This is a genomic window from Nitrosospira sp. TNL200 (assembly GCF_055386305.1).
In genome coordinates this window covers 1-55,866 of record NZ_AP041003.1, presented here as the reverse complement: position 1 = coordinate 55,866, position 55,866 = coordinate 1, and the positions used below count along the sequence as shown (strand labels likewise).

At 55.8% G+C, this 55,866-nt stretch carries 57 protein-coding genes, 1 tRNA gene and 1 pseudogene (1 of these 59 only partly in view); 18 read left to right on the top strand and 41 right to left on the bottom strand.

Annotation, left to right across the window (positions count from 1 at the left end; genetic code table 11):
• The 13 genes from ACZ5CE_RS00295 to ACZ5CE_RS00235 all read right to left on the bottom strand — a co-directional run.
• On the bottom strand, positions 1-449 hold the 5' portion of the coding sequence (locus ACZ5CE_RS00295; protein WP_464575762.1) for a flavin prenyltransferase UbiX. It extends 190 nt beyond the left edge of the window; 449 of the gene's 639 nt are visible here — the first part of the coding sequence; it begins with the start codon at positions 447-449; the stop codon falls past the left edge of the window.
• 97 nt (positions 450-546) lie between these two features.
• A complete protein-coding gene (rapZ, locus tag ACZ5CE_RS00290; protein ID WP_464575761.1) occupies positions 547-1,386 on the bottom strand; it encodes an RNase adapter RapZ in 840 nt (279 codons plus the stop codon).
• 119 nt (positions 1,387-1,505) lie between these two features.
• Complete coding sequence (gene hprK, locus ACZ5CE_RS00285) at positions 1,506-2,453, bottom strand: HPr(Ser) kinase/phosphatase (protein ID WP_464575760.1); 948 nt, start codon at positions 2,451-2,453, stop codon at positions 1,506-1,508.
• 126 nt (positions 2,454-2,579) lie between these two features.
• Positions 2,580-2,909 carry a ribosome hibernation-promoting factor, HPF/YfiA family gene (gene hpf, locus ACZ5CE_RS00280; protein ID WP_464575759.1) on the bottom strand — a complete coding sequence of 110 codons (330 nt, stop codon included), beginning with the start codon at positions 2,907-2,909 and terminating at the stop codon, positions 2,580-2,582.
• 18 nt (positions 2,910-2,927) lie between these two features.
• On the bottom strand, positions 2,928-4,403 hold the full coding sequence (locus ACZ5CE_RS00275; protein WP_464575757.1) for an RNA polymerase factor sigma-54: 1,476 nt from the start codon (positions 4,401-4,403) through the stop codon (positions 2,928-2,930).
• 49 nt (positions 4,404-4,452) lie between these two features.
• Complete coding sequence (gene lptB, locus ACZ5CE_RS00270) at positions 4,453-5,175, bottom strand: LPS export ABC transporter ATP-binding protein (protein WP_464575756.1); 723 nt, start codon at positions 5,173-5,175, stop codon at positions 4,453-4,455.
• A 31-nt stretch (positions 5,176-5,206) separates the two neighbouring features.
• Positions 5,207-5,719, bottom strand: coding sequence for a lipopolysaccharide transport periplasmic protein LptA (gene lptA / locus ACZ5CE_RS00265; protein ID WP_464575755.1), 513 nt, complete (start codon positions 5,717-5,719; stop codon positions 5,207-5,209).
• A gap of 57 nt (positions 5,720-5,776) precedes the next feature.
• Positions 5,777-6,346, bottom strand: a complete 570-nt coding sequence (lptC, locus tag ACZ5CE_RS00260) for an LPS export ABC transporter periplasmic protein LptC (RefSeq protein WP_464575754.1) — start codon at positions 6,344-6,346, stop codon at positions 5,777-5,779.
• Positions 6,343-6,867: a KdsC family phosphatase gene (locus tag ACZ5CE_RS00255; protein WP_464575753.1), complete on the bottom strand. Its 525-nt coding sequence runs from the start codon at positions 6,865-6,867 to the stop codon at positions 6,343-6,345. Before ACZ5CE_RS00255 ends, lptC begins: the two co-directional genes overlap by 4 nt.
• 514 nt (positions 6,868-7,381) lie before the next feature.
• Positions 7,382-8,320: a 4-hydroxy-3-methylbut-2-enyl diphosphate reductase gene (gene ispH / locus ACZ5CE_RS00250; RefSeq protein ID WP_464577555.1), complete on the bottom strand. Its 939-nt coding sequence runs from the start codon at positions 8,318-8,320 to the stop codon at positions 7,382-7,384.
• Positions 8,321-8,517: 197 nt separating this feature from the next.
• Positions 8,518-9,432, bottom strand: a complete 915-nt coding sequence (locus ACZ5CE_RS00245) for a cobalamin-binding protein (RefSeq protein WP_464575752.1) — start codon at positions 9,430-9,432, stop codon at positions 8,518-8,520.
• Positions 9,433-9,607: 175 nt separating this feature from the next.
• Complete coding sequence (locus ACZ5CE_RS00240; protein WP_464575751.1) at positions 9,608-10,726, bottom strand: 3-deoxy-7-phosphoheptulonate synthase; 1,119 nt, start codon at positions 10,724-10,726, stop codon at positions 9,608-9,610.
• A 103-nt stretch (positions 10,727-10,829) separates the two neighbouring features.
• Positions 10,830-10,964 (bottom strand): hypothetical protein, encoded by a 135-nt coding sequence (locus ACZ5CE_RS00235; RefSeq protein WP_464575750.1) that lies wholly within the window; start codon positions 10,962-10,964, stop codon positions 10,830-10,832.
• Positions 10,965-11,053: 89 nt separating this feature from the next.
• On the opposite strand from ACZ5CE_RS00235, the gene miaA reads away from it, so the two are divergent.
• From miaA to ACZ5CE_RS00200, 7 genes are all read left to right on the top strand, one after another.
• Positions 11,054-12,052: a tRNA (adenosine(37)-N6)-dimethylallyltransferase MiaA gene (gene miaA / locus ACZ5CE_RS00230; protein ID WP_464575749.1), complete on the top strand. Its 999-nt coding sequence runs from the start codon at positions 11,054-11,056 to the stop codon at positions 12,050-12,052.
• A gap of 306 nt (positions 12,053-12,358) precedes the next feature.
• Complete coding sequence (locus tag ACZ5CE_RS00225) at positions 12,359-12,724, top strand: BON domain-containing protein (RefSeq protein ID WP_464575748.1); 366 nt, start codon at positions 12,359-12,361, stop codon at positions 12,722-12,724.
• Between the two features lie 60 nt (positions 12,725-12,784).
• Positions 12,785-15,184 (top strand): acyl-CoA dehydrogenase, encoded by a 2,400-nt coding sequence (locus ACZ5CE_RS00220; protein ID WP_464575747.1) that lies wholly within the window; start codon positions 12,785-12,787, stop codon positions 15,182-15,184.
• 123 nt (positions 15,185-15,307) lie between these two features.
• The gene (locus ACZ5CE_RS00215) at positions 15,308-17,122 is read left to right on the top strand and encodes an AMP-dependent synthetase/ligase (protein ID WP_464575746.1); all 1,815 of its coding nucleotides are present in this window, start codon (positions 15,308-15,310) and stop codon (positions 17,120-17,122) included.
• 112 nt (positions 17,123-17,234) lie between these two features.
• Positions 17,235-17,648 carry an acyl-CoA thioesterase gene (locus ACZ5CE_RS00210; RefSeq protein WP_464575745.1) on the top strand — a complete coding sequence of 138 codons (414 nt, stop codon included), beginning with the start codon at positions 17,235-17,237 and terminating at the stop codon, positions 17,646-17,648.
• Positions 17,649-17,708: 60 nt separating this feature from the next.
• On the top strand, positions 17,709-20,255 hold the full coding sequence (locus ACZ5CE_RS00205) for a 3-hydroxyacyl-CoA dehydrogenase/enoyl-CoA hydratase family protein (RefSeq protein WP_464575744.1): 2,547 nt from the start codon (positions 17,709-17,711) through the stop codon (positions 20,253-20,255).
• Between the two features lie 103 nt (positions 20,256-20,358).
• Complete coding sequence (locus ACZ5CE_RS00200) at positions 20,359-21,558, top strand: acetyl-CoA C-acyltransferase (RefSeq protein ID WP_464575743.1); 1,200 nt, start codon at positions 20,359-20,361, stop codon at positions 21,556-21,558.
• Positions 21,559-21,696: 138 nt separating this feature from the next.
• Here ACZ5CE_RS00200 and ACZ5CE_RS00195 read toward each other — a convergent pair whose 3' ends face one another.
• Positions 21,697-21,882 carry a DUF3460 family protein gene (locus ACZ5CE_RS00195; RefSeq protein WP_464575742.1) on the bottom strand — a complete coding sequence of 62 codons (186 nt, stop codon included), beginning with the start codon at positions 21,880-21,882 and terminating at the stop codon, positions 21,697-21,699.
• A gap of 133 nt (positions 21,883-22,015) precedes the next feature.
• Complete coding sequence (locus ACZ5CE_RS00190) at positions 22,016-22,780, bottom strand: fused MFS/spermidine synthase (protein ID WP_464575741.1); 765 nt, start codon at positions 22,778-22,780, stop codon at positions 22,016-22,018.
• Positions 22,781-23,181: 401 nt separating this feature from the next.
• Between ACZ5CE_RS00190 and ACZ5CE_RS00185 the strand changes: the two genes are divergently transcribed.
• Positions 23,182-23,523 (top strand): hypothetical protein, encoded by a 342-nt coding sequence (locus ACZ5CE_RS00185; RefSeq protein WP_464575740.1) that lies wholly within the window; start codon positions 23,182-23,184, stop codon positions 23,521-23,523.
• Between the two features lie 442 nt (positions 23,524-23,965).
• A complete protein-coding gene (locus tag ACZ5CE_RS00180; protein WP_464575739.1) occupies positions 23,966-25,405 on the top strand; it encodes an SEL1-like repeat protein in 1,440 nt (479 codons plus the stop codon).
• Positions 25,406-25,424: 19 nt separating this feature from the next.
• Here ACZ5CE_RS00180 and ACZ5CE_RS00175 read toward each other — a convergent pair whose 3' ends face one another.
• Positions 25,425-25,607 (bottom strand): hypothetical protein, encoded by a 183-nt coding sequence (locus ACZ5CE_RS00175; RefSeq protein WP_464575738.1) that lies wholly within the window; start codon positions 25,605-25,607, stop codon positions 25,425-25,427.
• 206 nt (positions 25,608-25,813) lie between these two features.
• Between ACZ5CE_RS00175 and ACZ5CE_RS00170 the strand changes: the two genes are divergently transcribed.
• The gene (locus ACZ5CE_RS00170) at positions 25,814-26,299 is read left to right on the top strand and encodes a hypothetical protein (protein WP_464575737.1); all 486 of its coding nucleotides are present in this window, start codon (positions 25,814-25,816) and stop codon (positions 26,297-26,299) included.
• 145 nt (positions 26,300-26,444) lie between these two features.
• Here ACZ5CE_RS00170 and chaB read toward each other — a convergent pair whose 3' ends face one another.
• The 6 genes and pseudogenes from chaB to ACZ5CE_RS00140 form a co-directional block, all read right to left on the bottom strand.
• Positions 26,445-26,669 carry a putative cation transport regulator ChaB gene (gene chaB / locus ACZ5CE_RS00165; RefSeq protein ID WP_464575736.1) on the bottom strand — a complete coding sequence of 75 codons (225 nt, stop codon included), beginning with the start codon at positions 26,667-26,669 and terminating at the stop codon, positions 26,445-26,447.
• 261 nt (positions 26,670-26,930) lie between these two features.
• Complete coding sequence (locus ACZ5CE_RS00160) at positions 26,931-27,191, bottom strand: hypothetical protein (RefSeq protein WP_464575735.1); 261 nt, start codon at positions 27,189-27,191, stop codon at positions 26,931-26,933.
• Between the two features lie 190 nt (positions 27,192-27,381).
• The gene (locus ACZ5CE_RS00155; protein ID WP_464575734.1) at positions 27,382-27,954 is read right to left on the bottom strand and encodes a hypothetical protein; all 573 of its coding nucleotides are present in this window, start codon (positions 27,952-27,954) and stop codon (positions 27,382-27,384) included.
• A 187-nt stretch (positions 27,955-28,141) separates the two neighbouring features.
• Complete coding sequence (locus ACZ5CE_RS00150; protein WP_464575733.1) at positions 28,142-28,582, bottom strand: DUF2127 domain-containing protein; 441 nt, start codon at positions 28,580-28,582, stop codon at positions 28,142-28,144.
• Between the two features lie 357 nt (positions 28,583-28,939).
• Positions 28,940-29,128 (bottom strand): annotated as a pseudogene (locus tag ACZ5CE_RS00145) (hypothetical protein); the annotation flags it as partial.
• A gap of 55 nt (positions 29,129-29,183) precedes the next feature.
• A tRNA-Arg gene (locus ACZ5CE_RS00140) sits at positions 29,184-29,259 on the bottom strand.
• 30 nt (positions 29,260-29,289) lie between these two features.
• Between ACZ5CE_RS00140 and ACZ5CE_RS00135 the strand changes: the two genes are divergently transcribed.
• The 3 genes from ACZ5CE_RS00135 to ACZ5CE_RS00125 all read left to right on the top strand — a co-directional run bounded on the left by ACZ5CE_RS00135 (position 29,290) and on the right by ACZ5CE_RS00125 (position 31,781).
• Positions 29,290-30,537 carry an MFS transporter gene (locus tag ACZ5CE_RS00135; RefSeq protein WP_464575732.1) on the top strand — a complete coding sequence of 416 codons (1,248 nt, stop codon included), beginning with the start codon at positions 29,290-29,292 and terminating at the stop codon, positions 30,535-30,537.
• 187 nt (positions 30,538-30,724) lie between these two features.
• Entirely contained in the window at positions 30,725-31,264 is a 540-nt protein-coding gene (locus ACZ5CE_RS00130; protein ID WP_464577554.1) for a peroxiredoxin, read from the top strand.
• 121 nt (positions 31,265-31,385) lie between these two features.
• Positions 31,386-31,781: a TraR/DksA family transcriptional regulator gene (locus ACZ5CE_RS00125; RefSeq protein ID WP_464575731.1), complete on the top strand. Its 396-nt coding sequence runs from the start codon at positions 31,386-31,388 to the stop codon at positions 31,779-31,781.
• A gap of 79 nt (positions 31,782-31,860) precedes the next feature.
• Here ACZ5CE_RS00125 and ACZ5CE_RS00120 read toward each other — a convergent pair whose 3' ends face one another.
• The 6 genes from ACZ5CE_RS00120 to recA all read right to left on the bottom strand — a co-directional run bounded on the left by ACZ5CE_RS00120 (position 31,861) and on the right by recA (position 38,193).
• Positions 31,861-32,463, bottom strand: a complete 603-nt coding sequence (locus ACZ5CE_RS00120; protein ID WP_464575730.1) for a Smr/MutS family protein — start codon at positions 32,461-32,463, stop codon at positions 31,861-31,863.
• A 155-nt stretch (positions 32,464-32,618) separates the two neighbouring features.
• On the bottom strand, positions 32,619-33,569 hold the full coding sequence (trxB, locus tag ACZ5CE_RS00115; protein ID WP_464575729.1) for a thioredoxin-disulfide reductase: 951 nt from the start codon (positions 33,567-33,569) through the stop codon (positions 32,619-32,621).
• A gap of 96 nt (positions 33,570-33,665) precedes the next feature.
• Positions 33,666-36,275: an alanine--tRNA ligase gene (gene alaS / locus ACZ5CE_RS00110; protein ID WP_464575728.1), complete on the bottom strand. Its 2,610-nt coding sequence runs from the start codon at positions 36,273-36,275 to the stop codon at positions 33,666-33,668.
• A 49-nt stretch (positions 36,276-36,324) separates the two neighbouring features.
• Positions 36,325-36,690: a hypothetical protein gene (locus ACZ5CE_RS00105; RefSeq protein ID WP_464575727.1), complete on the bottom strand. Its 366-nt coding sequence runs from the start codon at positions 36,688-36,690 to the stop codon at positions 36,325-36,327.
• Positions 36,687-37,145 carry a recombination regulator RecX gene (gene recX / locus ACZ5CE_RS00100; RefSeq protein WP_464575726.1) on the bottom strand — a complete coding sequence of 153 codons (459 nt, stop codon included), beginning with the start codon at positions 37,143-37,145 and terminating at the stop codon, positions 36,687-36,689. Before recX ends, ACZ5CE_RS00105 begins: the two co-directional genes overlap by 4 nt.
• Positions 37,146-37,173: 28 nt before the next feature.
• Complete coding sequence (gene recA, locus ACZ5CE_RS00095) at positions 37,174-38,193, bottom strand: recombinase RecA (protein WP_464575724.1); 1,020 nt, start codon at positions 38,191-38,193, stop codon at positions 37,174-37,176.
• 251 nt (positions 38,194-38,444) lie between these two features.
• On the opposite strand from recA, the gene ACZ5CE_RS00090 reads away from it, so the two are divergent.
• Complete coding sequence (locus tag ACZ5CE_RS00090; RefSeq protein WP_464575723.1) at positions 38,445-39,077, top strand: YqhA family protein; 633 nt, start codon at positions 38,445-38,447, stop codon at positions 39,075-39,077.
• Positions 39,078-39,148: 71 nt separating this feature from the next.
• On the opposite strand, the gene ACZ5CE_RS00085 is transcribed toward ACZ5CE_RS00090, so the two are convergent.
• Positions 39,149-39,658, bottom strand: a complete 510-nt coding sequence (locus ACZ5CE_RS00085) for a CinA family protein (RefSeq protein ID WP_464575722.1) — start codon at positions 39,656-39,658, stop codon at positions 39,149-39,151.
• 187 nt (positions 39,659-39,845) lie between these two features.
• Between ACZ5CE_RS00085 and ACZ5CE_RS00080 the strand changes: the two genes are divergently transcribed.
• Together ACZ5CE_RS00080 and ACZ5CE_RS00075 are read left to right on the top strand one after the other, a co-directional pair.
• The gene (locus tag ACZ5CE_RS00080; protein ID WP_464574812.1) at positions 39,846-40,289 is read left to right on the top strand and encodes a helix-turn-helix domain-containing protein; all 444 of its coding nucleotides are present in this window, start codon (positions 39,846-39,848) and stop codon (positions 40,287-40,289) included.
• The gene (locus tag ACZ5CE_RS00075; protein WP_464574813.1) at positions 40,289-40,948 is read left to right on the top strand and encodes an IS630 family transposase; all 660 of its coding nucleotides are present in this window, start codon (positions 40,289-40,291) and stop codon (positions 40,946-40,948) included. The genes ACZ5CE_RS00080 and ACZ5CE_RS00075 overlap by 1 nt, the downstream gene beginning before the upstream one ends.
• Positions 40,949-41,035: 87 nt before the next feature.
• Here the strand turns inward: ACZ5CE_RS00075 and ACZ5CE_RS00070 are convergent, their stop codons facing one another.
• Genes ACZ5CE_RS00070 through ACZ5CE_RS00045 form a run of 6 tightly spaced genes read right to left on the bottom strand, consistent with a single transcriptional unit; the run spans position 41,036 to position 45,297 of the window.
• Positions 41,036-41,620 carry a phosphatidylglycerophosphatase A family protein gene (locus ACZ5CE_RS00070; protein WP_464575721.1) on the bottom strand — a complete coding sequence of 195 codons (585 nt, stop codon included), beginning with the start codon at positions 41,618-41,620 and terminating at the stop codon, positions 41,036-41,038.
• Positions 41,601-42,575 carry a thiamine-phosphate kinase gene (gene thiL / locus ACZ5CE_RS00065; RefSeq protein ID WP_464575720.1) on the bottom strand — a complete coding sequence of 325 codons (975 nt, stop codon included), beginning with the start codon at positions 42,573-42,575 and terminating at the stop codon, positions 41,601-41,603. The genes ACZ5CE_RS00070 and thiL overlap by 20 nt, the downstream gene beginning before the upstream one ends.
• A gap of 15 nt (positions 42,576-42,590) precedes the next feature.
• Positions 42,591-43,061 carry a transcription antitermination factor NusB gene (gene nusB, locus ACZ5CE_RS00060; protein ID WP_464575719.1) on the bottom strand — a complete coding sequence of 157 codons (471 nt, stop codon included), beginning with the start codon at positions 43,059-43,061 and terminating at the stop codon, positions 42,591-42,593.
• Complete coding sequence (ribH, locus tag ACZ5CE_RS00055) at positions 43,061-43,543, bottom strand: 6,7-dimethyl-8-ribityllumazine synthase (protein WP_464575718.1); 483 nt, start codon at positions 43,541-43,543, stop codon at positions 43,061-43,063. Before ribH ends, nusB begins: the two co-directional genes overlap by 1 nt.
• A 23-nt stretch (positions 43,544-43,566) precedes the next feature.
• Complete coding sequence (gene ribBA, locus ACZ5CE_RS00050) at positions 43,567-44,688, bottom strand: bifunctional 3,4-dihydroxy-2-butanone-4-phosphate synthase/GTP cyclohydrolase II (protein ID WP_464575717.1); 1,122 nt, start codon at positions 44,686-44,688, stop codon at positions 43,567-43,569.
• Between the two features lie 15 nt (positions 44,689-44,703).
• Positions 44,704-45,297 (bottom strand): riboflavin synthase, encoded by a 594-nt coding sequence (locus ACZ5CE_RS00045; RefSeq protein WP_464575715.1) that lies wholly within the window; start codon positions 45,295-45,297, stop codon positions 44,704-44,706.
• 177 nt (positions 45,298-45,474) lie between these two features.
• Between ACZ5CE_RS00045 and ACZ5CE_RS00040 the strand changes: the two genes are divergently transcribed.
• Both ACZ5CE_RS00040 and ACZ5CE_RS00035 read left to right on the top strand, forming a co-directional pair.
• Positions 45,475-46,734 (top strand): ATP-binding protein, encoded by a 1,260-nt coding sequence (locus ACZ5CE_RS00040; protein ID WP_464577552.1) that lies wholly within the window; start codon positions 45,475-45,477, stop codon positions 46,732-46,734.
• A 2-nt stretch (positions 46,735-46,736) separates the two neighbouring features.
• Entirely contained in the window at positions 46,737-47,303 is a 567-nt protein-coding gene (locus tag ACZ5CE_RS00035; protein WP_464575714.1) for a response regulator transcription factor, read from the top strand.
• Between the two features lie 91 nt (positions 47,304-47,394).
• Here ACZ5CE_RS00035 and ribD read toward each other — a convergent pair whose 3' ends face one another.
• From ribD to dnaA, 6 genes are all read right to left on the bottom strand, one after another.
• Positions 47,395-48,513 carry a bifunctional diaminohydroxyphosphoribosylaminopyrimidine deaminase/5-amino-6-(5-phosphoribosylamino)uracil reductase RibD gene (ribD, locus tag ACZ5CE_RS00030; protein WP_464575713.1) on the bottom strand — a complete coding sequence of 373 codons (1,119 nt, stop codon included), beginning with the start codon at positions 48,511-48,513 and terminating at the stop codon, positions 47,395-47,397.
• Positions 48,514-48,585: 72 nt separating this feature from the next.
• Entirely contained in the window at positions 48,586-49,101 is a 516-nt protein-coding gene (gene nrdR / locus ACZ5CE_RS00025) for a transcriptional regulator NrdR (RefSeq protein ID WP_464575712.1), read from the bottom strand.
• Positions 49,102-49,174: 73 nt separating this feature from the next.
• The gene (gene glyA / locus ACZ5CE_RS00020) at positions 49,175-50,434 is read right to left on the bottom strand and encodes a serine hydroxymethyltransferase (RefSeq protein ID WP_464575711.1); all 1,260 of its coding nucleotides are present in this window, start codon (positions 50,432-50,434) and stop codon (positions 49,175-49,177) included.
• Positions 50,435-50,541: 107 nt separating this feature from the next.
• Positions 50,542-52,959, bottom strand: a complete 2,418-nt coding sequence (gyrB, locus tag ACZ5CE_RS00015) for a DNA topoisomerase (ATP-hydrolyzing) subunit B (protein WP_464575710.1) — start codon at positions 52,957-52,959, stop codon at positions 50,542-50,544.
• 121 nt (positions 52,960-53,080) lie between these two features.
• Positions 53,081-54,190 (bottom strand): DNA polymerase III subunit beta, encoded by a 1,110-nt coding sequence (dnaN, locus tag ACZ5CE_RS00010; RefSeq protein WP_464575709.1) that lies wholly within the window; start codon positions 54,188-54,190, stop codon positions 53,081-53,083.
• 199 nt (positions 54,191-54,389) lie between these two features.
• Positions 54,390-55,766 carry a chromosomal replication initiator protein DnaA gene (gene dnaA, locus ACZ5CE_RS00005; protein ID WP_464575708.1) on the bottom strand — a complete coding sequence of 459 codons (1,377 nt, stop codon included), beginning with the start codon at positions 55,764-55,766 and terminating at the stop codon, positions 54,390-54,392.
• Positions 55,767-55,866: the final 100 nt, after the last annotated feature.

Below are 55,866 nucleotides of genomic sequence, written 5' to 3'. Positions count from 1 at the left end.
TTTTCAAGGTGGATTGCGGAAAACGGCGTCTCGCGGGGGACCAGGATCAGCTTGCGGTTTTCCTTCAGCGTGACGTCCGCCGCGCGCTCTATCAATCTTTGGCTCAATCCGGCGGCAATGGCGGCAAGCGTACCCATGGTACAGGGGCAAACCACCATCGCATCCGGTGGATTGGAACCCGAGGCAACGGGAGCAAACCACTCCTCCCGCCCGAAAACCCGAAGCTGTCCTTCCGCAGCATTGAACCGCTCGCGAAATAGTTGTTCCGCCTCGCGGGGACGGGACGGCAGCACCAGCTGCAATTCCTGGTGGGCGACAATCTGCGCCGCCTGCGAATAAAGCAGGTAAACGCGATGTCCGCCCGCCAGCAGCAGTTCCAGCAAACGCAGGCCATAAAGCATGCCTGATGCGCCGGTATAAGCCAATGTGATGGTTTTACGCGCCTCCATTCAACAAGCCGATCGCATAGTAGTCATTCCGTCACATAGTCATTAAAATTCCTGCTGGCGCTCTTTAAGGAAGAACTGTAGCCCGCTCGACTTGCAGCTATTGATTGAGCTCCCGATGACGCACCAGCACCTGGTTACTCCCCCCGAAATGGCGCGCCAAGCGTTCCGCGAAGTAGACCGAGCGGTGCCTTCCCCCGGTGCAGCCAATAGCCACGGTCAGATAATTCCGGTTATCACGGATGAAGCACGGCAGCCAGTCGTCGACAAAGCGTCTGATGTCCCCGTACATTCGATTCGCATCGGGCACGGCATCGAGAAACTGGACTACAGCGTGGTCTTTTCCGGTGAGCGGCCGCAACGCGGCCTCATAATGGGGATTAGGCAGGCATCGAACATCGAATACCATGTCCGAATCCAGCGGAATGCCATGCTTGAAACCAAAAGACTGAAAAAAAAGCGTGAGGCACGCGTGATCGAGACCGACGAAATCCCTGACCCACGCCCGCAGAGTGCTCGGACTCAGATCGCTGGTATCGATACGGTTGGCAAGATCGTGTATTTCGACCAGCATTTCCCGTTCCGCCTGTATGCATTCAGGCAAAGTTGAATGCGCGTCGCTGAGCGGATGGCGGCGGCGGGTTTCGGAAAACCGCTTTACCAGCGTCTCGGTTTTAGCCTCAAGGAATAGCAGATGCACATCCATACCCTTGTGTTTCAAATCAGCCAATTGCTGCGGCAACAACGGCAGTGTCTCGCGGCTGCGGGCATCGATGCTGACGGCCGTTCGCTGATGGCCGGACTCCTTCAAGTAAAGGGTAACCTCGCTCAGCAGGCTGGCGGGAAGATTGTCCACGCAATAATAGCCGCTATCCTCAAGAACGGTAAGCGCGATGCTTTTACCGGATCCTGCCAGGCCGCTGATGACAATCAATCGCATGCTACCGGCTCGGGGGTGAGAGGGTTTGCGGCGAATGGTTCACGTTCTTGCCTTGCACGATCATACAGCGAAGCTTCCCGCTTGCGCTGAACCCGTTCAGAGGTTTTATCTTTCCAGTGCTATTCCAGTTTCCCATTCTCCATCTCATCCTGATGCCGGGTAAGAAATTCCTGGGCGCTATCGATGCCTCGCAACTGCAGCACATAATTACGAACCGCGGCTTCCACCAACACGGCCAGATTGCGGCCGGCGGCTACGGGAATGATGACTTTACGAACATTGACATCGAGAATACTCTCGCTGACATCATTGATCGGTAATCGTTCCAGGGAGCTCAAATCAGCGCTGCTCGGTTTTTGAAGATGGACGATGAGCTTCATGTTCTTCTTGCGGCGCACTGCGGTCTCGCCAAAGATGGTGCGAATATTCAGCATGCCCAATCCACGCACCTCAAGGAAATCGCGCAGCATGGGCGGGCAACATCCTTCCAGGGTTTCCGGCGCGATCCGGTAGAGCTCGACCACATCGTCCGCCACCAGGCCGTGCCCGCGGCTCACCAGTTCAAGGGCCAATTCGCTTTTGCCTACGCCACTATCGCCGGTAATCATCACCCCCAATCCCAGTACGTCCAGCAGGACGCCATGCCGATTGGTGGAGGGAGCGAGGACGCGTCCCAAATAGGGGCGCAGCAGCCAGATTACTTCCAGGCTGGAAAGAGGGGAACAGAAAAGAGGAATGGCAGCCGAATTCGCCAGCGCCTCTATGGAAGCTGGCATGGCGGCTCCGCCGGTGATGATGAAACACCATAACCGGCTCCCAGCAAGGCGCTGCATGTGCTGTTCCAGAGAAGCGGGAGCAAGGCCGTTGAGATAATTGACTTCCGTATCACCCAATACCTGTATCCAGTTCGGATGAATGAAATTAAGATGTCCGATTACGCCCTGCGTGGATTTCGCGATATCCTCATCGTCGAGATATTTTTCTCCGCCGTCCTGGCCCGCAAGCCAGATCAATCCCAGCTTCTGCCGCTTATCCTCGAAGAACTGCGAAATTTTGATTTGCGACATTCAATATCCGTCAGGAAAAGCAATCCGGTTCAAGAAACGGGGCTAAGCGAACAGATAACAGCAATGGAGCATGCGTGCGATCCACGAATCAACGTATCTCCTCTGCTCGCCTGCCCGCAACAAGGATTATTCGGGCGTATTCACATCCTGGTTCTTCAGCGCGCCGTTGCGATAACTCGCGTTCTTTTCCTTATGCTTCAGTATTTGCCGATCCAGCTTGTCCACCAGGCTATCGATGGAAGCATACATATCAGCGCCATCGGTTTCGACAAAAATATCCTTCCCGCGCACATGCACGTTTGCCTCGGCCTTTTGCTTGAGCTTTTCCACCGAGAGAATCACAGTGACATCAATAACATGATCAAAATGACGGGTGATCTTGCTCAGCTTTGAAGTGACGTAGTCACGCATGGCCGGAGTTATTTCCACGTGATGACCGGTAAGGTTAAGATTCATTATGCCTCCTGGCTTGGATTAAAAAGATTTACGAAGATTGACGGGAGGAATCTGAATGGATTCCCGGTATTTTGCGACAGTCCTGCGGGCAACCACAATGCCCTGCTGCGCCAGAATTTCAGAGATCTTGGTATCGCTCAGCGGTTTTTTGGAATTCTCCGAACTGATCATCTGCTTGATCAGAGCTCTGATTGCCGTGGCGGAACACGCGCCGCCGGTATCCGTCCCCACATGGCTGCTGAAAAAATACTTCAATTCGAATATGCCGCGCGGCGTGTGCATGAATTTCTGCGTCGTCACACGCGATATCGTGGATTCATGCAGATCAAGAGAATCCGCGATTTCCCGCAGCACCATGGGGCGCATCGCCACTGCTCCGTGATCAAAGAATTGCCGCTGGCGCTCAACCACCGCTGCAGAAACCTTGAGGATGGTGGAGAAGCGCTGATGCACATTTTTGATCAGCCATTTCGCCTCGTGCAATTGTCCGGATAGCCTGCGGGCCGAGTCATCGGGGCTCCGTTTCAGGATATCAGCATAAAGCCGGTTGATCTTCAGCCGCGGCATGGCTTCCGGATTGAGGCTCGCTGTCCAGTTACCGCTGACCTTCGTGACAATCACGTCCGGGATGATGTAGCGCGCCACCGCAGAACTGAAGGTCGTGCCCGGCCGCGGATTCAGCCGGACGATCATCTGCTGGATGGAACGCAGGCACTCATCATCGCAATGCAGCAACTTCTTGATGGTGCAGAAATCCCTGGATGCCAGGCTTTCGAGATGTTTGTTCACCAGAAGCAGCGCCTGATCCCGATAGGGCGTGTCTTCCGGCAGAACACGCAGCTGCATGACCAGGCACTCCTTCAGATTGCGGGCTCCTATACCGGGCGGATCCAGATGTTGCAGGTATTCGAGCGCGATGCGCAGGTCGTCAATGCCTATCCCGAGCTCTGGCGGCAGCAAGCCCGCTAGCTCTTCCAGATCCTGCACGAGGTATCCGTCGTCATTCAGGCTGTCGATCAACAATCCGACTATTCTGCGGTCTCGTTCCGGAATCTGGCTGAGACTGAGTTGCGAGAGAAGGTGTTCGCGCAAATTAGGCGGTTCCGCCGCCTGCTGCGGATACTCTCGCTCCTCATCATCATCCCGGTAGTTGCGCGCGGCCCCTTCGTCGTTGAACCAGTCCTGCTCATCTGTCAGGCTATTCTTGGCTTCTGCATCAACGCCACCAGCAAGCATCTTTGCCTCGGCATCATCCTGGATTTCAGGTAATGCAGAGGAAAGCGACTCGGTCTGATCGTGGAGTGACAAGCTCCGGTATTCGGCGCTCTCCCCACCGGAAACATCCTCCAGCTCCAGAAGCGGATTTTCCTGGACTATCCGCTCGATTTCCTGGCCCAGCTCGACCGTCGAGAGTTGCAGCAACCGGATCGACTCTTGCAGCTGCGGAGTAAGCGTCAAGTGCTGCGTCAGCTTAAACTGGAGAGTAGGTTTCATAAGCATGGAAAAACAATGTTCTGACCAGATCCCTGCGAATCGACTTCTTTCAAAGCCGGAAATGTTCCCCCAGATATACTTTTCTCACATTTTCATTATAAATAATTTCATCAGGCCTGCCGCTCGCCAGTACCGCGCCGTCGCTGATGATGTATGCCCGGTCACAGATACCCAACGTTTCCCGAACGTTATGGTCGGTAATGAGCACTCCGATCTCCCGCTCCCTGAGGAACTGTATAATTTTCTGGATATCCAGGACCGCGATAGGATCGACACCCGCAAAAGGCTCATCCAGCAGAATGAAACGCGGACTGGTCGCCAATGCCCGCGCAATTTCGACGCGTCGGCGCTCCCCTCCCGACAAGCTGATGCCAGGGTTGTTCCTTATATGGCTGATATGCAGATCATGCAGGAGCTCTTCAAGATGCTGCTGTATTTCATCGGCGGAATAACTCTTCAGTTCGAGCACTGCCCGTATATTATCGGCCACGGAAAGCCGCCGGAAAATCGATGCTTCCTGCGGCAGATAACTCAAGCCCAGGTGAGCGCGCTCGTGCATCGGCATCTGGCTTAAATCGCGCCCATCCAGAAAAATGCTGCCGCCATCCACCGGCACCAACCCTACAATCATGTAGAAGCACGTCGTCTTGCCTGCGCCATTAGGGCCGAGCAGGCCGACCACTTCGCCACTCGTCACTGACAGGGACGCATCCCGCACAACAGTGCGGGATTTGTAGCGCTTCTTCAAACCATCAGCCCTGAGCTCGCTCATCTCTGCCTGAATCAATGCGGCCAGACTGATTTTATTGGTCTTCGGTGTTTGATTTCTGTTCCTTTCTTTTAGGTTGAATGACGGCCCTTACCCTCCCCTCCGATTGAACCGGGGTGCTTGCGCTTGCTTCGCCGCGACCATTTACCTGAAAGAATTCGCTGACCGCGTCGTAGGAAATATACTCCCCATGCACCTCGTCGTGGCCTCGCCTTAATCTCGCCTTCTTGAAAAGCTGCACCTTGTCAGCCTTGCCATCATATTCCATGCGTTCGCTCCAACCTTCGACATACTCGTCCATTCCATCGCGCTTCTGCCGAAAACTGGCAAGATTTCCAAATGCGGTAGCATATTGAAAACCATTGGCGTCTTCCTTGACGATCATCTTGTCAGCCCGGATGGTAAGCGTTCCCTGAACGAGAACGACGTTTCCCATGAAAGTCGCAAGCTTGTTGGCATCCTGCACCGTGGCCTTATCGGCTTCGAGATGTACTGGCTTGTCGCGATCGGCTCTTTCCGCCCAGGCGATCCCCGTGGATGAGATCAAAAACCATGATATCAATATGGATATTATAGCCGGCATCATGTGATTCCAATAGCGAATCTAGCGCCCTTGCTTCTGCACGACTTTTACCTGGGACAACAGCTGGGTAGTCTGCGTGCGGTTGTTCATTTCCATTCCAACCGCATTAATCACGGCATTCTTCTCCGTTATGACTACCGGCTTATCGGTTTTTGCAATATCCTTCTCCGGAACAAGATGCAGCAAGCTAGTGGTCATGGTAGTCTCTCCCCGACCCTTGCCCCCATTTCGCAGCACCATCACATTGCCCGTCAGGTAAACGTCCTCACCCTTGCTGGACATCTTCGCATGGTCCGCATTTATCTGTATCGCCGGCTTGTCGGATGCAACATCAATGAAACGGGGGTTTTCCATGCTTATGCTATTATCATCCGGAAAATGCTTCATGCTTTTTGCAAAAAGCTGATGCCGAACCAGGCCATCAACGCTCATACGGATGATCGAGAAGTCTTCGATCATGTAATCGGGCAGATGTGTGCCGTCATTTTGCGATGAAGAAGGCGGCCTTGCGGACTCACTCAGCCAGAAAGGCAATGCCAGCAGAGAAGCAAGCAAAATGAGGGGAAGACGCGAAAACAACCAGCCTTTCACCTGAGATACGTCTCCAGATGAGCCTCCAGCGTATTTTGTGCCTGCATTATTATTTCGCAAACCTCGCGCACTGCTCCACGTCCGCCCTCAGAGCGGGTAATATAATGCGCATGCTTTTTTACCAGCGGGGGCGCGGCAGGAACGGTAATGGCAAGGCCGCAGCGTAGCAGGACCGGCAAATCGATCAAGTCGTCACCCATGTATGCGCAAGCCGCGCCATCCAGATGGAGCTTTTCCAATAATGATTCAAACGCCGGGAGTTTTTGTTTTGCTCCTTGATACACCAGGGTAACACCCCAATCCTTGGCTTTCAAATCCACGCAGGTAGATTGCCGACCGGTAAGAATAGCGATGCCTACCCCGGTCGACTTGAGCATCTTTATGCCATGGCCATCCTGGCTATTGAATGCCTTGATCTCTTCTCCGGTGTCCGTAAGATAAAGGCTTCCGTCCGTCAGGACGCCATCGACATCAAATATGATTGCCCGGATATTCCTGGCTTTTTCCAATATATGTTGCATGTGATTTACAACGGTTGCGCCCATCAATTTGGCAGATTGAGAAACAAGCCGCCACAAAAAAATCCGCATATCCCGCACAAGGCTTCATATTTCGGCAGTTGTCCTTTGCGCCTCATTTCCATGAATGACAGGGAAATTGCAATACACCCGGAGAGCCTTTATTCAAGGCGAGAACGCCCAATACATCCAGCTCGTCTGATGCGTTCAAACCGAAAGCCCGGGCATCGGCGCTTTCGGATATCCCGGTACAAAACGTTTCAGAGGAATATGCTCTGGCTTACGCCAATTTTCCGCCAACGATGCGGAATGGCTGCAAGATGACACAAGCGCGGGCGAAAATCGAGAAATTATAACAGAAATAGTGCCTTGATTATATTGAGAAGGGGCTGGAATAGCGTAGCCAGTTCACGGAAGCTTCATCAGCGCCAATAAATTCCGTTATCGCAGAGATACGAAAATTACCAAAGGAAGTACTGTGAGAATTTGTTCGGCGCTTCCTTAAGATGAAAATGAATCAATTCTTGGGCAGCGGAAAAACCACTGACTCGACTACGCCACTGAGTTCCTCCACCACCACCTCCCTGTGCCCCGCCGCTATTTGCCTGAGCCGCGAGATAACTTCCTGCACCAGCACTTCGGGAGCCGATGCACCGGCCGTGATGCCTATCCGGTTTTTATCTTCAAGCCATTTTTCCTGCAATTGCTCCGCACGGTCTATCATGTACGCGTCTACCCCGGCATTTCTCGCGACTTCACATAAGCGGTTGGAGTTGGAGCTGTTCGGCGAACCGACAACAATCACCAGATCGCACTGCTTCACCATCATTTTGACCGCATCCTGACGATTCTGCGTGGCATAGCATATATCGTCCTTCTTGGGACCGGTAATCTTGGGGAAACGCCTCTTCAATGCCTTGATTACACGGGTGGCATCATCCACCGAAAGCGTGGTCTGGGTAACATACGCCAGATGCGTGGGGTCCTCTACCTGCAGGCTGTCCACATCCTCTTCTGTTTCCACCAGATACATCTGCGGACCATCCCCTTCGGCCTGGCCCATGGTCCCTTCCACCTCGGGATGGCCCTGGTGGCCGATCATGATGATCTCTCTTCCCTGCTCGCGCATTTTCGCGACTTCAATATGAACTTTCGTCACCAACGGACAAGTCGCATCAAAAACCTTGAACTGCTGCGCCTCGGCTTCCCGCCTCACCTCATGCGAAACTCCATGGGCGCTGAATATCAGAATGCTGCCCACCGGAACTTCATCAAGGTTTTCGACAAATACCGCGCCCTTCTTCTCAAGATTTTCCACCACGAAACGGTTGTGCACCACTTCATGGCGAACGTAAATGGGAGCGCCATGTATTGCCAATGCCCGCTCGACGATTTCAATGGCGCGATCGACCCCGGCACAGAAGCCTCTGGGGTTTGCAAGCAACACTTTCATCATTGGCCGTTCTCCATAAGAACCACGTTCATTGGTCATGTTTGCTACACTGATGTCGCTAACGGTCATGGCTGTTCGCATCCCTTGTGCATGAGTATGGATAGGTGTATGGACGGATAATACAGGTAACCCCGTTATTTTAAAGCATTCATGTATTTCCTCAAGACGCTTTTTTGCGTCCACCGGAAACTCCAGTTCCATTACATAGGATCAATCCCGCTCCGGATGGCGAAACGCACTTTGTCCAGTTCCTCGCAAACCTTGCGTGCCGCCTGCAGTATGCGCGGCGTCTGGCGGTGTATGAGATCGGGGTGTATGAAAATCACATCGCTGTCCTCCATTGCGCTCCCGCCAATCCGCCCATCCAATCGAATTTCCCGTCCGTCAAATCGGGGCGAGATACTGCTCACGATTGCCCGCGGATGAACTTCGAGCAGGTTCTCCATGCCTATTACGGGCGTTAATGCCGGCGCGGAGGCAAACATGTTGACGCCTCCGCAAATGCTTATGATATCGCTGATGATATGATTCCCGTTTACTGTCATGAGCGGATGGCGCCAGATCAACTGAACCATCCTGACCTTTTCCCGGCCTGCATAGCTGTCCCGGATGGTCCGCAATTCATTTTCATAAGCACGCGCGGCTGATTCTGCCTGCGTCGACGTTCCCGCCCACTGCCCTATCAGCCGCAACAACCGCGGCACGTCTTCCAGTCTGCTCGCTTCGGTAGCCGCCACGTTCATCCCCAACCTTTCCAGCCTTCGGATATCCACAGCTGTGCTACCGCTGCGCCAGGCGATCACAAGATCGGGCTCGAGCGCAACAATTCTTTCGAGATCCAGGCTGGACGCATCCCCGATGCGGGGAATCGATTTAACGGCATAGGGATAATCACTATAAAGGTCCGCGCCGACCAGCTTATCGCCGGCACCAGCGGCGTATACCAGTTCAGTGATACTGGGCGAGAGCGAGATGATGCGGCGGGAGAAATGGCTCAGGCGTACATGATGGCCACGGTCATCAGTCAGGCTGGGTGGCGGCGTCTCCTCGACACCCGGCCTGGCCCCGGCCACACCGCTGGTCCAGGCCCATAATAAAGCCGGGATGACGCACAAGCTTACTAGTTTGCCAAGCCACATGTGTACTGGAATGCCACGTCAAAGAGGCTATGACCTTGCTCAAGTCGGGAAATTTCCTCTCCCTCTTCAAAATATTCCGGGATTCGAATGAATGTGGCGGGAATCGGGGAAATACGATGGACGCCAACGAAGATTTATTCAGCGCGCTTTCTTAAATATCCTGGTAGCGCTTCGCCAGTGCAACACGCTGCTCGTAAGCCTCCCGGGCAATGCGCACATCTTCCAGAAACAGGGGAAGCTCCTTGAGCAGGAGGGCTTGCGGACCATCGACGAGCGCTTTGTTCGGAACCGGATGAAAATCCACCAGCACCATGTTTGCGCCAGCTATCACTCCCTGGACCGTTGCATGCATGATATCGGGAATTCCATCGGGCGATGATGCACGCAGCCCGACAGAATGGGAAGGATCCACGCAAACCGGCATGCGGGTCAGCCTTTTGACTACGGGTACGTGGGCAAAATCGACAAAATTGCGGTGAGGATCTCCCATGTTGGTCTTCATGCCGCGAAGGCCGAAAACGACTTTCCGGTTTCCTTCCGAAGCCAGGTATTCGGCAGCGTTGAGCGACTCATCGAGCGTTATTCCGAAGCCACGCTTGATAAGCACCGGAAAATCCTGCTGGCGCCCAACGATTTTCAGCAACTCGAAGTTCTGCGTGTTGCGCGTGCCGATCTGCAGCATGACGCCTGTGACGTTGCCTGTCCGGTACAGCGCATCGCAGATCTCTTCGACGTGGGATTCATGGGTGATCTCCATGGCAATCACCTTGATGCCATATTTGCCGGCCAGCTCGAATACATAAGGCAGGCAGGCCTTGCCATGTCCCTGGAAGGAATAGGGGCTGGTGCGGGGCTTGTAGGCTCCCATGCGCGTGCATACCTGGCCATTGTCACGCAATGCCTGCATCATCAATTCGACATGCTCGAGTGTATCCACCGCGCACAAGCCGGCGAAAACGTTGAGCGTATCCTGTCCGAACCGTACTCCGTTGTAGTCGAAATGCGTAGGCCGGTGGTCGTCCTTGTGGCGGCCGAGGACGCGATATTCTTCCGAAATCCGGACCACCTGCTCGACACAAGGCAGGCTCTGCATATCTTCGACCGGCAACGCCTTGGTGTTGCCGATCAAATACACTTCGGTGAGCGTCTGCTCGCTGCCAACTTCAGTATGAACACGAGTTGATATTCCGGGCAGATTGGCGAGATGCACCAGCAACTGCTTATATTCTGGGCTGTCCGCCCGCGTATCCGGGTTAAGTACAAGAATCATGAAGTAGTGTGGGCGTGGAACAACGGGACGCGCTGCAGGCGCGCGGGAACCGGGGAATTCTACCCGAAAAACCAAGTCCTTGCCATTCGAACGAATATCGCGTTTAATGACTCCGGGGAAGGAATGCGCGAAAGGCGACAACCAGCGAGGATTTGTTCAGCTTCCCTAACTCATGGCGCATGCAGCATTCGTCGCTCGCCGCTTCGTGCGAGGTCAGGTCGAAAACGGGCATCGACATGCCCGCTTCCCGCCACATTGCTGTAAAGCGAAAGAGTGAGACTAACCGCGCAAATAAAAAGATAAGTCACATTCTGCCCCGTGCCTTCCATGACCGCTCAAATCCCAGAATGCGGAAGCCAGGATCATGCCGCCCCGCCTCCCGCAATTTTATTGATGGGTCCGACCGCAAGCGGGAAAAGCAGAATTGCTCTGGACATAGCCAAATATTTCCCAGTGGAAATCATCAGCGTCGATTCGGCACAGGTTTATCGGCATATGGATGTCGGTACCGCGAAACCCAGCCAGGAAGCCAGGGCGTCGGTGCCGCACCATCTCGTCGATCTGATCGAACCGCATCAACGGTACTCTGCGGCACAATTTCTGCATGATGCCCTGGCGGCTCTGCGCGAAATTACGGAACGGGGAAACATCCCGCTGCTGGTTGGCGGAACCATGCTCTACTTCCGGACGCTGATCGAAGGTCTTTCGGAGCTGCCCGCCGCGGACGGCATCGTGCGGACGATGATCGAAGACAGGGCCAAGACGCGTGGGTGGCCTGAAATTCATGCAGATTTGTTGCAATTCGATCCGGCCAGCGCCGCGCGGATCAAGCCAACCGATAGCCAGCGAATCCAGCGTGCTCTTGAAGTATATTATCTGACCGGCAAGCCGATGTCGGAAATTTTCAAGAAGTCTCGCGCTTCCGGTATTCCTTATCGCGCCATTTCCATTGCGCTGGTTCCTGGCGATCGCGGCGTTCTGCATCAGCGCATCGCGCAGCGCTTCGAAGACATGCTCGAACTCGGATTGATTGATGAAGTTCGGGCAATCCGTGATAAATTTCGCATTACCGGCGAAAGCCCGTCGATGCGTTGCGTCGGTTACCGCCAGATCTGGATGCATCTGGAAAAAAAAATGGATATCGCGGAAACGCGGCAAAAAGCACTGGCTGCCACCCGGCAATTGGCAAAACGGCAATTGACCTGGTTGCGCTCGATGCGGCATGTGCAGGAGTTCGATTGCCTCGCGGAAGATCTTCCGGACCAGGTGCGAAGGCATCTCATGGAAGCAGGCTTGCAATCGCCGGGGACATCGAAAGTTTCATGATCGCAGTTATATATTTTTTCAATAGCTGGTTTATTAAGGAGCCTCTGAATAAGTCCTTGTGGAAACGCGTTGCGGTAAAATCGGGATGATTGCAAGGCGCAGCACGTTGGTCGTAACCGAAACCACGATGCCAGGGAATGCAACGCAGCGGTCCTCAAGCGGGGATCGGGCGGCGGCGGGGGATGCCAGACCGCGCCAAAGTATACATGGGCGCCTATTAGGCCGATTTTGTGCAGCCTGCATGGAACCATGAGGATTTGTTCAGAAGCTTTTTAAGGAATCTCTGAACAGGGAAAAGGAAAGAACATGAAAGGCAGAAACAGATTAGTTATCGCCGCCATGGCGCTTGCGGTATTTGCAGGCGCAATCTCCATCCCCGGCTGTACCCGGCATGAGGACAAGGTGCATGAATCCTGGGTCGCCCCTCCCGAGAAAGAAGCGGTGGATGATGCTACGCTGGTCAGCGCCCTGCGGGAAGCCTTGCGGTCCGACCCGGATGTCAAAAATCTGGATGTAAGGGTTGAAGCTCATAACGGCGAAGTAATGCTCAGCGGCATTGCAGACAATCAGACGCAAATCGACCGCGTAGCCATGCTCGCATGGATGATGGAAGGTATCAAGAAAGTGGATAACAAAATGGGGTTGCGCAATGGGGCCGCTGCGCAGAATTGAACTGCTGAACAGGCCGTGGCAGCTGATGCCGTCACCACTCAATTTTTCGGGAAAATCAACTTGATTACGTCACTACTCCTCACGCTGGGCATAATCCTCGGCGTTATTCTTTTCGTTCCCTCGATACGGCGCCGTCTCATTTCGGATCGGGTGCTGAAGATTTTTCGCCACAAGCTGCCGCAGCTTTCGCAAACCGAGCGGGAGGCGCTCGATGCCGGAACGGTATGGTGGGAAGGAGATCTGTTCAGCGGCAAGCCGAACTGGCATAAGCTGCTGTCATTCCCCAAGCCGACCCTGAGTCAGGAAGAAATGGATTTTCTCACGGGACCCGTCGAGCAATTGTGCGGAATGCTGGATGAATGGCACATCACCCGGGAATTGCATGATCTGCCGCCAGACGTATGGCAGTTCATCAGGGACAACGGCTTTTTCGGCATGATCATCCCCAAACATTATGGCGGACTGGGGTTTTCGGCGCTGGCGCATTCCGAAGTGGTGATGAAGATCAGTTCGCGAAGCGGCACCGCCGCCGTGTCGGTAATGGTGCCCAACTCGCTGGGTCCGGCGGAACTGCTATTGCAGTATGGCACCGAAGAGCAGAGAAACCGCTATCTCCCACGCCTGGCCAAAGGACTCGAAGTCCCGTGTTTTGCCCTTACCGGTCCGGACGCAGGATCGGATGCGGGCGCGATCCCGGATTCGGGGATTGTCTGCTCCGGCGAATTCAATGGGGAGAAAGAGGTGCTGGGCATGAAGGTGACCTGGGAGAAACGCTATATCACCCTGGGACCGGTAGCAACGCTTCTTGGCCTCGCCTTCAAACTATACGACCCCGACAGGCTGTTGGGTGGCGAAAAAGATCTGGGCATTACCCTCGCACTGATTCCCACGAATACGCCGGGCGTCAATATCGGCCGCCGGCATTTTCCGCTGGATGCCGCTTTTCAGAATGGCCCCACCTCGGGGACAGATGTATTCATTCCAATGGAATGGATAATCGGGGGACGCGATGGAGTAGGCCGAGGCTGGCGCATGCTGATGAACTGCCTCGTGGCCGGACGGTCCATCTCTCTGCCGGCCACCAGTACGGGCGGCGCCAAACTGGCTGCGCGCACCAGTGGGGCTTATGGGAGGGTTCGAGCGCAATTCAAGATGCCCATCGGCCGTTTCGAAGGCGTCGAAGAAGCGCTGGCCCGGATTGGCGGCAATACCTATATGATGGATGCGGCCCGGGTCATGACAGCCGGAGCGGTGGACCTCGACGAGAAACCCTCCGTGATCTCCGCGATCGTCAAATATCATCTCACGGAACGAGGGCGGCAGGCCATCAACGATGCGATGGATGTTCATGGCGGCAAAGGCATCTGCCTGGGCCCGCGCAATTACCTCGGACGCTACTATCAGCAAATTCCGGTCAGCATCACCGTGGAAGGCGCCAATATCCTAACCCGCAATATGATCATTTTCGGCCAGGGAGCGATACGTTGCCATCCCTACGCTCTGGCGGAAATCAAGGCGGCGAGCGACAGCAATGCCGTGCGGGGCTCCATCGAGTTCGATCGCGCGCTGAGGGGGCACGCGGTTTTCAGTCTCGGCAATGGAATGCGCGCGCTGCTGCATGGAATAACAGGCTCATCGCTTGCCAAAGCTCCGGGCAGCACAGACCCCGAGCTGCAATCCTATTACAGCCATCTGACGCGTTTTTCCGCTGCTTTTGCCCTGCTCGCGGATGTTTCCCTCCTTGTCCTCGGCGGCAGTCTCAAGCGCAAGGAAAGATTGTCCGCTCGCCTGGGCGATATCCTCAGCATGCTTTACCTATCCTCCACAGTGCTGAAGCGCTTCCAGGATGATGGCGCTCCCACGGCTGACAAGCCATTATTGCACTGGTCGCTGCAGGATGCGCTTTATCGGATGCAGCAAGCGTTCGACGGTGTGCTGGATAATTTTCCCGTCGGGCCCGTTGCAAAACGATCCTTGCGGTTTATCGTGTTCCCCCTGGGGAAGCCGTTTTCGCCGCCATCGGACGAGCTGAGCCATCAGATAGCCAAATTGATGCTCTCTCCAGGCGAAGCCCGTGACCGCCTTACTGCCGGCATTTATCTGCCGGCATCGGATAACGAGCCACTGAGCGTGCTGGAACAGGCGTTGCAATGCGACGTCGTGTGCGAGGCGGTCGAGGCCAAGCTGCGGGCAGCGGTCAAAACGGGTCAAATTCCCGCGCAGGGCGAAGATAAGATTGCCTACGCGCTCAAGCAGAGAGTCATCACCCAGTCAGAGCTGGAGTTGATGAGCAAGATGAAATCGCTACGCCGCCGCGTCATCATGGTAGATGACTTTTCACCGGATTTTACCGAGGTTTCTATCCATCCGGAGGACGTCCTCGACACCACGCCTTTATCCCAACCCGACACGCCTGCTGAAACAGGTGCCGATACCATACAGCCTATGGAAAACAGTTAAGAAAAACGCTTGGCCGCAAGTTCCCGATTCAACCTCAATCCCTGGTTCAAAACTAGAAAAGAGTGGTCAACCACCGGATTCAGGTTCAATAGACTCCGACAAAAACACGAAAGCGAACAGGACATGCAAAACACGCGGCAGGAACCAGCGGACCTCATCCCCGTCGAGATAGCCGGGACTCTGGATGGTCTGCTCAGCGAACGTGTGCGCCGGTCGCCACAGGCAACCGCTTACCGGGACTACGACCGCGTTGGCGGCAAATGGCGCAATCTTACCTGGGCGCAGATGGATGAAGGCATTCAGCGCTGGCAAACGGCCCTTGCCAGGGAAAATCTGGCCCAGGGCGATCGAGTAGCGATAATGCTGCGAAATTGCCCTGAATGGGTCATGTTCGAGCAGGCTGCGCTAAGGCTGGGGCTGGTGGTCGTTCCTCTATATACCGCCGACCGTCCTGAAAATGCTGCCTACATCCTGCGCAATGCCGGAGTTCGGATATTGTTGCTGGAGGAGTTGGCGCAATGGCAGACATTTTGCGATGTGCATGATCAACTCACGGAGTTGATGCGCGTAGTGACTGTACAAGCCAGTATCGAAAAATGCGACGACGGCCGTGTGAGCGCGCTGCATGACTGGCTGCCGGAAAAAGCGGAAGAGCAGCAGCCCTTTACTCGCGACCCCCATCAGATGGCCACCATCATCTATACATCCGGAACTTCCGGCCGGCCCAAAGGCGTGATGCTGAGCCATTACAACATCCTTACCAACGCGCACGGCAGTTCGCTCGTTGTGCCTCTCTCCCGCGATGATCTTTTTCTCTCTTTCCTGCCTCTGTCCCATACTTTCGAACGAACCGCCGGTTATTATGTTCCCATGATGTGCGGAGCGACGGTCGCCTATGCCCGTTCCATCCAGCAATTGCAGGAAGACCTGCTGATTGTCCGCCCTACGATCCTGGTTTCGGTACCCAGGATCTATGAGCGGGTTTATTCGGGAGTCCGCGCCAAGCTAGCCGAAGGCCCGGCGTTGAACCGCAAGCTGTTCAAGCTTGCAGTGGATATTGGCTACAGCCGGTTCGAACACCAGCAGGGCAGAAGTCCCGGGAAGATTTCGCATCTGCTATGGCCTATATTGGAAAATCTGGTGGCAAAGAAAGTCATGAGTAGATTGGGGGGGCGGCTCCGCGGAGCGATGAGTGGCGGCGCGGCGTTGCCGGCGGAAGCGGCGCGGGTGTTTATCGGATTGGGATTGCCCGTTCTCCAGGGCTACGGCATGACCGAGAGCAGCCCGGTCGTCTGCTCCAACACCTTCGAAGACAACGTTCCTTCGAGCGTGGGACGGCCGATTGCAGGAGTGGAAGTGAAACTCGGCGAGAACGACGCCTTGTTGATTCGCGGTCCCAACGTGATGCTGGGTTATTGGAATGATCCCGAGGCAACCCGGGCAGTATTGAGCCCGGACGGCTGGCTCAACTCCGGGGATATTGCACGCATTGACGAGGGGCGGATAACCATCACAGGACGGCTGAAGGAAATCATCGTCATGTCCACAGGGGAGAAGGTTCCTCCGGCAGACATGGAGGCGGCGATTTTGCGCGATGCATTATTCGAGCAGGCAATGCTGATCGGCGAGGGACGTTCTTATCTGAGCGTCCTGGTGGTCCTCAATCCCAGCCAGTGGGAAACACTGGCTACGCAGCATAACCTCGATCGGAACTGGCATCACCTGCGGGAAGATCCGAGGCTAGAAGAAATCCTGCTGGCAAGGATAGTAGCGCAGATACGCGAATTTCCGGGTTATGCAAAGATATATCGCGTGGCGCTGGCGACGGAACCCTGGACCATCGAGAATGGTCTGCTGACACCCACCTTGAAACTGCGCCGGGGACAAGTGCTGGAACGTTACAAGACGGAAGCGGCACGGCTTTACGAGGGACATTGACCCTCCCGCAGCCACCGCCAGCATCGCGGAAGAACAGCAGGAAAGGCAGGCTTGTTCCCGGAGCACACCGGATTGCCGTGGCGCTGCCTTTGCAACCCTTCATGGAGATAAGATGAACGCTGAAGCGCAACCCCCCATGTCGTTGCCCAACGCGGACCCCATATTGCGCCTGGTGCCCATGCCCATGGATACCAATCATGCTGGCGATGTATTCGGGGGGTGGATCATGGCGCAGGTAGACATTGCCGGCAGCATTCCCGCGATACGCCGCGCACGCGGACGGGTAGCCACCGTGGCGGTGAATTCCTTTGTTTTCAAGCAGCCGGTCTACGTTGGCGACCTGGTGAGCTTTTACGCTGCCATCACCAAGGTTGGCCGCACCTCCATCACCGTGGATGTCTCCGTCTATGCCCAGCGTGGTTTGCGGCAGGGAAACGAGGAAATATGTCACAGGGTAACCGAGGCGGTGCTCACTTACGTGGCGGTGGACGATAATCGCAGACCGCGAGTGGTTCCGGCAGAATAGCGAACATGGTCAATTGGACGCAACGATCGATTGGATTGGATTGGATTGGAGGGAGGATGATTGAACACTACTGAAGTCGTCGTGCGCAAAGCGGCCGTTCTAGGTGCGGGGGTGATGGGCGCGCAGATAGCGGCGCACCTGGTCAATGCCAATGTCGAAACGCTTCTGTTCGAGCTTCCCGCGGAACAGGGAGACCCCAATGCGAATGTAATCAAGGCGGTGGGGATGCTCAAAAAATACGAGCCCTCGCCTCTGGCGATAGCGGCAAAGGCAGGCGCAATACAACCCGCCAATTACGGACAGCACCTCTCGCTGCTTGGTGATTGCGACATCGTGATTGAAGCCATTGCCGAGCGCATGGAATGGAAAAAGGATCTATACAAAAAGGTGGCACCGCATCTGGGAGAGCAAGCCATCTTTGCCACGAACACTTCGGGACTCTCGGTCAACGAACTGGCGCAGGCGCTTCCAGATGCTTTACGGCATCGCTTTTGCGGTATCCATTTTTTCAATCCACCACGCTACATGCACTTGGCGGAGTTGATCGCATGCGAGGAAAGCGATCCGGCAATGCTCGACAACGTGGAAAAGTTCCTGGTGACCGCTCTGGGAAAGGGCGTAGTGCGGGGCAAGGATACGCCTAATTTCATTGCCAACCGGATAGGCATATTTTCCACGCTCGCGACCATACACCATGCGGAAAAATTCGGGCTGGGCTTCGACATGGTGGATGCCTTGACCGGAGCGATCATAGGCCGCCCAAAGAGCGCGACGTTTCGCACTGCCGATGTGGTCGGGCTGGATATTCTTGCGCACGTCATCAACACCATGCGCGACAAGCTGCCGGATGATCCCTGGCATGGCTATTTTGCGGTGCCCGGCTGGCTACAGGCCTTGATAGATCGAGGGGCGCTAGGCCAGAAGACAAAGCAGGGGATTTACCGGAAAGACGGAAGGGATATCCGGGTACTGGATCGCGCAACCGGCAATTACGTTCCTTCGTCGGATGCAATCGACGAAAACATCAAGGCGTTGCTGAAGCGCGGAGATTTTGCCTCGAAACTGGGAGAACTGCGCGCGAACCGGCATCCTCAGGCCCAATTCCTGTGGGCAATATTCCGAGATCTGTTCCAGTATTGCGCATTCCATCTTGCCGCCATTGCGGATAACGCGCGCGAACTGGATCTGGCCATGCGCTGGGGCTTTGGGTGGAGTCAAGGGCCATTCGAACTGTGGCAGGCAGGAGGATGGAACCGGATTGCGGACTGGCTGGATGAAGACATCGCTGCCGGAACGAGCATGAGTTCCACTCCGCTGCCCATTTGGGTGAAGGAATTGGGCCAGACCGGAAATCCTGCTGTGAATGCCGAAATTCAGGGGGTGCACAGATCGCATGGTTCTTTTGCCCCTTCCGCCAATGTCTTCCGCGGGAGATCGATTCTGCCCGTATATCGCCGCCAATTGTTCCCCGACCGCCTTTTGGCCGAGGAGACGCAGTATGGCAAAACGATATTCGAGACGGACGCAGTACGGATGTGGCATATGGCGGGAGAAATCACGCAGGATGGCTCCGTGGATGACGGCATTGCCATTCTCAGCTTCAAGAGCAAGATGCATACGATAGGAAGCGATGTGCTGGAAGGAATCCAGCAGGCGATAGACGAAGCGGAGCGGAACTGGCGCGCCCTCATTATCTGGCAGACGGAGCCGCCTTTTTCCGTCGGCGCCAATCTGCAAAAGGCTACCGAGCGGCTGAAGAGCAGCGAGCCCCCTTCCGTCTTCAGCATGTTTGCACGCAAACTGAGAAAATCGGCGCAGTCGGCCGTGCTCAAGGCTGCCCGCAGCCTCAATCTTGCTGATGCGCTGATGGCGGGAAAGCTGGCGGAAGTCGAGGCAATGGTGGCGCAGTTCCAGCAGACATCGCTGGATCTGCGCTACTCGATGATTCCCACAGTTGCCGCGGTGGATGGGCTGGCATTGGGTGGCGGCTGCGAATTCGTGATGCATTGCGACCGCGCCGTGGCAACGATGGAGAGCTATATCGGCCTGGTTGAAGCCGGAGTGGGATTGCTGCCTGCCGGTGGCGGCTGCAAAGAATTGGCCTTGAGAGCCTCGCAGGAAGCAAAAGAGGGAGACCCATTTCCATTGCTTAAAAACTATTTTCAGAACGTCGCGACCGCGAAGCTGGCGAAAAGCGCCGAGCAGGCAAAAGAGATAGGCTATCTGCGCCAGGCGGATACCGTAGTGATGAACCGGTTCGAATTGCTGTACGTGGCCCGGGCGCAGGCGCTCGCGCTGGCTGAGACGGGTTACCGGCCGCCATTGAAGGCACGCAACATCACTGTGGCAGGCTCGACCGGCATCGCCACCATCAAGGGCTTGCTTGTGAACATGCGCGAAGGCAACTTCATTTCGGAACACGATTACCTGATAGGCAGCAAAATTGCGCAGGTGATGTGCGGCGGTGAATTAACACCCGGCAGCGTGGTGAACGAGGATTGGTTCCTGGACCTGGAACGCAGCGCGTTCATTGAACTGCTTGCCACCGAGAAGACCCAGGCGCGGGTGGCGCACACGCTGAAGACCGGCAAGCCGCTAAGGAACTAGAAAAACTTGAAAAAGAGCGTTTCGGGTGCATATCCCGGATAGGTATTCTGCACCACATATTCTGCACCATAATGGGCTGGGGTAAGCCAAAGGAGTAAATATCATGAGCAGGCAAGTTCAGGACGCCTATATCGTTGCCGCAGCGAGAACACCCGTAGGCAAGGCGCCCAGGGGGATGTTCAAAACAGTGCGTCCGGACGACATGCTGGCGCATGTGCTGAAAGCTTCGATAGCGAAGTGCCCAAGCCTGGATCCTTCCGCTATCGATGATGTCATCGCCGGCTGCGCCATGCCCGAAGCGGAACAGGGAATGAACGTTGCGCGTATCGGATTGCTGCTGGCGGGCCTGCCAGACAGTGTCCCGGGCATGACGGTCAATCGGTTTTGCGCTTCCGGATTGCAGGCGGTCGCAATCGCCGCGGACCGTATTCGCCTCGGTCATGCAGACGTCATGATTGGCGCCGGAACGGAAAGCATGAGCATGGTGCCGATGGCCGGAAACAAGATGTCTCTCGATCCCGCCATTTTTTCGCATGACAAAAATGTGGCCATCGCCTATGGGATGGGCATTACCGGGGAAAAAGTGGCAGAACGCTGGCAGGTCAGCCGCGAAGCCCAGGACGAATTCGCGGTAACAAGTCATGATCGTGCGCTTAAAGCGATCGAGGCGGGCGAATTCAGGCAGGAAATCGTGCCTTACACGGTGGAGGAGAAACGTCCCGATCTGGCGACGCACGAAATTCGCGATGTATCGGTAGTGCGCGACACGGATGAAGGCCCCCGCCCCGGAACCAATGTGAAGACGCTCGCAACATTGAAACCGGTGTTCGACGCGCATGGCACGGTGACCGCCGGAAACAGTTCCCAGATGTCCGACGGCGCGGCGGCGGTCATCGTCGCAAGCGAAGCAGCGCTGAAGCGGTTCAACCTCACCCCTCTCGCCCGGTTCGTGGGATATGCCGTAGCGGGCGTACCCCCGGAGATCATGGGCATAGGCCCGATCAAGGCGATACCCAAGGTGCTGAACCAGACAGGCCTGGCGCAGGATGATATCGACTGGATCGAGCTCAATGAGGCTTTCGCGGCGCAAAGCCTGGCCGTCATCAACGATCTGGGATTGGACCGCGTCAAGGTTAACCCGCTTGGTGGGGCCATTGCGCTAGGACATCCCCTGGGAGCGACGGGCGCTATTCGTGTGGCCACGCTGGTGCATGGCTTACGCCGCCATCGGCATAAATACGGAATGGTGACAATGTGCGTAGGCACCGGGATGGGCGCGGCGGGGGTATTCGAAGCACTGTGAAGCTCCCTCGCCGCAATAGCGGTTTACCACGTGATCGGGGCAACAGGAATAGCTCAGTCTGCGGTGTGGGCTCGATGCCCTGCAGATGCAGATGATGGTCCGGAATTGTCCCGAGTTATCTTGTAAGGGCTTGAAGAGCTATTTTCCGAAATAGACGTAGCCTTTCTGCGGCACAGCCGATTCCTTGAAGCGCTTGCGCTCTTCCAGGTCCAGCTTCTTGTCCCACCATATGGCTCGCGCTTCTTTCTGATCCTCCGCCAGTTTCGGATTTTTCTTGAACAACTCGCGCATGAACTTCGTATGCTCGGATTCGTACAGTTCCATCAGTCTCTCCTTTTTGCTGCTTCTTTCCCAAAGTGCCGCGCGAACTTTACCATAACCGCAACGCTTGCGCATCCTGGGCTTGCGGTTACTCCTCGCTCGCCGGCACGCGCAATTGCCGCAGAGGACAGGGATATCAGAAGGATTTTCCCTGATGCAACTGCCTGACGTATTCCGGGAAAGACAGAGCAAGCTCTGTTTCGAGTTTTTTTGCGCAGGATGCCGCCTCTTCCCAGCCCGATCTCCCAAAACGGTGCTTGAAGGCAAAAACAATCAGGTTGCCATGCGGCTTCGCCGTCATCCTCGCCACACTGCAATCAAAACTGTTTTCGATTCGCTTGAGGCAGTCCTTCGTCACCCTTTCGCTGCTGAGCAGGTTGATCACTAATATACCTTTCGGATTCAAAGCGGCGCAGGCGTCATCATAAAATTCCTGGCTGCATAGCGAGAGCGCCTGGCTGCCGTCCTCGAACCCATCCACCATCAGGACATCCACGCAGGCGGGGCGGGACGCCACAAAAGTGCTTCCTTCCGCTGTGATGACCTGCAAGCGCGCGTTATCGAGGGGAAGAAGGAAGTAGTCGCGCGCTGCAGCTACCACCTGCGGGCTGATTTCTATCACAGTAGTGTTCACCTGCGGCAAGCGGTTATAGACGAACTTCGCCAGCGAACCGCCTCCCAGGCCAATCATCAGGATGTTCCGCAACTGGGGATAAAATGGCAGAAAAGCCATCATACAGCGCGTGTAGGCGAGCTCCAGATCATTGGGCGCGGATAACCTCATGGCGCTCTGCACGCTGCTCGAACCCAGGTGCAACATGCGAACGCCGCTTTGCTCACTCACCTGAATGCCCGGCTCTTCCATCCCTCGCCGCGGGCGCCACTTCAAAAATTCACCCATGAACCGGAAGCTCTTGTCTAACTATCATTTCTTGCCTTGCCTGTTTATGAAGATGCTTTACAAGTCGGCGCTATTGGCCTACGTTTACGCCTTTACCTCCACTATCCCTTATTGGACTGTCAACAGGAAACGCATGATTGGCAAGCGGGGCATGTCCCGAACCTGCTCGCTCTTTCCGCACTTTCCTCTTGCCGGTTCCCACGAATGACGACAGGTACAGGCGGCTGCATATGGATAGATCATTTGCAAGTTTAATCCTCATTTCATTGACCGGCATTTTGTCCTCGTGTGCAAATATCGGCCTTAAGGAAGAAACGCAATCTCGTGGAGGGAAATTTGCGGGAAATCATGCCGCGCTAGCGCGTTGCGTGACGGACGGCCTGCGGTCGGATAGCCGGTGGATGATTCGTGAGCTCCAGTTTGAGGTGCGGCGGTATCCGCAACTTGCGGCAACCGAGATTTACGGGTATACGCTAAGCCACTTTCCCGGTATTTATGCCCGCAACTCGCCCAGGAATCCCGACGCCGTGATCAGTTACGCGGCTCCGGTCGCGATAATCGATGGGCGGTATGCTCGGCCCGGCCCCTCCCATGCGGCATCTGTCCCCGATATTCCTCCCGATTATTCATTTGTTCTGACGCTGAAAAAGACCGACGACGAAACCGTGGTAGCCACGCTGAACGGGACAAAATATGAAGGCGGGATAGCGTGGGAGAAGCTGGAAGCCTGCTCGGGCCGGTAGAACGCTTCTCCTTCATACTGGGCAGACCAGGAGTTGCAACGCAGTCATGTGTCACTAAAATTGCACAATTCGCCTTGTAGCGAACTCGCCACGCAGGTGAACGTCGAGTATCGAGAAAGTCTTTGTGAATCATGACTCTAAACTGAGAAAGAACGGTCAACTGCCGGATTCCGATTCAGTCGGATGTTGGGCTTTTCTTTCCTTTCCATGACCGCTCAGGCGTTAAAAAATCCGAACACAACGATTTGAGACGCGGGACGCGATAGAATGTCGTTCATTTCCCGTTCATTTACAAAAAACGATCGCGAAACGAAGTGAATCCGGCGATTTCAAAGACAGTCATGCAGCGCTACATCGCGAGAAACACCGGGAATGGCATGAAATAATAGCGGCGTATAACGGATGCGGCTTTTTAGCAAAATAATGTGAGTAGGATATGCGGTTGTTACCAGTAGCAGGGCTGGCGTTGTTTTTAATGGCCCTTCCGGTTCTCGCCGGGGATTTCGAAGAGGGAATGAAATTCGTCCTCGGCAAGGATTATGCAAAAGCGGCGGATGCCTTCCGCCGGGCCGCGGACCAGGGAAACGTGGACGCGCAATTCAACCTGGCCGTGATGTATTCGAAAGGACGAGGCGTACCGCAGAACAACCAGGAGGCGGCCCATTGGTATCGCATGGCAGCCGACCAGGGGGATGTTCCCTCTCAATCGATGCTGGGCTTCATGTATCTGCGCGGCCAGGGCGTGGTGCAAGATTATCAGCAGGCGATGCTCTGGTTTTTCAAGGCGGCCGACAAAGGCTACGCCGTGGCACAGCATAACCTGGGCGTCATGTATGCGAAAGGACAGGGGGTGGCGCAAGACTACAAGCAGGCGATGACCTGGTACCTCAAGGCAGCGGAACAGGGCCATGCGCCCGCTCAGGCAATACTTGGCTACATGTATCTCAAGGGACAGGGAACCGATGAAAACGACCAACAAGCAGCCTCCTGGTATCGCAAGGCGGCCGAGGAAGGATATGCGGATGCACAATACGCGTTAGGCATACTTTATACGAAAGGCCGCGGGGTAGGGCAAAGTGATGAGGAAGCGCTCGCATGGTATCGCAAGGCGGCCGAACAAGGGAATGCGGATGCGCAATTCAATCTTGGCCTCGCCTATGCCATGGGCAGAGGCGTCGCGCAGAACTACCAGGAAGCTGCCAACTGGTATGCAAAATCCGCGGAACAGGACAATGCACGGGCGCAGTTCAAGCTCGCCGTGGCGTATGCAAAAGGACGGGGAGTAACTCAGGATGAGCCGGAGGCGGTATCCTGGTACCAAAGAGCGGCCGAACTGGGGAACGCGCCCGCGCAATACAACCTCGGCACCATGTACGCCAGCGGCAAGGGAGTGCCGAAAGATGATCACCAGGCAGTGTCCTGGTACCGTAAAGCTGCCGAACAGGGCGATCCGGACGCCCAGTTCAACCTGGGGGTACGCTACGACCACGGCCGGGGCGTGCCGAAAGACGAGCCCCAGGCTGTATCCTGGTATCGCAAGGCGGCGGAGCAGGGCTATGCGAGGGCTCAGTACGCGCTTGGGGTAAAATATGACAACGGCCAGGGCGTCGCCCAGGACTACGCGCAGGCGCTGGTGTTATACCGGCAGGCGGCGGAACAAGGCCATGCGGGAGCGCAAACCAATCTCGGCGTGCTTTTCTATAAGGGAAGCGGAATCAAGAAAGACTATGTCGAGGCCGACAAATGGTTCAACATCGCGAGCGCGGCTGACCATGAGGATGCGAAAGTCAACCGCAACCTGATGGAAAAACTCATGACGCCAGTACAGATTGCGGAGGCACAACGCCAGGCTACCGAGTGGTTGCAGACACAGCAGAAATGATGCGGGGTTCCCGGGTTATTTATTTCGACTGGCTGGTGCTACCCTTCTCCTTGGTAACGGGATTTTGCAGCGTATAGCCGTCTTCTTTCATCTTATAGCCGCCATAAGCACCAACTCCAGCGGCCGCAAGCAGCCAACAACCCGAAAGCATGGGCATCATTCCCAGGAGTACAGCCAGGCGAATTATTTTCTTGATTTTCATTTTCAGTTCTTTCAGTAAAAAAAGTAATCCATTTCGTTTCAATAAGGGAAACGAGGAAATGTACGCCGAAAAATGGAAAAATGTCAATCGGCGCCCCCGTCGTTATGAATCGCCATGGGCTGGGATTATGCATGAGTTCTCCCCTCTCATCCCATCTTGACGTAAACTGGAGCTATCGTAACAGATTAAATTCGGGGAGAAATATCATGGACGAAGCATCGAATTCCACCGCGCCCGCATGGATGAAGCGCTGTTTGGTTCTGGCACTGACTGTTCTCCTGGTCGCGTGCCAATCCGCGGAAACCCGCCGCTTCGGGGCGGTACTCGGCAGTGTTGCAGGCTCCATTGGAGGAGGTTACCTCGGCTCCGCCTTGGGAGGCGGCACGGCTGGCCGCATTTTGGGGGCCGTTGCAGGCGGTGTCGCGGGATATTACGTGGGCACGACCGTTGGCGGCTATCTCGGAAAGGACGACCAGCAAAGAATGGCTACCGCCTCGCAAAGAGCTTTCGAAACCGGCCAGACCCAGACTTTCAGCAGTCCGGATAGCGGAGTGAGAGGCACGGCCGAGGTCCTGCCTGCAACGCAGACGCAGCAGGCCAGCGGCGAATGCAAGACGATCCGGCAGACGGTGGTGCTCAAGGATGGCAGGACGGCGACCGAGGATGTGCGAAGCTGCAAAGAGGCGGGATAAGCATCGCTCGTTTGCTGATCACAATCCTGCAGCAAGCTCATTTACCTGCAACAGGCGGATGTGTATCAGTTCTTCCGGGGCTTGGAAATTCCCGCGAGGAAATAAAGAGGATGCTTGAGGTTCCGGGTTTTGCCGGTTCCCGGTTTTATTTTCTGCGCCATTTGCCACCCTCTTTTTCATATTCTTTCTTTACCGCTGCCCACGCGACTTTATGCGCGGTTTCTTCGCGTGAAGCGTCTCCCCGCCTTTCGCCGGGGTCTTTATATTCATTCCATGCGCTGTTGAATGCCGCACGATATATTTCCTGGGCATGCTTGGGCAATACGTTGGTCACATTTTCCGGAAGGCCGTCCAAAGTGTCATAAGGCATAAGGTTTTCCTGGAAGCTTTTTGAAAACCGTGCGGGCAAAATGAATATCAAACCCCACGGAGTGGGTATAAAAAACCTGATTCACTCAATCGCGAAGCGGCTCTACCTGAAATTACAGGAAGGAGGAAGCGAGTCTGAAAGGCTTGCCGATAGGGCGAGGGGGAAAAGTAATTTTTCCACCAAGCCCCTGTCGAAAGCATCGGGCATCGCGGATCACCCTTGTTTAGATAGAGCCGCATTTCCATCTGGTCTGATACGGGATTACTGCTTATACGGTTTCTTATTCATTTCTTCCTGATCCCTGTATTCATATTTCTCTTTCGGAGATAAATTCTTGGACTCCTTGTTTTCCATTATTTTGGAAGTCGACTCGTCCCCCTTTCCGCCCTTCCCATACTTGTCTTCCCATTTTTTTTCCTTGGAGTCGCGTGGTGCGTTATCCGAAGTATCGGCAGCAATCGCACCGAAGCTGCAAACAGCCGTGAAGGTGGTCAGAATAACGGTCGATATGAGTTTGTTCATTTCAAGCTCCCATCGTTAGTTGCGGCGGTTGATAAGAAACTGCGTTTCCATCGATAGGCACCTGTGCTGCTCTTGAATAGGATGTTTATTCGGGAAATCGTGGTGGCGCGGTTTTTTGCTCGCCACCGCGATCGCGCAGGACAATGCCGTACGCAAACGATAACCCGCGCGCTGGGAGACTATCGGTGCGCTACCGCACGATAGGGAAAACGCCGTGCAACTCCGACCTGACATCATCCCAGAACTTACTCAGTTTGATCTCAAGGGCTACGCGTTTTTCCGCCATCTCCGCTTCGCTTCGTCCGGCTGGTTGCCGTATTGAAAACTCTTCCAGATAAAGCTTGCGCAAATCTTCGAAACGGCCCCTGCTGGCCCCGCAGGCCAGCCATTCATCCAGACAGGCCTCTTCCTCGCGGCGCAGCATTTGCGCCCTCTTGCCTTCATTTCGAAGATCGTACTTGTATGCCACGTATGCCACGGCTCCCAATAGCATCATGACCGTGCCAACCTGCAATTCGCCGTAAACACCCTCATAAAAAAAATTGACGGCCAGGCCAGCAATTACCAGAACATAGACCGCAGGCATCAATTTGCTTTTTTCGAGGAATTTTCTTCTCTCGTCTATTTGCTCGATGCTGATGCATAGCGGTTTCATCTTGTCGCCAATCGCGATCAACTCCGTTTCCCTGCGCTCATAATCCGCCTTCCCACTATCCGGCAAGGAATCAGCCGATTCCCTATATGACTCTTCGTTTTCTGTCACTTTTCCCATTCCCCATTCGCATATGCTAATGCCCAAAACATACCTGAACCTCCCGCAAAAATCCCTTGTCTGCAGGACTTGCAGCGCACACTGTAAATTCTGGCAAACGGCTTTGTCTACCAGATCACCGGTTGCCGGAATGTGGCCCCGTCATCACTTTACTCCGCGTTCTCTGCTTAAGTAGACTTTATTTCTCTATCTCCTTCCCACGAAGCGCAAAGTAAAGCATAAAAACAACTACCAGGAGATTGAGCGCCAATGCGGCGAGACCCAGCCAGGTAACATGCTCACGCAACTCCAGAAGCTCAAAAGGTATATAAATCGCTCCGCTTGCCGCCGAAACCCATTGAGCCCACTTCTTGTAATACCAGAGACCATATGCCTCCACGAACCGGACAATGACATACAGGCCGGTACTCGCTGCAATCAGGGGGATGTGCGGTCCTGTTATTTGCCCAGTCAGGTCGAGGAAGATACGAGGATACCGGGAGCCAGGGTTCAGATGAGAATGCGCCACTATCTGCTCGGCAATTCGTTGAGCATCGTGGTGGGCCAGGGAAAACAAGCCAAAGCCGACCAGCAATACCAGCGCGCCTTTGAAAGCCTCGACAAGCGCGATCGTACGCATCGTTTTTGAAGCAGCGTTTGCAATCCGGAATGGCATGCAAAGATGGTAACCTGGTATTTATTCGTAAATAATATTACCTTTCAGAAGGAGAGAGGGGTTTTCCAAGCGCGATGATCGCGGCAGCCAGATAATCCTGCGAGCTTCAGACTACTACTATGATGAACATCCCTATTCCAGACAGCACCCAATGGCTGGGTTTCTCTGCCTGCCTATCCATCTTTCTGTTTTGTTCCGGCTGTTCATCGCAACAGCTTTACACTATTGGCCAATCCTGGCAGCGCAACAACTGTAATAGACTTGTCGATGAGCACGAGCGAACCAGATGCGCCGCAAATGCTGACGTGCCATATACAATATTCAAGCGCGAAACCGATCAAAGCAAAAAATAGCCTGAGAAAGCGGGACTTCCACCTTCCCAGAAACTTCACCGGCTACCGCTTCTCCTTTATTTAGCTGTTCTTCGCCTACAGCCAGTTTTTCCTGCAACCTTTCGAGTTTCGTCTGCTGGTATTCCCGCGCTGACATAACCACGGCAACCCCCCGACCATGTTTTTAAATGGCAGAGCAGAATGAGATCTGGCAGGAATGCCGCTTCTCGATTTGGCGCCCTGAACACGAATCGAACGTGTGACCTACCCCTTAGGAGGGGGTTGCTCTATCCACTGAGCTACCAGGGCGATTGCCGCATTTTACGCTAATATGCTGGTATGAATAAACCAGCGGCCAGTCCCGGCAAGAATTCTCCCGCTTGCAAGAAGCTTCCCCGCACGGTCATGGTTCTCGGGCTCGTCAGTTTCTTCAACGACTTCGCCTCCGATATCGTCATCCCGCTTATCCCGATATTGCTGGCAACCGTGCTGGCCGCGGGGCCACTCGCCCTGGGGTTGATCGAAGGCGTTGCCGACGCCGTCGCCAGCCTGCTCAAGCTGTGGTCGGGAAGGCATTCGGATGCCATGAGCGGGCGGCGCAAAGGGCTGGCGCTCACGGGATATACCCTCTCCAATATCGCGCGGCCCATGCTGGGCCTGGCCGGTTCCTGGCCCATGGTCTTGCTGCTGCGCAGCATCGACCGGATGGGAAAAGGGTTGCGCAGCGCGCCCCGCGATGCGCTGGTCGTGGATGCGACCCCCGCGCACATGCGCGGCTACGCATTCGGGTTTCACCGCGCACTGGATAATGGCGGAGCCGTGGCGGGAAGCCTTGCTGCGGCGGCGGCGCTGGCATGGTCCGGCATGAGCCTTGGCGAAGTCATCCTGTGGTCCGCGGCGCCGGGCTTCCTGGCGGTGCTGCTCCTGGGCCTGGGCGTCACGGAAAAGACGGATGAGAAAACCGCTGTGGCACGCGGCAGCCCGGCTGCTCCGGTAGCGCTGCCGCCGCTGCGCTGGTCGTTGCTGTCGTTGCCGATGCGGCGCTATCTTCTGGTGTTGATGCTGTTCACTTTCGCCCGGGCATCGGAAACGTTCATTCTGCTGCTTGGGCACCAACTGGGCGTAGGTGTGGTCGAACTGCTGTTGCTGTGGTCGGCCTTGAATCTGGCCAAGGCATCCACCTCCACCTGGGGCGGGCAACTTGCGGACAGCATGGGGCACGGTACGTCGATGCTGATCGGATGGCTGGCGTTTTCGCTCTCTTTCCTGCTGCTGGCGGCGGTGGATGACAGTATCGGGCTATGGACAGTGAGTGTTTTCTATGGCCTTCTTGCCGGGATAAGCGAAGGTGCGGAACGCGCCATTATCAGCGATCATGCCCAGCCGCGCGAGCGCGGTACAGCTTTCGGATGGTATCATCTGATGACAGGCATCGCGGCGATTCCGGCGGGGCTGCTGTTCGGTTCGATCTGGCAGTTCCAGAGTGCTGCGGCCGCTTTTCTCTTCGCCGGGACGCTAGGCGCAGGCGCGGCGCTGCTGCTGCGGACATGGGCATGGCCAGCCAGGCAGACGCGGGAGCAGGAATAAGAGCAGGATGGAAAATCTTTGCCAGCTTGCCGGTCCTTATGCGAAATGGCGCATCAAGGTATACTGAATGCGTAGTCCGGAGGTCACGCCGAGCATCAGGGACAAGGTGCCCGTCGTTATTTTTGCAAGGAACATAGCTGAAACAGGCAGTCTGTCTATTCTGAAAATACTGAAAGGAAAAGATGCCATGAAATCGCTTACCGCTTCCGCCGCATTGCTGGCGATATTTCTGCTTTTTACCGGATCCATCAACGTAGTCCGCGCGCAAGAACAGGAGCCGCTCAAGCCGGGGCAACCTGCGCCGGATTTCAACCTTCCCGACCAGAATGGCAAAAACCACCGGCTCTCCGACTATCGCGGCAGATGGCTGGCATTGTATTTCTATGTCAAGGATGACACGCCCGGATGTACCGAGCAGGCATGCAAATTCCGCGACGATATTGGCGAAATCGAGGATCTGGGTGCCGAGGTAGTAGGGGTAAGCGTGGACGACACCGCCAGCCACGCCAAATTCGCCAGGAAATATAATCTTCCTTTCCCGCTTCTGGCGGACAGCAAGGGCGAAATGGCCGCACGTTACGGTTCGCTTAGAAGCGATGGCAGTCTTGCCAAACGCAATACCTTCCTGATCGATCCGGAAGGCAGGATAGCGAAGATTTATTTGTCGGCCAGCACGTCGCGCAACTCGGCAGAGGTGATCGGGGATCTGAAAAAACTGAAGAACTGATCAGGCTGTCTACTACCGTCTGCTGACTGGCCAGATTACCGGCGCAGCAATCGGATGATCTAAACTGAATACCGGCGTGATGTTTTCCATAGGCGTGACACTATACTAGAGGAGCAGGATCATGGCGCAGTTTACCGATGAAGAGCTGGGCCAGCTCAAAGCACGGCTGCAAAAACGTTACCTGGAATTACGGGAAGAAGTCCGCGGCGAACTGGAGCGTTCGGGCGATCAGCGCTATGTCGACCTCGCCGGCAGCGTGGCCGATCCCGGCGATGACTCGGTCGCCGACATGCTGCTCGACCTGAACGCCGCCATCGTGGATCGGCAAGTGCGCGAGATGCGCGAGGTGGAAACGACATTGAAACGGCTGGCGGAACTGGATTTTGGAGATTGCATCGAATGCGGGGGAGAAATCGGCTTTGACCGGCTCATGGCCTATCCTACCGCGCAACGCTGCATACGCTGTCAGGAATTTCACGAAAAGACCTACTCGCGCGAAAACCACCCGACTCTGTAGGCTGTATCCGGCTGGCCACCTTGGAATGGATCACGCCAGCGAAGGTTTGTGCAGGGCTCCTTGATACCACTTGATACCATTAGGCTGGCTTGGTCCCCTTGAGCAGCACCAGTACCGCGCCGCTGCCGCCATCTTCGGGTTTCGCCTGGCAGAAAGCCAGCACTTCGCCGCGTTGCGAAAGCCAGCTTCCTACCCTGGCTCTAAGCACCGGCTCGCCATTCCTGGAACTGCGGCCTTTGCCATGGATCACCCGTACGCAGCGCAAGCCGTGCCTGACACACTCGTCGAGAAAGTGCGCCAGTTCCATGCGCGCTTGATCACGGGTATATCCGTGCAAATCCAGTTGCGCCTCGATGCTCCAGTAGCCGCGGCGTAGCCGCCGCAAGGTCTGGCGCGATATGCCAGGCCGCATGAACGACCATTCATCTCCAGCCGCAATCTCAAGTGAAATGAAGTCCGAAAGCATGTCACCATGCCCGGTGGGTGGTTCGCCGGGAGCCTGCCGCGGTATGGGAATCGGGTGGGGCTTGGGAAGAGGACTCATCCTGCCCGAATCCGCCAGTGGCGCCACTCCCCGGATGGCATCGCGAAACAGGACCGCATCGTCATTGCCTGCACCAGGAGAGGAAACAATGTGATCGGCAGGAAGTTCTGCCGCCAGCTTTCTTTCCCGCTTTTTCATACCTGCCCTTCAATGGGTCATTGAACCTGAATCCGGTAGTTGACTGCTCTTTTTTAGTTTGGAACCATGATCCACAAAGATTTTCCGCGATGATCGACATTCGCCTGCGTGATGAGTTCGCTACAACTGCCGGATTCAGGTTGAAACGAGGCCGCTCAGGTCAATACGTCCAGGTACTTTTCCGCATCGAGCGCCGCCATGCAGCCGGTCCCTGCGCTGGTTACCGCCTGGCGATAGATGTGGTCCTGCACGTCGCCGGCGGCGAATACGCCGGGAATGCTGGTGGCCGTGGCGTCGCCATGGGTTCCGCTGCGGGTAATGATATAGCCGTTCTCCATTTTCAATTGACCCTGGAAAATACCGGTGTTGGGGGTATGGCCGATAGCGATGAACACACCTTGCAAATCCACCGTTTTGGTCGAATCGTTCAACAGGTTCTTGATTCGCATGCCGGTGACGCCGGAACTGTCCCCCAGCACTTCTTCCATGACATGGTCGAGTTCCAGTTTGATGTTGCCGTTTTTCACTTTTTCCATCAATTTGTCGATCATGATTTTTTCAGAACGGAATTTTTCGCGCCGGTGCACGACAGTGACGCTGCGAGCGATATTGGAAAGATAAAGCGCCTCTTCCACCGCCGTATTTCCTCCTCCTATCACCGCCACATCCTGCCCCTTGTAGAAAAAACCGTCGCAAGTGGCGCAGCCGGATACTCCCCGGCCCATAAATGTCTCTTCGGAAGGCAATCCGATATAACGGGCCGATGCGCCGGTGGCAATAATCAGCGCATCGCAGGTATAGGTGCCCTGGTCGCCGATCAGGGTAAAGGGCTTCTCCGTCAGCTTGGCAGTATGTATATGGTCAAAAATGATTTCGGTATTGAAGCGCTCCGCATGTTTCTGGAAGCGCTCCATCAATTCCGGCCCCTGCACCCCCATGACATCGGCAGGCCAGTTATCGACTTCGGTAGTAGTCATGAGCTGCCCGCCCTGGGCCATTCCAGTGATGAGTACGGGTTTGAGGTTGGCGCGCGCGGCATAAACCGCCGCGCTATAGCCGGCCGGACCGGAGCCGAGAATCAAAAGGCGGGAATGTTTGGTTTTCATTATTCCAATATGGGGCTTGTTTTCAATAAAAATAGAACCGATGGAAATGGGGAAAAGATTTCTGTTAAAAGCGACAGGGCCGGAAGGAATGCTGCATCAGTTGCCCAACCGCTCCTCCACCCACCCGGGAACGCTTTCCAGCGCACTGGGCAAATCGTCCGGCCGGGTTCCGCCCGCCTGAGCCATGTCGGCACGCCCGCCGCCCTTGCCGCCAATCTGCAGCGCAACGAAATTGACCAGCTCGCCCGCTTTTAGTTTCGCCGTCAGGTCGGCTGTCACCCCTGCAATCAGCTTGACCTTGCCATCCTCGATCCCGGCCAGCACTATCACGCACGACCTGAATTTATCCTTGAATTTATCCAGCGTCGCGCGCAAAGTGCGGGAGTCGGCATCCTCGAGACAGACTGCGAGCACCTTGACACCCCTGATTTCGCGCACGTGCTGGGCGAGGTCGTCCCCCAGCGAACTGGCGAGCTTGGACTTCATGCGCGCCAGTTCTTTCTCCAGGTACCTGACGTTTTCCACGATCTGCAGGATTTTTTGCGCCGCCTCCTGCGGCTGCGCTTTCAACGCGCCTGCAATTTCGGCCAGTTGCACCTCGCGTTCCTGGACATACTCCAGCGCACTCTCGCCCGTGATGGCCTCTATCCTTCGAATGCCGGCCGCCACCCCGGACTCGGCCACAATTTTGAAGAAGCCGATATCCCCGGTGCGCTTCACATGGGTGCCACCGCAGAGCTCCCGCGAACTGCCGATATCCAGGACCCGGACTTCGCTTCCGTATTTTTCGCCGAACAACATCATGGCCCCGGATTTTTTCGCCTCCTCTATCGTCATCATGCGGGCCCCCGTCGCAGCGTTGGCCACAATCTCGGCGTTAACCAACGCTTCCACCCGGCGGATTTCCGCATCCGTCACCGGCTGGTTATGCGAGAAGTCAAAACGTGTCTTGGCTGCATCCACTAGCGAGCCTTTCTGCTGCACATGGGACCCCAGCACCTCGCGCAGCGCCTTGTGCATCAGGTGGGTGACGGAGTGATTGCGCTCGGTCCGGGCACGCGCCAGCGCGTCGACCCGGGAGAGCACCTTGTCCCCGGCAACCAGCCGCCCGCTGCGCAACAAACCGTGGTGACCGAACACATTTGCCTGAATCTTTTGAGTATCGGAAACGGCGAAGGTACCGTTCGGAACCAGCAATTCGCCCCTGTCGCCCACCTGTCCCCCGGACTCGGCATAGAAAGGCGTCTGGTCCAGCACCACCACCGCTTCGTCCCCCGCTTCGACGAACTCGACCCGGCTGCCCTGGCGGTAGATCGCAAGGACGTGGCCTTCGTGCTCGATGTTTTCATAGCCCCGAAAGGCGGTGGGCGGGCCGCTGTATGCGATGCTATCCTGCATGACGAACTTGCTCGTGGCGCGCGCCCTCTCGCGCTGGCGTTCCATCGCCTGCTCGAAGCCGGTCTGGTCTATGGCAACGCCGCGCTCCCGCGCGATATCGGCGCTGAGATCCAGCGGAAAACCAAAAGTGTCATAGAGGCGAAAAAGTGTTTCTCCGTCCAGGGCGGCCTCTCCCTGATTCTCCCTCAGTTCCTGCATGGCCGCCTCCAGCACCTCCATGCCGTTTTCCAGGGTCTCGGCAAAGCGCTCCTCCTCCTGCTTTAGCACCGCCCCTACACGCGCCCTGGAAGCGTTCAACTCGGGAAAAGCTTCTCCCATCACGTTCGCCAGGCTTTCGACGAGCAGATAAAAGAACGGGGAGTGCTGACCAAGCTTGTAGCCGTGGCGAATGGCGCGCCGGATGATGCGCCGCAGCACATAGCCGCGCCCCTCGTTGCCCGGGATCACGCCATCGACGATAAGGAAGGCGCACGCACGGATGTGATCGGCAATGACCTTGAGAGAGTTGCTGGACAAATCCGTGGTGTGGGTTGCCTGCGCCGCGGCCCGGATCAACTCCTGAAACAGGTCGATTTCATAATTGCTGTGCACGTGCTGCATCACAGCGGAAACACGCTCCAGTCCCATGCCGGTATCCACCGAAGGCCGCGGCAGAGGGTGAAGCGTGCCGGCGCTGTCGCGGTTGTATTGCATGAATACCAGATTCCAGATCTCGACGTAGCGGTCCCCGTCCGCCTCCGGCGTGCCGGGAGGGCCGCCGGGAATTTGCTCGCCATGGTCATAGAAAATCTCGGAACAGGGTCCGCAAGGCCCGGTATCTCCCATTTGCCAGAAGTTGTCCATGGTGACAATGCGGGTGAAGCGCGCCGGGTCGATCCCTATCTCGTTGAGCCAGATATCTGCTGCCTCTTCATCCTCCGCGTATACCGTCACCCATAATCTGCTCGGGGAAATCTCCAGCGCAACGGTGAGGAATTCCCATGCAAACTGGATGGCGTTGCGCTTGAAATAATCGCCGAAGCTGAAATTGCCCAGCATCTCGAAAAAGGTGTGGTGCCTGGCGGTATACCCGACATTTTCCAGGTCGTTATGCTTGCCCCCGGCCCGCACGCAGCGCTGGGAACTGGCTGCCCGCACATACGGCCGCTTGTCCTGGCCAAGAAACACATCCTTGAACTGCACCATGCCGGCATTGGTAAAGAGCAGGGTGGGATCGTTACCGGGCACGAGCGGACTGGATGGCACAACGGTATGGCCGCGAGACTCGAAATACTCCAGGAACCGCTGCCTTATTTCGCTGCTTTTCATATCGATTTTGATAAATGGGCTTGGTTCATTCATTGGTGCAGCCATGCCGCTAACGCCGCGATATCTCCGTTATCATCGTTCCCAGCGATTCGCCGTTGATAATCGCGATATTCGCCACTTTCACCTTAACGCTGATTTTCTCGTTCATTTTAGGCAGATCGGCTTGTGTTAGAACGAGGATCTCTCCGCTGTCATCCTTCAATACATAGGATTTGGTCCCAAGCAGCGGAAGTCGCGTAGGATCTTTTACGATGCCCTGGAGCAGGACTTCCTTGCCGTCAAAATTCACGGGTGAACTATTGATTTCGTTAATGAGCGTCGGATTGATGCCGCCGCAACCGCTCAAGATGACGACCAGCGCCAGCGCCGCCATCGCAGGCGACAAGAGGGGCAAGAAGCTAAAGCGCTCCTTCATGCTTCTTCCCTGTCTGGATCACGCAATAGCTGGCTTGCCACTTCAGCGGAAAATCCCCGTGCTATCAGAAAACGCATTTGCCGGCCGAATTCTTTTGCATTGGCAGGGATCACGCCAAACTTTTTTCGCCATACTTCATGCGCGCTTTCCCGCTCCATCTCCCTGAGGCCAGGCAATATGCCCGCAATCAAATTCTCTTCTATGCCTTTTTCCCGCAACTCGTGGACTATTTTCAAGCTGCCAAACCGGTTCTTGCGCTGATGTACGATTTGCTCCATAGCACGGGTGGCGGATAAAAAACCACGCTCTTCGAGCGCATCCAGCATGGACGAAAGTTCCTGGGAAGTAATGGCATGAGGAGCAAGCTTTCTTTGCAGTTCCAGCCGGGAATATTCGCGCCGGGCCAGGTAACTCAGGGCACGAGTCTTGAGGCTAGGGCCGTTTGCGGCGGTCATGAGGACATCATGATGGTTGCCCTCGAAACTATTCCGCCGCCGCAACCTCGGCCTGGCTGGCTACCCCGACGGCATCCCGGATCTTCGATTCGATTTCCACCGCGAGGTCACGATGCTCTTTCAGATATTCGCGGGCGTTGTCCTTGCCCTGTCCTATCTTGTCGCCCTTGTAGGCGTACCACGCGCCAGATTTTTCGATAAGCTTGTTTTGCACTCCCAGCTCGACGATTTCGCCTTCGCGCGAGATGCCTTCGCCGTAGAGAATATCGAATTCGGCCTGCTTGAACGGTGGAGCGACCTTGTTCTTGACCACCTTGACGCGGGTTTCGCTGCCAATGACCTCGTCGCCTCTTTTGATCGAACCGGTCCGGCGAATGTCCAGGCGAACCGATGCATAGAATTTCAGCGCATTGCCACCCGTGGTGGTTTCGGGGCTGCCAAACATGACGCCGATTTTCATGCGGATCTGGTTGATGAATATCACCATGGTATTGCTGCGCTTGATGTTGGCGGTCAGCTTGCGCAACGCCTGGGACATCAGCCTGGCCTGCAAGCCCATCTGCGGCTCTCCCATCTCGCCCTCGATCTCCGCGCGCGGAGTCAGTGCGGCAACCGAATCCACCACCACCACATCGATGGATCCGGAACGTACCAGCATATCGGCGATTTCCAGTGCCTGCTCGCCGTTGTCCGGCTGGGAAATGAGCAGCTCGGGCACATTGACGCCGATTTTCTGCGCATACTGCGGATCCAGCGCATGCTCCGCATCGATGAATGCCGCCGTGCCACCCATTCTCTGCATCTCGGAAATCACCTGCAGCGTCAGCGTGGTTTTGCCGGATGACTCCGGGCCGTAAATTTCGATTATCCGGCCGCGCGGCAGCCCGCCCACGCCGAGCGCGATGTCCAGCCCGAGCGAGCCGGTGGAAATCACCTGAACGTCCCTGGCTACATCGCTGGCGCCCAGGCGCATGATTGAGCCTTTGCCGAATTGCTTTTCGATCTGGGAGAGTGCCGCGGCGAGCGCTTTGCTTCTGTTTTCGTCCATGGTTTTTCCTTTCAAGAATCGTTCGATTATCGCATATGTGCCAACTCCGCGGGAAGCCGGGGTCCAAGGAAGCCCTGATACCTGTGACATGGATTGCAGGTCATATTCCGGTCGTATTCCTTGAGGCTGGCGTACGCATTATCCATATCGTGCCATGGCCCTGCCGTACCCGGCATCCGGCCTGATGACGTATTACCTCCCGATAGATGTAAAATATCGCCTGATTATTTTCTTGAACGCAGGGAACGCTAATGCAAAAGAATAAAAACAATGAAGAAACACCCCTTACCAGCATAAAAATCCAGCCACTCGCCTATTTTATTTTTGCGACCCGCTGGCTGCAGTTGCCGTTATATCTCGGGCTCATACTTGCCCAATGCGTTTATGTCTATCACTTCTGGGTGGAATTGATCGATCTGATCGGCGCAGTGATGGGAAACCAGGCCGCCTTGCAGCACATACTGGATGCAGTCGCCATCGAAGGCGCAGTGCGGCCAACGAAAATAAACGAAACCACCATCATGCTGGTCGTGCTGGGCCTCATCGACGTGGTGATGATCTCGAACCTGCTTATCATGGTCATCATCGGCGGCTACGAAACTTTTGTATCGCGCATGAATCTGGAAGGTCATCCCGATCAGCCCGAATGGCTGTCGCACGTCAATGCCTCTGTGCTGAAAGTCAAACTCGCCACCGCCATCATCGGTATTTCATCCATTCACTTGCTGAAGACTTTCATCAATGCAAGCGCATATGACGAAAAGACGATAATGGCACAGACAGGCATTCATTTCGTTTTTCTACTTTCCGCCATCGCCATCGCCTTCAGCGATCGAATCATGTCCGGTACGAGCGCTCACCGGCAAACCCAGGGATTGCATTAAGAAGCAACTGAACAAGTCCTCGCCGTGCGGCGGCTTTGCGTATGGGATGCCCTAAAGGCGGCGATGCTCGCTCAAGCCACCGCAGGGGGAATGCCGTGCAGCAGATCCAGTATTCCTTGAAGCGCTCCCGCCACCGCCTGGCCTCTCACCATTTCACGATTACCGCCAAAAAGGCGGGTTTCGGTACGGGCAAGACCATCTTTCATGATCCAGGCAAAACAAATGGTTCCCACGCGCTTTTCCTCCGTGGCGCCATCCGGGCCGGCAATGCCCGTGATGGACACCACCACTTGGGCATGGCTTCGCACAAGAGCTCCTTCGGCCATCTCGTACGCCGTTTCCTCGGACACCGCGCCATACCGTTCGAGAGTCTTGGCATTCACACCCAGCATTTCCTGCTTGGCAGCATTCGAGTAGGTGATAAAGCCACGTTCGTACCAGGCGGAACTTCCGGCAACCGATGTGATCGCCTCTCCGAGCCAGCCACCGGTGCAAGACTCGGCGCTGGCAAGCATCAGCTCCTGTTGACCCAGCGCCGCCCCAACCTTTAGCGATAAATCCTGAAGTGTCTGGTCTTCCATGGCATCGGAACCTCCTTTAGGAAAGGGAAAGCGCTCTTGATGGAACTTATAATCAGGCTATAAGCCGCGTGGATACTGGGTTTCATATATTTCAATTAGTGTGCAGCGCTGCACTAGTATTTAAACACATAACTAACGAAACATTTGCTATGCTGTCGCATACTTATCCTGTGACGAGGAGTTGGCCATGCGACAGACTGAATTGCATCTTACCGACGAGGATCGCGAATTGATTGAGTCGTACCGCGCGATCGGTTTGCACCACGCCCGGGAAGTCAATCGGGCACACGTCTTGTTCGCTCTGGACAAGGGCATACCGGAAGTCCAGATCATGGCGGTTCTCGGCATCGGTCGTACCGCCATCTGGAGAACACGGGCGGCATATCTGGAAGGCGGCGCGGCGCATGCGTTGCATGACCTCCCGCGCCCCGGCAAACCTCGACGGTACGATACGGACATCGAAGCCAGGATTTCCGCCCTGACCTGCTCGCAACCGCCGGCCGGCGCCAAGCGCTGGACGCTTGAATTGCTGGAGCAGGCCGCGCAAGCGCAGGCGGGGATTGGCCCCATCAGCCGCGAGACCATCCGCCGGCTGCTAAAAAAAACTGCATCAAGCCGTGGCGCAAACTGATGTGGTGTATCGGTACACTGACGCAGGAGTATCGGCAACGCATGTACGATCTGCTCGACCTCTATGCTCACCCGTTGCGGCCGGACGAACCTGTCGTCTGTGTGGACGAGAAGAGCAAACAGTTGCTCCAGGATTCTCGTGCGCCTTTGCCGATGCGCCTCGGAACACCCGTGCGGCTGGATTATGAATACGTGCGTGCCGGTACGTGCAACCTGTTCGTGGCCGTGGAACCCAAGGGTGGTCAGCGAACCGTCAAAGTCACCGGCCACCGCACCAAAGCCGACTTCGTGACCTTCGTCCAGTACTTGCTCCAGCAGGTCTATGCCAAGGCGCAGCGCGTCCACTTGGTGCTGGACAACCTTAATACCCATTTCCGCAAGGGCTTCGAGGAGGTGCTCGGCGTCAAGGAAGCCCGCGCGCTGCTGCGTCGAGCCGTATTCCACTACACGCCGAAACATGCCAGTTGGCTCAACATGGCTGAAATCGAAATCGGCATCCTGGATCGCCAGTGTCTGAATCGGCGTCTGCCGGATCGAACCACGCTCGCCACCGAAGTCGATGCCTGGCAGCGGCGTCGCAATGCCGAACACCGTTGCATCGAATGGTCGTTTACCCGGCAGGATGCGGACAGGAAAATGGCGCGGCATTATGTTTCTTAATTAACATGTTTCAATACTAGGTACTAGGGAAGCGCTGCACAAATCCTCGCTAAGCGCGTTGCTTGTGGAGATTTATTCAGCGCTTCCCTAGAATATCCCCGATGGTATTACAAATGCTTTCCATATGGCGAGGCAAAGCAGTGTCATGAAAGCGGCCAGCAGATCATCGAACATCACCCCGAAACCGCCTCGCAATTTTCGGTCATAGTATCCGATGGGCGGGGGCTTGATGATATCGAACAAGCGGAACAGCAGGAAACCGAACGCCTGCCAGATCAGGGTCTTTGGCGTAAACAGCAGCACCAGCAGGAAAGCGGTCATTTCATCCAGTACCATTCCTCCGTGGTCGTGGTTGCCCAGCGCTCTGCCCGTCACTCCGCAAGCCCAGATCCCAACGACGAACAGGAGATCGATGAACAGCAGAAATTCGAGCCCATTCAGAAAATGATCCAGCACCCAGAACAATGGAAACATCGCCAGCGTCCCCATGGTTCCGGGAGCCACGCGGCTCAGGCCTATGCCCCCACCGAAAGCAAGAAAATGGGCAGGATGGGCCCGCAAAAACGCTTTGCCGGCACGCGGCGATTCGGGCGGAGAGACAAATTCCGGCACGCCCGGCGGATCGGAAGCCGGATGGGCTGGCGGCGGCGTATCAGAGGCGGAAGTGGTCATATCCTTGAATATCCAGCGGCATGGCTCTCCCTGCCGCATCCAGCACGGTCAGCCCGGTTCCCTCCGTGATTTCGCCGATGCGCGTCACGGAAGCTTCCTGTTTCCGGGAGAGCGTTTCAATTTCCTGGCGCCTGGCTCGTGGCGCCGTAAAGCAGAGTTCATAATCATCTCCTCCCGCCAGCAGACAGGTTACCGCGAAAGACTGCGGAAGATATTTCCTCAAGCATGCCGGACAGCTTATCTCGGCCATTCTGACCACTCCGGCCACTTTCGAACAGTCCAGGATATGTCCCAGGTCAGCCAGAAGACCATCCGAAATATCGATGGCGCTGTTCGCAAGTCCTGGCAAATGCTGCCCCAGGCCCACCCGGGCAACCGGAGTTTCCAGGGCAGGCAGGCAGGCGGCGAGCTCATCAGGTTGCAGGGTAATCTGTCCCAACTGATGCGCCAGCGCCAGAGCCGCGCCCCCCAATTGACCCGATATCCAGATGTCATCTCCCGGCCGGGCGCCGCTACGGCGCAAGGCTGCTCCCGCCGCTATCTCTCCGATAATGGTTACGCAGACGGCGAGCGGCCCGCGCGTGGTATCGCCGCCAATCAAATTCACCTCGTAAGCATCGGCAAGTTCGAAAAACCCGGCGGCGAATTGCTCCAGCCACTTTTCATCCGCTTGCAGCATCGAGGCCGGCAGCGCCAGGGCAAGCATGGCCCAGCGCGGACTCGCACCCATGGCCGCCATATCGGAAAGGTTGACGGCAAGCGACTTGTGCCCCAGCTTGCGCGGATCGACACCGGGAAAAAAATGCGTACCCGAGACCAGCATATCCGTGGAGACCGCCAGTTCCGACCCCGCCGACGGCCTGATCAGTGCAGCGTCATCACCAATGCCCAATATCGCGCCGGGAGCTGCGCGGGTAAAATAATGCCGGATGATTTCGCATTCGGAAAGCACCATCAATGAGCAAGAACGTCAAGCCTGTGCATTGATCTCTATCGTTCGCAGCTTGCCTGCCAGCTTGTCCAGCACGCCGTTCACGTACTTATGCCCATCTATGCCCCCATAGGTTTTGGCCAGCTCCACCGCTTCGTTTATCACGACGCGATAGGGCATTTCGGGACGGCTCGCGAGTTCGTGAGCCGCCAGCAACAGGATGGAAATTTCCACCGGACTGAGCTCCCTGGCGGGCCGGTCGAGATACGGCTGAAGGTGCCTTTCGAGTTCCGGCATATCTGCCAGGACGCCACGCAGCAGCCCCGACAAGTATTCCTTGTCGGCTCTGTCATATTGCTCGGATTCGTGCAGCTGCGCCTCGATGGCCTCGGCGGAGCCTCCGGCGACGCGCCATTGATAAAGACCCTGTAGCGCCAGTTCCCGGGAACGATGACGCCGGGTTTTGGAACCGGAGCGGGGACGCGGCTTTATTGCCGGTTTTGACTGCATCACTCCGCCACTTCGTCGAGCTGGCTGAGCAGATTTGCCATTTCCAGCGCGACCTGCGCTGCTTCCGCGCCTTTCCGGCTCACGCGTGCCAGCGCCTGGTCCTCGGTATCCGTGGTAAGCACGCCGTTGGCAATGGGGATGCCGGTATCGAGCTGCACGGCGGCGATGCCGCTCGCCGATTGATTGGCCACGACCTCAAAATGATGGGTTTCCCCGCGTATTACCGCACCCAATGCCACGAGTGCGTCGAATTGGTCGGTCAGCGCCATTTTTTGCAATGCCAGGGGAATTTCCAGTGCGCCGGAAACGGTAACCAGCAGTATGTTGGATTCCTGCACTCCTTGCTTGCTCAGTTCCGCGGTGCAGGCACTCAACAAACCTTCGCCGATATCGATGTTGAAACGGCTCATCACGATGCCTATGCGCAAATCCCCACCGTTGAGATCGGGCTCGATTTCAAGAATATCGTCATGTCTTGCCATGTGTGTATGCTCCCGTAACAAATTTAGTAAACCTGCCCTTGCCGGTTTTTATCTTCAGGCTTCAAATACCCGGTCACTTCAAGACCGAAACCCGCCATGCTTGGCATTTTCCGGGGAATGGCAAGCAAGCGCATTTTTCCCACATTCAGGTTTTTGAGTATCTGGGCGCCAATTCCGTAGTCGCGCAGGTCGCTGACGGCGGCGGGGTGCGTGGGTGCAGGTGTGAAGGAGACCCGCTCGAGCAGTTCCGCTGGATTTTCCCTTCGATGAAGCAGCACGATCACGCCGGAACCCGCCTCGGCTATCGTCCGGAGGGCATCGTTCAGGCTCCACGAATGGGTATTATCTTCCACATCGAGCAGATCGATAACGGAGAGCGGCTCATGCACCCGCACCAGAGTTTCGGTATCCGGGTCTATTTTTCCCTTGACCAGGGCCAGATGGGTAGCGTTGACAGTTTTATCCAGATAAGCCAGCAGCCGGAATTCGCCATGAGCAGTATGAATTATCCGTTCACCCATGCGCTTCACCAGGCTTTCGGTTCGGCTGCGGTAGTGAATGAGATCCGCTATGGCGCCGATCTTGAGCCGGTGCCGGGTGGCAAATTCAATCAGATCCGGCAGGCGGGCCATGCTGCCATCTTCATTGAGAATTTCACAGATCACTGATGCCGGGCTCAACCCCGCCAGCGCTGCCAGGTCGCATCCCGCTTCGGTATGTCCGGCGCGAACCAGCACTCCACCGTTTTGTGCCATCAGGGGGAAAATGTGCCCCGGCTGGATGATATCCTCCGGTTTCGCCGAGGGGTTTACCGCCGCGCGCACGGTGCAGGCGCGATCGGCAGCAGATATGCCCGTCGTCACCCCGCTGGCGGCTTCGATGGAAACGGTGAAATTGGTACCCAGCGGGGAACGGTTTGCGGACACCATTAGCGGCAGGTTGAGGTGGCGGCAGCGGCTTTCCGTCAGCGTCAGGCAGATCAGGCCCCGCCCGTGCGTCGCCATGAAATTGATCGCTTCAGGCGTAACGAAATCTGCTGCGAGAATGAGATCCCCTTCATTCTCGCGATTCTCCTCATCCACGAGGATAACCATTTTGCCTGCCCTGATTTCGGCAACGACCGCCTGGATGGTATCGATAGTCATGACAATTCCATGTTTTTAGCCTTCCGTGGCGACGAGCCGCTCGACATAGCGCGCCAGCATATCGACTTCCAGGTTGACCTTGCCGCCGGGTTTGAGCTCGCGCAGGGTGGTTTTTTCCAGGGTGTGGGGAATGAGATTCACTTCAAACTCCTTTCCAGCTATTCGATTTACCGTCAAACTGACGCCATTGAGCGTGATAGACCCCTTTCTGGCAATATACTTCGCCAGTGTCGCGGGGGCCCTTATTGCCAGCAAGCAACTCCCGCCCACCGGCTCAAGCGTAATGACCTCGCCCAGCCCATCCACATGCCCGCTCACGAGATGGCCGCCGAGCCGGTCATCGAAGCGCATCGCTTTTTCCAGATTGACCCTGCCGCCCGGTTGATCCAGGCCCTGGGTGCAGAGCAACGTTTCCCGCGATACATCGACATGAATGCTGCGGCCGCTGACAGAAGTCACGGTAAGGCATGTTCCATTGACCGCGATGCTATCCCCTTTCTTGACATCCGACAAATCCAGCGGACCGGCCGCAATGCACAGGCTAACCCCGCCCTCCACTGGAATGGCGTGCGTTATCTCGCCTATCGCCTCTATGATGCCGGTAAACATCGGATATTTTCCATCTTCGGATAAAATGTGCCAAATGTGCCTATTGTATGCGCCTATCGCCTTCTGGATAAGGGGATGTGCGGCAAGTGCGGCAATTTGACGCATGGCCGTAAAGGTAAAGATGGGTTAATGTCGGGTTCCGGTATTCCCGAAGGCGGGAAATACCGAGGAATGATGATGTTCAGCGATCTCAGCCAATCACCGCTAAGCAAGAATCTGCAGCGCTTGTTCCTGCTCAGGAATATCGTCATCGCTGCCCAGTGCTTGACTTTCGCGCTGGCGCACTGGGCGCTCGAAATGGACTTGCCCTGGTCGCAAATGGTTGCGGTAACCGTGCTGCTCGGGGTACTGAACCTCGCAACCTGGCTACGCCTGCGTCGCCATCTTCCGGTGTCGAGCATCGAGTTTTTTGCTCAATTGGTGGTGGATGTGTTTGCGCTGAGCGCACTGCTGTATTTCAGCGGAGGTTCGACCAATCCATTTATTTCACTGTACCTGCTGCCGTTGACGATAGCTGCGGCCGCGCTACCGTGGGCCTACACCTGGGTGATGGCGGCGATTACGATCAGCTGCTACACGCTGCTGCTGTTTTATTACGTGCCATTGCCGCACGATCATGAAGAACACAACAGCGAGTTCAACCTGCATGTGTCCGGAATGTGGCTGGCCTTCGTGCTCAGCACAGTGCTGATCGCCTGGTTCGTAGTAAAGATGGGCATATCCATACGGGAACGCGATAAGGATCTCGCCCTGGCGCGGGAGCAGGCGCTGCGCAATGAACAGATCATCGCGTTGGGCACGCTTGCCGCTGGCGCCGCCCATGAGCTGGGGACGCCGCTTGCCACCATGGCGATAGTGGCGGGAGAATTGCAAGGAGAATACCTCGAAGATAGCGAATTCCAGAACAATGTCGTCATATTGCGCGACCAGATCACGCATTGCAAGCATACCCTCACCCAGATGCTGGCGGATGCGGGCCAGGCCCGGGCTGAAGACGGCAGCGGCCAGGCCGTGGATTACTTTCTCCGGCAGGTCCTTGATAAATGGCAGCTCATGCGGCCCGCTGTCAAGTTCACCTATGAATGCAGCGGCGTGGAACCGGTTCCGCAAGTCCTGAATACGCAGCTGCTGAGCCAATCCATACTGAACCTGCTGAACAATGCGGCGGATGCGTCCTTGAAGCATGTCGAAATCAAGGGGACCTGGAATTTCGAGCAACTGAATCTGGAAATACTCGATTATGGTGAAGGATTGAGCAGAGAAGCCATACAGCGCGCAGGCCAGGCTTTTTTCACCACCAAGGCGCCAGGAAAAGGCTTCGGTATCGGTTTATTCCTGGCAAATGCGAATATCGAACGCTGTGGCGGCAGTGTTCGCCTGACGAACCGCGAGGGCGGCGCCTGCACTCAAGTTACTTTACCCCTGATACGGCAATAGATATGACCACAGACCCTGCGACAGAAGCGGAGGTGGACGATCGCCCGGTTTTGCTGATCGTTGACGATGACCTGACATTTTGCGCCGTGCTGGCGAAGGCGATGGGCAAGCGGGGATTCAATGTCACCTGCGCGCATACCGTCGAGCAGGCCACGGAATACGCCGAAGCCTGCATGCCGGAATATGCCGTGGTCGATCTGAGGCTGCCCGGAATTTCGGGGCTGGCGCTGGTCGAGAAGCTGAAGGCGCTGGACCCGGGCACCCGCATTGTCATGTTGACCGGGTACGCCAGTATCGCCACCGCCGTGGAGGCAATCAAGCTCGGCGCCACCCACTACCTCGCAAAGCCGGTGGATGTGGATGAGATCATGGCTGCTTTCGAACGAACGTCGGGGGATGCCGAGGTGCAGATCAGCGCTCATCCGCTGTCGGTGGGCAGGCTGGAATGGGAATATATCCAGCGCGTGCTGAATGAAAACAAGGGAAACATTTCCGTGACGGCAAGAATTCTCAATATGCATCGCCGCACGCTGCAGCGCAAGTTGACCAAGTATCCAGTCAAAAGCTAGCGCTTGTTAATACCTGTTTTCCCATCATTGCTCGTCGCTTGCAGAGCCTGCTCCGCGACCGTCGCCGGCGCAAAACAAATGTTAACAGGCCCTAAGAGATTCCCGGCTTCTCAAGGCCGGCGGAAATACGGATATCCGCCCCTATTGAACGAATATCGCGAATGATCAACGCGCGCTTTTCCTGGAGAGTTGCCAGTTCCGGGAGTTCCACCATGCCGCGTGCCACGTGTCCGATCAGACAAGGGGCGAGGTAAATCACTAGCTCATCCACCAGCCCGGCCTGCATGAGCGCGCCATTCAACCTGGGTCCCGCTTCGACCAGCAGCTCGTTTATCTCAAGGCCGGCAAGCGTCTGCATCATTTTCCCGAGATCGACTTTCCCATCCGTGCCGGGAAGCGGGATCACGTTTGCTCCCATGCCGCGCAGCACGGCGATTTTTTCTTCGTCCGCGCCGGCGGTAAAAATCAATGCTCGCCCCTCTCGTAGCACTCTGGAATCCAGGGGAATATGCAGGCCGCTGTCCAGAACAACCCGCAGAGGCTGCCTGGGTGTCTCCACGTAACGGACGTTGAGCTCAGGGTTGTCTGCCAGCACGGTGCCGATGCCTGTGAGCACGGCGCAGGAGCGCGCGCGCAACCGATGGCCGTCACGCCGCGCCGGCTCGCTCGTTATCCACTGGCTGGCGCCGTTATTGAGGGCTGTCCTGCCGTCGAGGCTGGCGGCGATTTTCATCCGTACCCATGGGCGCTGCCGCGTCATCCGCGAGACAAAACCTGCATTGAGCGCTTTTGCCTGCGTTTCCATCAAACCGGCAACGACCTCGATTCCCGCCTGCCGTAGCAACGCTGCGCCTTTGCCTGCCACCAGGGGATTGGGATCCTCCATGGCCATAATCACTCGCGCGATGCCGGCCGCTATCAGCGCCTCGGCGCAGGGGGGCGTTCTGCCATGATGGCTGCACGGCTCCAGGGTGACATAAGCGGCAGCGCCCCGTGCCGCGCTGCCTGCGGCGGCGAGCGCGTTGATTTCGGCATGAGGGCCGCCGGCGAACTGATGCCAGCCGCTGCCTGCCATGACGCCGTCACGCACGATCACGCAGCCTACTCGCGGGTTGGGGCTGGTACTGTACAAGCCCTTTTCAGCAAGCCGCAAGGCACGAGCCATGCAGGCATGATCGTCCGGCGAAAACGGGGTGGGAGACTGGTTCATCGCGAACCTTCGCCTGGGAACAAGGGCTTTGCCCAGCGTCCCGGTATGGCGTTGGACAATAGTGGATCGGAATCAGGTTTTTTTTACCGCCGCCTGCCGTGGCGGCCTGGGAATCTTCGGGATCTTGAGAACCCTTTGCACCTTTTGCACTTCCTTGATCGCGTCATGAAAATCGTCCGCATCCTGGAAACTTCGATAAACGGAAGCAAAACGGATGTAGGCCACCTTGTCCAGCCTGTAGAGTTCCTGCATGACCATTTCCCCAATCGTGCGCGAGGGGACCTCCCGTTCTCCCAGGCTCAAGAGTTTCTGGATGATACGGTCCACGGCTGCATCCACATATTCCGTCGGAACCGGCCTTTTATGCAGGGCTCGCATGAAACTGGTGAGCATTTTATCGCGGCTGAATTCCGAGCGATTGCCATCCTGCTTTACTATCTGAGGAAGCCGCAGCTCCACGGTTTCATAGGTGGTGAAGCGTTTGTCGCATACAGGGCAGCGGCGGCGGCGGCGTATGCGGTCTCCTTCTTCGCTGACGCGCGAATCAATGACGCTGGTGTCGCCCGCATTGCAGAAAGGACACTTCATGGGCCAAAGCTGGCGCAGATAAGCCGGGCAGCCGTGACTCGCGCCACTTGCAGGTATCCGGCTGATACTATTTTCAAGCGGAAAATTCCTGGTAAACCGGAAATCTTGCGCATAACGCCTTTGCCTGCGCTGCAACGCCCAGAATCACAGTGCGGTCTTCCGGCGCATCCAGCACATCGGCGATCAGGTTTGCGAGCTGTTCCGCTTCGATCTCGGTAAAGCCACGCGTGGTTATGGCAGGTGTGCCTATGCGGATGCCGCTGGTGACGAAAGGCTTTTGCGGGTCGTTGGGGATTGCGTTCTTATTGACGGTGATGTGGGCGAACTCCAGCGATTGCGCCGCCTGCTTGCCCGTGAGGTTCTTCGGGCGAAGATCCACCAGAAACATATGGCAGTCCGTGCGGCCGGAAACGATGCGCAATCCGCGTTCCTGCAATACTTTCGCCATTACCCTGGCATTGTCGATGACCTGCTCCTGGTAATCCCTGAACGCGCTGGCGGCGGCTTCCTTGAAAGCAACGGCTTTGGCCGCTATCACATGCATCAGCGGGCCACCCTGAGTTTGCGGGAATACCGCCGAGTTCAGCACTTTTTCATGTTCCGGCCTGGCCATGATAATGCCGCCGCGCGGACCGCGCAGCGTCTTGTGTGTCGTACTGGTAACAAAATCGGCGATGCCTACCGGGTTGGGATAGAATCCCGCCGCCACGAGGCCGGCATAATGCGCCATGTCCACGAAGAGATAAGCCCCCACCTCATCGGCAATCTTGCGAAAACGCTTCCAGTCGATTACCAGCGAGTAGGCAGAAGCCCCCGCGACAATCATTTTTGGCCGGTGTTCCTTTGCCAGGCGCGCAACTTCGTCATAATCCAGTTCCTCGGTTTCCGGCTTGAGCCCATAGGCAACCGAATTAAAAATTTTTCCGCTGAGATTGACCGATGCGCCGTGAGTCAGATGTCCGCCATGCGCAAGCGACATGCCAAGGATCGTATCGCCCGGTTTCAACGCCGCAAGATACACCGCGGCATTTGCCTGAGAACCGGAGTGAGGCTGGACATTGACATACTCCGCGTTGAACAGCGATTTAACGCGGTCTATCGCGAGCTGCTCCACGATGTCCACATACTCGCAGCCGCCGTAATAGCGCTTGCCGGGATAACCCTCCGCATACTTGTTAGTAAGTACTGACCCTTGTGCCTGCATGACCGCAGGACTGGCATAGTTTTCCGAGGCGATCAGCTCGATATATTCTTCCTGGCGTTGCACCTCGCCCCGGATGGCCTGCCACAATTCCGGGTCGACGTTTTCCAATGTCAGCTTAGGGGACAACATGAGGCTTCAGTCCTTTCGAAATAAGAAAATTATATTTGTATTTATCCTGGCAACAGCCGAGAAGCATAGCTAGCTTACATTGATAACAGGAAACCTGGACAGATTTTCTACACATCGAGATTGCGCACGCCCAGCGCATTCCCTTCTATGAAGGCCCGGCGCGGCTCGACTACGTCTCCCATCAACGTCGTAAAAATTTCGTCCGCGGCGATGCTGTCCTCTATCTGAGCACGCAAAAGCCTGCGGCTTTTTGGATCCATAGTGGTTTCCCACAATTGCGCGGGGTTCATTTCCCCGAGGCCTTTGTAGCGCTGTGTCCCCAGGCCCTTCTTAACCTCGGACAGCAGCCAGTCGAGCGCCTGCTTGAAGTCGCTGACAGCCTGCTTCTGTTCGCCACGCTGGACGTATGCATCTCCTGACAGCAAGCCATCGAGTACCTCGGCAGTTTGCTTGATTTGGGCATAATCCCTGCTTTGCAGAAAATCCCGGTCCAGGTAACTTGCACGGGTGTTGCCATGATGCACTCGTGCAATCTTCAGCCGGTATTCTTCCGCTGTCGCGTCGTACTCGGGAATGATTTTTACACCGGGAACGCGTGCTTCGAGCCTGCCGGCGCTTTCGGCAGCGCTTTCGGCGCTGTCCAGATCCAGATCGGGATGATGCAGCAAGGCGTGCATCACCTCGCTGTCGGTCATGCGGCTCATGCGCTCGATCACGGCCTCCGCCAGCAGGTACTCGTTGGCAATCTTTTCCAGTGTTTCGCCGGTAAGGGGCGGCTTGCCATTGCCCGGATGCAGTTCGGCATCGGCGAGCGCCAGACCCAGGAGATATTGCTTCAGCTCATGGTCATCCTTGATATAGCGCTCCTGCTTGCCATGCTTGATCTTGTAGAGCGGGGGCTGGGCAATATAAATATGACCGCGTTCGATCAACTCAGGCATCTGCCGGTAAAAAAAAGTAAGCAACAAAGTGCGGATATGAGATCCATCCACATCCGCATCCGTCATGATGATGATGCGGTGATAGCGCAGGCGGGCGGAATTATATTCATCCTTGCCTATGCCGGTGCCCAGCGCGGTAATGAGGGAAGCAATCTCCTGCGAGGAAATCAGCTTGTCGAATCTCGCCTTTTCGACGTTGAGGATCTTTCCCTTGAGCGGCATGATGGCCTGGAATTTGCGATCTCGCCCCTGCTTGGCCGACCCCCCGGCCGAATCTCCTTCCACCAGGTAAAGTTCGCAGAGGGAAGGATCTTTTTCCTGGCAATCGGCCAGCTTTCCCGGCAGCCCCATGCCATCCAGCACGCCTTTGCGCCGGGTCAGCTCACGCGCTTTCCTGGCGGCCTCGCGCGCTCTTGCAGAATCGATGATTTTTCCGCAGATGGTTTTGGCATCGAGCGGATGCTCCAGGAGAAACTCCGCCAGTTTTAAAGCGACGATTTCCTCGACCGCCGGGCGCACTTCCGAAGAAACGAGTTTTTCCTTGGTCTGGGAGGAAAACTTGGGCTCGAACAATTTTACCGACAATACGCAGGACAGGCCTTCCCGCATATCATCGCCGGAAGTTTCCACCTTCGCCTTTTTTCCCAGCTCATTTTTTTCGATGTAGTTGTTGAGCGTGCGGGTCATCGCGGCGCGCAGGCCGGTCAGGTGTGTTCCGCCATCCTTCTGGGGAATGTTGTTGGTAAAACATAAAACCTGCTCGGTATAGCTGTCATTCCACTGCATGGCGACTTCCACCAGTATGCCATCCTTGTCGCCGGCAGCATAAAAAATACTGGGATGAATGACGGACTTGGTCCGGTTGACGTATTCGACAAAACTCCTCACGCCCCCAATGAAGGCAAAATGCTCTTCCTTGGCATTGCGCTGGTCGACCAGATGGATTTTGACGCCATTATTGAGGAAGGAAAGTTCGCGCAGGCGTTTGGCCAAAATATCGAAATGGTATTCGATATCACCGAAAATTTCCTTGCTGGCCAGGAAATGCACTTCGGTCCCCCGTCTTTCGGTTTTGCTGGTTGCGGCGAGCGGGGCGACGGGCACACCCATATGGAATTCGATTTGATGGATTTTTCCGTCCCGGCGAATGGTGAGGCGTAGCCATTCCGACAGCGCATTGACTACGGAGACGCCGACGCCGTGCAGACCTCCGGAAACCTTGTAGGAATTATCGTCAAATTTACCGCCTGCGTGGAGTTCCGTCATGACGATCTCGGCAGCCGAGCGCTTTAATTCGTCATCCTGTTTTATCCCCGTGGGAATACCGCGCCCGTTGTCCTGCACCGTAATGGAATTATCGGGATGAATAATGACGGCTATTTCGTCGCAATGGCCCGCCAAGGCTTCGTCGACAGCGTTATCCACGACCTCGAACACCATGTGGTGAAGCCCCGTGCCGTCGCTGGTATCGCCAATATACATTCCGGGACGCTTGCGTACTGCATCCAGCCCTTTCAGGATCTTTATGCTGTCTGAACCGTAATCAGTCGATTTAGCGTTTTTTTGCCGTTCTTTGTCTGCCATTGCCTTGCCTTGGGTGTCCTTGGGTGTAATTCTTGGTGTAATAACCAGATCACTGGGTTTTTCCGGGAGAAATCAACGCGAAACGGGCGGTATGCCGTTTTATAGTTGCATGGGCTGCAGCCTATATTCTCATGGGCATGACCACATACTTGAAATGATCGTCGCCAGGAATCTGGATAAGCGCGCTGCTGTTCGCATCGCCAAAGGAGCATTGCACCGTTTCGCTGTCCAGATTCGTCAGAGCATCGAGGAGATAGGTGATGTTGAAACCTATGTCCAGCGCGTCTCCATCATACTCGAGCTCCAGATCTTCCTGTGCTTCCTCCTGCTCGCTGTTGCTGCAAACGATGCGAAGATTGTCCGAGGTCAAGATCAACCGCGCACCACGGAATTTTTCGTTGGACAAAATCGATGCGCGCTGCAACGTCTGCAACAGTAACGCCCGGTTTACGTTGAACTGTTTCTGGTATCCGGCCGGTATCACCCGATTGTAATCTGGAAACTTTCCGTCGACGACCTTGGAAACCAGCACGACATTGGAAAAGGTAAAACGGATCTGGTTCTGAAGAAGCTCCACTGTGACGGGTTCGTCATTTTCCGCCAGCAGCTTGGCCAGTTCCAGCACCACCTTTCGCGGAAGGATCACCTCGCGCTTGTCCTGCCAAGCATCCAGCGGCATGAGGGCAAAAGCAAGGCGATGACCATCGGTGGCAACCACCTTCAGATGATTTTCTTCGATTAGCAATAGCAAGCCATTGAGATAATACCGAATGTCCTGCTGAGCCATCGCGTATTGAACCAGGGATAGCAGGTGCTTCAATTCCTTTTGCCTGACGGTTATTTTCGCCTCCGATTCCAGGTTTTCCGGAAACTTCGGGAAGTCTTCCACAGGAAGGGTTTGCAGGGTGAAACGGCTCTTGCCTGCTTTGGCGAAAAGCCGATTTTCATCGGTTTCCAGTGTTACCTGGACGCTGTCGGGCAGAGCACGCAGAATGTCCTGGAGCTTTTTCGCCGCTACGGTGACCGCCTGTGCCGAGTCTTTTTCAATTCCCTCTTTTGCCGTGGTGGTTATCTGAATTTCAAGATCGGTTGCTACGAAGGAAATTTCTTCATTCGTTGTCTGAACAAGCACGTTTGAAAGGATAGGCAGGGTGTGGCGCCGTTCGACGATGCCGGTCACGATCTGTAGCGGCTTAAGTAATGTATCCCTTTCCGTTTGTATCAATTTCATTTATTTAAATCCAGATAATCGTTAATAAATAGCTGGAAACTTCGTTATAAGTATTAAATTCCTCGTTACATCAGGGGACTACCTCCCATTTTCAGCAGGTATTGCCAAGGTATCGACTGTGGATGTTTTGGGGATATAAATGTCCTTGCGGCAAAATTCTCTGGTTATCCACAATCCACTCAACCCTATCCGGTTGATGTTATCCTCTGAGGATGTGGAGCAGCGTATTAAAATCCCGATTGATCGCCGGATCGGAAGCGCGTAACTCGGCAATTTTGCGGTACCCGTGCAAAACAGTCGTGTGATCTCTTCCGCCAAAGGCTTCGCCTATATCCGGGAGGCTAAGCGGAGTCAGCTCCTTGGAGATGGCCATGGCCATCTGGCGCGGCCTGGCGACGATGCGGGAGCGTTTTTTCGAGTACATTTCAGCTACCTTGATTTTATAGTAGTCAGCCACGGTCTTCTGGATATTTTCAATGGAGATTTGCCGGTTTTGCACTGCCAGTAAGTCTTTCAGTGCTTCCCTCGCCAGGTCCAGCGACAAACCGTGGCCGGTAAACCGGGAATAGGCGAGCACCCGCTTCAGGGCGCCTTCCAGTTCGCGCACGTTGGAGCGGATATGCTTGGCAATGAAGAAGGCGACGTTTTCATCCAGCACAATATTTTCAATCAAGGCTTTTTTCAACAGGATGGCGACGCGCATTTCCAGCTCCGGCGGTTCTACCGCAACAGTCAGGCCCCACCCGAAACGTGAAATCAGCCGTTCCTCCATTCCCGAAATTTCCTTCGGGTAGGAGTCGCAGGTGATGATCACCTGCTTGTGCGCTTCTATCAGGGCATTGAATGCGTAGAAAAACTCTTCCTGCGTGCGGTTCTTCCCCCCGAAAAACTGGATATCGTCGATCAGCAATAAATCCAACGAATGATAGTATCGTTTGAACTCGTCGAAGGCCTTATGTTGGTAAGCGCGCACTACGTCTGAAACGTACTGTTCTGAATGGATGTACCGGACCTTGGCTTTACTGTTCTGTTCCAGGACGAGGTTACCTATAGCCTGGATCAGGTGCGTTTTCCCCAGTCCGACCCCGCCATAAATAAAAAAAGGGTTATAGGCAGTGCCGGGCCGCTCTGCTACCTGGATTGCGCCTGCCCGGGCCAACTGGTTCGCTTTTCCGGTAACGAAGCTGTTGAATGTGAAGGCCGGGTTGAGCCGACTGGGGTTGCTTCCCCCGGAAACTTTTTGCGCCGGCTTTGCGGCATGCTTCTCGACAGCGATGACCGCTTTGGCATGGTTCATCCCTGGCGGACAAGCTTTCGCGGGAGATTGGTGCGCAAGCCTCAATTGGAAATTAACCGCCTGCGAAAAATGCTGTTCCGCCATCTCGTCGATAAGCGGCAGGAAGTTGTCCTTGACCCATTGCAGGACAAACCGGTTGGGCGCGATAAGCGTGGGTTCGGCCGTGTCGGATGCACTGTCGAGGCGCAGCGGTTTGATCCAGGTGTTGAACTGCTGGGAGCTCAATTCCTTCTCAAAATACGCGAGACAGAATAGCCAGAAGGATTCCATTGCGGGCATGATTCTTGTACTGTGCGGGAAAAATAAGCGGGGCTCAAAGCGGGAGAATTGATTATTCTAGTCTGTTCCCATTCACTTATCCACAGGCCGGGGGAAAAAT

Excerpts from the sequence above, each read along its gene's own strand:
- dnaN (WP_464575709.1), bottom strand. The coding sequence starts at position 54,190 with ATGAAATTGATACAAACGGAAAGGGATACATTACTTAAGCCGCTACAG.
- thiL (WP_464575720.1), bottom strand. The coding sequence starts at position 42,575 with ATGGTGCTTTCCGAATGCGAAATCATCCGGCATTATTTTACCCGCGCA.
- ribD (WP_464575713.1), bottom strand. The coding sequence starts at position 48,513 with ATGAACCAGTCTCCCACCCCGTTTTCGCCGGACGATCATGCCTGCATG.
- chaB (WP_464575736.1), bottom strand. The coding sequence starts at position 26,669 with ATGCCTTATGACACTTTGGACGGCCTTCCGGAAAATGTGACCAACGTA.
- recX (WP_464575726.1), bottom strand. The coding sequence starts at position 37,145 with ATGACCGCCGCAAACGGCCCTAGCCTCAAGACTCGTGCCCTGAGTTAC.
- hpf (WP_464575759.1), bottom strand. The coding sequence starts at position 2,909 with ATGAATCTTAACCTTACCGGTCATCACGTGGAAATAACTCCGGCCATG.
- ACZ5CE_RS00075 (WP_464574813.1), top strand. The coding sequence starts at position 40,289 with ATGTGGTGTATCGGTACACTGACGCAGGAGTATCGGCAACGCATGTAC.
- ACZ5CE_RS00160 (WP_464575735.1), bottom strand. The coding sequence starts at position 27,191 with ATGAACAAACTCATATCGACCGTTATTCTGACCACCTTCACGGCTGTT.
- ispH (WP_464577555.1), bottom strand. The coding sequence starts at position 8,320 with ATGATGAAAGTGTTGCTTGCAAACCCCAGAGGCTTCTGTGCCGGGGTC.
- ACZ5CE_RS00275 (WP_464575757.1), bottom strand. The coding sequence starts at position 4,403 with ATGAAACCTACTCTCCAGTTTAAGCTGACGCAGCACTTGACGCTTACT.
- ACZ5CE_RS00080 (WP_464574812.1), top strand. The coding sequence starts at position 39,846 with ATGCGACAGACTGAATTGCATCTTACCGACGAGGATCGCGAATTGATT.
- ACZ5CE_RS00240 (WP_464575751.1), bottom strand. The coding sequence starts at position 10,726 with ATGATTCTTGTACTTAACCCGGATACGCGGGCGGACAGCCCAGAATAT.
- ACZ5CE_RS00130 (WP_464577554.1), top strand. The coding sequence starts at position 30,725 with ATGAAATCGCTTACCGCTTCCGCCGCATTGCTGGCGATATTTCTGCTT.
- ACZ5CE_RS00170 (WP_464575737.1), top strand. The coding sequence starts at position 25,814 with ATGGACGAAGCATCGAATTCCACCGCGCCCGCATGGATGAAGCGCTGT.
- ACZ5CE_RS00200 (WP_464575743.1), top strand. The coding sequence starts at position 20,359 with ATGAGCAGGCAAGTTCAGGACGCCTATATCGTTGCCGCAGCGAGAACA.
- miaA (WP_464575749.1), top strand. The coding sequence starts at position 11,054 with ATGACCGCTCAAATCCCAGAATGCGGAAGCCAGGATCATGCCGCCCCG.
- dnaA (WP_464575708.1), bottom strand. The coding sequence starts at position 55,766 with ATGCCCGCAATGGAATCCTTCTGGCTATTCTGTCTCGCGTATTTTGAG.
- nrdR (WP_464575712.1), bottom strand. The coding sequence starts at position 49,101 with ATGAAGTGTCCTTTCTGCAATGCGGGCGACACCAGCGTCATTGATTCG.
- ACZ5CE_RS00235 (WP_464575750.1), bottom strand. The coding sequence starts at position 10,964 with ATGTCGATGCCCGTTTTCGACCTGACCTCGCACGAAGCGGCGAGCGAC.
- ACZ5CE_RS00255 (WP_464575753.1), bottom strand. The coding sequence starts at position 6,867 with ATGCAACATATATTGGAAAAAGCCAGGAATATCCGGGCAATCATATTT.
- ACZ5CE_RS00045 (WP_464575715.1), bottom strand. The coding sequence starts at position 45,297 with ATGTTTACCGGCATCATAGAGGCGATAGGCGAGATAACGCACGCCATT.
- ACZ5CE_RS00225 (WP_464575748.1), top strand. The coding sequence starts at position 12,359 with ATGAAAGGCAGAAACAGATTAGTTATCGCCGCCATGGCGCTTGCGGTA.
- ACZ5CE_RS00185 (WP_464575740.1), top strand. The coding sequence starts at position 23,182 with ATGATTCGTGAGCTCCAGTTTGAGGTGCGGCGGTATCCGCAACTTGCG.
- ACZ5CE_RS00120 (WP_464575730.1), bottom strand. The coding sequence starts at position 32,463 with ATGAAAAAGCGGGAAAGAAAGCTGGCGGCAGAACTTCCTGCCGATCAC.
- nusB (WP_464575719.1), bottom strand. The coding sequence starts at position 43,061 with ATGCAGTCAAAACCGGCAATAAAGCCGCGTCCCCGCTCCGGTTCCAAA.
- alaS (WP_464575728.1), bottom strand. The coding sequence starts at position 36,275 with ATGAAAAGCAGCGAAATAAGGCAGCGGTTCCTGGAGTATTTCGAGTCT.
- rapZ (WP_464575761.1), bottom strand. The coding sequence starts at position 1,386 with ATGCGATTGATTGTCATCAGCGGCCTGGCAGGATCCGGTAAAAGCATC.
- ACZ5CE_RS00135 (WP_464575732.1), top strand. The coding sequence starts at position 29,290 with ATGAATAAACCAGCGGCCAGTCCCGGCAAGAATTCTCCCGCTTGCAAG.
- ACZ5CE_RS00210 (WP_464575745.1), top strand. The coding sequence starts at position 17,235 with ATGAACGCTGAAGCGCAACCCCCCATGTCGTTGCCCAACGCGGACCCC.
- trxB (WP_464575729.1), bottom strand. The coding sequence starts at position 33,569 with ATGAAAACCAAACATTCCCGCCTTTTGATTCTCGGCTCCGGTCCGGCC.
- hprK (WP_464575760.1), bottom strand. The coding sequence starts at position 2,453 with ATGTCGCAAATCAAAATTTCGCAGTTCTTCGAGGATAAGCGGCAGAAG.
- ACZ5CE_RS00190 (WP_464575741.1), bottom strand. The coding sequence starts at position 22,780 with ATGGGTGAATTTTTGAAGTGGCGCCCGCGGCGAGGGATGGAAGAGCCG.
- ACZ5CE_RS00195 (WP_464575742.1), bottom strand. The coding sequence starts at position 21,882 with ATGGAACTGTACGAATCCGAGCATACGAAGTTCATGCGCGAGTTGTTC.
- recA (WP_464575724.1), bottom strand. The coding sequence starts at position 38,193 with ATGGACGAAAACAGAAGCAAAGCGCTCGCCGCGGCACTCTCCCAGATC.
- ACZ5CE_RS00175 (WP_464575738.1), bottom strand. The coding sequence starts at position 25,607 with ATGAAAATCAAGAAAATAATTCGCCTGGCTGTACTCCTGGGAATGATG.
- ribH (WP_464575718.1), bottom strand. The coding sequence starts at position 43,543 with ATGGCAAGACATGACGATATTCTTGAAATCGAGCCCGATCTCAACGGT.
- ACZ5CE_RS00040 (WP_464577552.1), top strand. The coding sequence starts at position 45,475 with ATGTTCAGCGATCTCAGCCAATCACCGCTAAGCAAGAATCTGCAGCGC.
- ACZ5CE_RS00150 (WP_464575733.1), bottom strand. The coding sequence starts at position 28,582 with ATGCGTACGATCGCGCTTGTCGAGGCTTTCAAAGGCGCGCTGGTATTG.
- glyA (WP_464575711.1), bottom strand. The coding sequence starts at position 50,434 with ATGTTGTCCCCTAAGCTGACATTGGAAAACGTCGACCCGGAATTGTGG.
- ACZ5CE_RS00125 (WP_464575731.1), top strand. The coding sequence starts at position 31,386 with ATGGCGCAGTTTACCGATGAAGAGCTGGGCCAGCTCAAAGCACGGCTG.
- ACZ5CE_RS00215 (WP_464575746.1), top strand. The coding sequence starts at position 15,308 with ATGCAAAACACGCGGCAGGAACCAGCGGACCTCATCCCCGTCGAGATA.
- ACZ5CE_RS00090 (WP_464575723.1), top strand. The coding sequence starts at position 38,445 with ATGCAAAAGAATAAAAACAATGAAGAAACACCCCTTACCAGCATAAAA.
- lptB (WP_464575756.1), bottom strand. The coding sequence starts at position 5,175 with ATGAGCGAGCTCAGGGCTGATGGTTTGAAGAAGCGCTACAAATCCCGC.
- ACZ5CE_RS00070 (WP_464575721.1), bottom strand. The coding sequence starts at position 41,620 with ATGACCACTTCCGCCTCTGATACGCCGCCGCCAGCCCATCCGGCTTCC.
- gyrB (WP_464575710.1), bottom strand. The coding sequence starts at position 52,959 with ATGGCAGACAAAGAACGGCAAAAAAACGCTAAATCGACTGATTACGGT.
- ribBA (WP_464575717.1), bottom strand. The coding sequence starts at position 44,688 with ATGACTATCGATACCATCCAGGCGGTCGTTGCCGAAATCAGGGCAGGC.
- ACZ5CE_RS00105 (WP_464575727.1), bottom strand. The coding sequence starts at position 36,690 with ATGAAGGAGCGCTTTAGCTTCTTGCCCCTCTTGTCGCCTGCGATGGCG.
- ACZ5CE_RS00085 (WP_464575722.1), bottom strand. The coding sequence starts at position 39,658 with ATGGAAGACCAGACACTTCAGGATTTATCGCTAAAGGTTGGGGCGGCG.
- ACZ5CE_RS00035 (WP_464575714.1), top strand. The coding sequence starts at position 46,737 with ATGACCACAGACCCTGCGACAGAAGCGGAGGTGGACGATCGCCCGGTT.